We start from the raw sequence: 56,509 nt of genomic DNA on the forward strand, positions 1-56,509 counted from the left end.
GTGCCGACTACCGGAATCGAACTGGTGACCTACTGATTACAAGTCAGTTGCTCTACCTACTGAGCTAAGTCGGCACACTTTATTCTTTGTGCTTTTGTCCGTGTTATAACATTTCGTTAAGACACCAACAAATCAAATTGTGGTGCCCGGAGGCGGAATCGAACCACCGACACGAGGATTTTCAATCCTCTGCTCTACCGACTGAGCTATCCGGGCAACGGAGCGCTATTAAACGGATTTTCCCGCGTTGCGTCAACCACTTTTTTTAAATAATTTCAAAAAAGTGGTTGTTCGAACGCTTTTTATTCAACTGTCACTACAAAGTTTGCTTCGAGTTAAATTCCTTTTTGAAATTTGTAACTTTTTCTAGGTAGCGACGCGCTTCTGCGTTCGGGTGTTTCTTGGTTAACGCCCAATAAACTTGGTTGGGTTGCAATGAATTAAGATCTTGCATTGCGCGTTTGCGATCACTGCGATGAAATGTGTTTAAAACTCCTCCAGTACCGCCATTGTAAGCTGAAATCATGCTGTACTCGAGAGAGGTAGGGTGGCGGACTTCTCTTAAATAACGATTTTTTAAGATATAGAAATACGCAGTACCAGTATCTATGTTGTTTTCTGGATTAAACAAATATTCAGGGCTTGGTTGGCCCGAGCGCTTTTTCACGAGTTTGAACACATCTCGTCCCGCTGTTTTAGGTACAACTTGCATTAGGCCATATGCATTTGCCCAACTTACCGCGTATGGGTTGAAACTGCTCTCGGTTTTAATAATGGCGTATATCAAGTCTTCTGGAATGTCGTATTTCTTGGAAGCTCGACGCACGATATCGGCGTATTGGTAGCTGCGTGTTGAAAAGTGGTCTTCAACCATGGGAATTTCGACGTAATACGCTTTCTTGAAATCTACATTTTTGGTTTTTATTTTATTTGCGATGAGGTATTCCGCAAATCGGTTTGCCCGCCAAGACCATTGAATTGGCTTATTGTCTTGGTCGACAACTTGTTTATACAGGAATGGTTGCCCCTCTAACGTGATACCTTTAGAGGAGAATAAGTCGACGTGCGCGGGATCGTCTGGTGTTAATAAGGTGGTGACAATCGCGTCTTTTAGGTGTTTTTGGGGCTCGGTCGGTGATACGGTCTCTATCGTGATCACGCCTTTGCGAAAGTCGACCTCGGCGCGGCTAAGGTAGTTATCGATGTACTTAACGTAATTACTCTTGCCAGCGTACTTGATTTCTTTTTTACCCCAGCGCTTTTGAATATTGCCTGAAAAGCTATTGATTAAGGCATCTAGCGCCGCAGTATCTTTTTCAAATTGTCCTGGTAGCTCAGCTAAGTTATTGGCAAAACGGTTTGTTGGCTCGTAGTTGACGTCATAAATCTTTTCGACGAATTCACGGCTACAGCCTGCCATTAAAAGTGCGGCAGCAATAAAGACAATTTTTTTCATAAGTATCAGAGTTATTGAAGGTAATAGAAAAATGACACCACAAATGGTTGTGATGTCATTGTTTAACTCAAGCGACTTTATTCGCTCGGAGGTGTGTAACCTTCGATATGAACGTCTTTTCCTTCAAAGAGGAAATTTACCATTTCTGTTTCGATCAGTTTGCGGTGTTCTGGATCCATCATGTTGAGTTTCTTCTCGTTGATCAACATGGTTTGTTTGTGTTGCCACTGAGCCCACGCTTCTTTCGAGATGTTGTCGAAAATGCGTTTACCTAGTTCACCAGGGTAAAGTTGAAAGTCTAGACCTTCGCCTTCTTTCTTTAGTCGAGCACAAAATACAGTGCGGCTCATAATGACTCCTTGTATTCAATTAACGAAGTTCGTGGGGTAGCGTTTCCAGCAATAGTTTTACTGGCGCGGCTAAACCGACTTCTTCAGGTTTAGATAAGTTATACCAAAGACCTTTGTTGCCTTCCATTATCACGTCCGGTTGCTTTGATAAATCAATCAAAATTGGTGTGATATCTAGGTGGTAATGGCTGAATGTATGACGAAAGGTAATCAGTGTTTGCTTCTGTTTGATATTGCTGGCTTGAATGCCGCGTTGATCCAGTAGCAATTCAATGTCGCTTTCTGCATCCACATGTTCGGTTTGTGGGAAGCAGAATAAGCCACCCCAAATGCCTGTTTGTGGTCTTTGCTCCAACCACACCTCATGACCATTTTCGGTGTTGTGGTGAAGCATCACGAAACGAGTTTGCTTGATTGGCTTATCTTTCTTCGGTTTTTTGCCCGGGTAGTCGAGCACATTACCTTGTTGCTTTGCCACACACAGATCAGCAACAGGGCAGAGGCTACATTTGGGTTTGCTGCGTGTGCAGACCATTGCGCCCATGTCCATCATTGCCTGGTTATACTTATCTACATCCGTTTGTGGGGTGTGCGTTTCGGCAATTTCCCACAGCTGGTTTTCAACCTTTTTTTGTCCTGGCCATCCTGCAACTGCGAAACAGCGGGATAGGGTGCGCTTCACGTTACCATCAAGAATCGCGTGTGGTTGTTTATACACAGACGATAAAATGGCGGCAGCGGTAGAGCGACCAATCCCCGGTAGGGCGTTCATTTTCTCTATATCAAGAGGAAACTCACCATTGTATGTAGAGGCGACCTCTTGTGCTGCTTTGTGAAGGTTACGGGCTCGGGCGTAGTACCCTAAGCCAGTCCAAAGGTGTAGGACTTCATCTTGCTCAGCATTGGCAAGATCGATCACGGTTGGAAAGCGCTCCAAGAAACGTTGGTAATACGGAATAACCGTAGTGACCTGAGTTTGCTGAAGCATAATTTCAGACAACCAGACACTGTATGCGGTCTTATTTTGTTGCCACGGAAGATCTTTTCTTCCATATGCGTCATACCATTCTAGGATGGCACTGGCGAAAGGTGTCACGACTTGCTCTGTATTCTATTATTGGTTAGGTGCAAAATTGCACCACATAATGGGCAAGAAGTACAACGGATAAACAGTAGGGATATAAAGAGGTGTGTCGTTGCTTTTGGGTTGCCATAGACCAAGAGCTCAACAAATACTTGCACCTAAGTAAATTCTTTGGATAATCCCCGCTTTGATTAATCAATGTGCAGGCAAAATCAATGAGTGAAGTAACCACTAACGAATACAACGAAGACGGAAAGCTGATCCGCAAAATCCGCAGCTTTGTACGCCGTGAAGGGCGTTTGACTAAAGGTCAAGAGAGCGCGATGAATGAATGCTGGCCTACGATGGGTATTGACTTCAAAGCTGAACTTCTCGATTGGAAAGAGGTGTTTGGCAACGATAACCCAGTAGTGCTTGAGATCGGTTTTGGTATGGGTGCTTCATTGGTTGAAATGGCAAAGAACGCGCCAGAGAAAAACTTCATCGGTATCGAAGTTCATAGCCCAGGCGTTGGTGCTTGTCTTGCCGATGCTCGCGAAGCGGGAATTACTAACCTGCGTGTAATGTGTCACGATGCGGTAGAAGTATTCGAACACATGATCCCAAATGGCAGCTTATCGACACTGCAATTGTTCTTCCCAGACCCTTGGCATAAGAAGCGTCACCACAAGCGTCGTATTGTTCAATTAGGTTTTGCGGAAATGGTGCGTGAGAAGCTTATCCCTAATGAAGGTATTTTCCACATGGCGACCGACTGGGAAAACTACGCAGAGCACATGATTGAAGTGATGAACCAAGCGCCAGGTTTCGAAAACATTGCTAAAGATGGTGATTTCGTTCCTCGTCCAGACGATCGCCCGCTAACGAAGTTTGAAGCTCGTGGTCACCGTCTTGGTCACGGTGTTTGGGATATCAAATATAAGCGTATTGCGTAACCAGAGGAGTTCATGGGATGTACCATTACGCGATATTAGCGAATCCGGGTCATAACCGAATTTACTTTGATAGCGCAATGACCATTGCCTGTTCTGAGCTAAAAGCAATTTTAGCTTCACAAGGCGTGGATGTGACAGAAATTGGTAGTAAAGACGTTGGCTTACCTGCTGCGTTAGTGTTTTCTTGTCAGGAAGCGCTAACCGATGAGCAGGCGCGAAGAATCGCAGCCTCTTCGATTTACTATGCGCTATTTGAAGTGCGCGAAGATGGTTTACTTCGACCAGTTCAAGCGCCCGTATTTAACACTTTCCCGGAAAGTATGAGCCAGATTTTGCGCTACACCGGGAAAACAAACGAGCAGTTTACCCGTTTGATGGTGAATATCGGCATTAGTGCGTCCAATACGGGAAGTGAACAACTGACCTTAATGGATCCAATGTGTGGTAAAGGTACAACCTTATTTGAAGGCTTGATCCACGGTTTGAACGTGGTAGGGGTTGAGATCAACGCCAAGTGGGTGCAAGAGATCCAGACCTTTATTGTTAAGTTCATGAAGAATGGCCGCTTTAAGCACAAAGTGAGCAAAGAAAAGCGCACTGCGGGTGGCAAGAAAGTGGCGGATGGTTTCGTGGTTGAAGCTGCAGCAAATAAAGAAGATTACAACCAAGGCAATCTTCAATTTATGAAGCTGTATTCGGCTGATACTCGTATCGCTGATCAAGTCGTGAAAAAGAACTCAGTTGATGTGATGGTGTCTGATCTGCCTTATGGCGTGCAGCACGGCAGCAAAAATGCCAAGGACAGCAAACTGAACCGTAGTCCACTAGAGCTTTTAAAAGAGGCTCTGCCTGCATGGAAAGTGGTATTGAAAAAGCAAGGTTCAGTGGTGTTGTCTTTCAATGAATTCACATTGAAATGGAAAGATGTCGCGGCATTATTTGAAGAGCAAGGTTGGAAGGTACTTTCAGAAGAGCCTTACATCGGTTATCTTCACCGTGTTGATCAATCTATCAACCGCAATATTATTGTGGCAGTAAAACCATAATCGACTTGAGTCGAACGAACCCTATGGAAAAGCCAACGACACGTTGGCTTTTTTTACCTCTGAGCTCAACGAGTTCTCTTGTAAATAGAAGGTAGAGAATGAAACCGACAGTGGAAATTTTGACAGATATTTTGGCGGAAGTACGCCCTTTAATCGGCCAAGGTAAAGTGGCTGATTACATTCCTGCTCTGGCAAAAGTACCCAGCAACAAGTTAGGTATTGCGGTATACACCAACGAAGGTGAGGTTATTAAGGCGGGTGATGCCGATGAACCTTTCTCTATCCAATCTATTTCAAAAGCATTGAGCTTGACGTTAGCGATGTGCTTGTACAAGCAAGAAGAAATTTGGTCTCGAGTGGGAAAAGAGCCTTCGGGGCAGGCATTTAATTCGCTAATCCAGCTAGAAATGGAGCAAGGTATTCCTCGTAATCCATTTATAAATGCTGGAGCGATAGTAGTGGCGGATTTGTTACAAACTCGCTTATCTGCGCCTCGTCAGCGCCTGTTGGAGTTTGTGCGTCAGCTTTCTGGTGATACCCATATTGTGTATGACAAAGTCGTTGCGGCATCCGAAATGATGCATGGTGACCGTAATGCGGCGATTGCATATCTCATGCGTTCTTTTGGCAACTTCGAAAATGAAGTGATTCCAGTACTACAAAATTACTTCCACGCTTGTGCGCTGAAGATGAGTTGCGTCGATTTGGCTAAAACGTTTAGCTATTTAGCAAACAAGGGCACATCGGTACAAACGGGCAAGCCTGTAGTTTCTCCTGTGCAAACCAAACAACTTAATGCACTGTTAGCAACGTGTGGCTTGTATGATGGCGCGGGCGAGTTTGCTTATCGCGTTGGTATGCCTGGTAAGTCTGGTGTTGGTGGTGGCATTATTGCGGTAGTACCTGGTGAAATGACCATTTCAGTATGGTCTCCAGAGCTTGATCCTTCAGGTAACTCGCTTGCTGGTACTAAGGCGCTTGAGCTGCTCTCAGAGCGAATTGGCCGTTCAATTTTCTAATGTTGGAAATGTGTCAACCTTATTTAGGATGGTACTGTTTCTAAATAAAAAGCCTCTCAATTGAGAGGCTTTTTTTGTTTTGGGGTTGCGTTAGTCTTCGCTTTCTTCGGCCATAAAGGCTTCGAGCAAATCATTAAGGAAGAGCTTCCCTTTTTCAGTAATTTGCCAATGGGTAGCCGTTTCACTCAGGTAGCCCATTTCTATCGCCCAGTCGATGGTTTCTTGAATCGTACTGAGCGGTAAGCCCGTGGTGTCCACATAATCTTGCTTCGGACAGGCTTCGATTAAGCGGAATCGGTTCATAAAAAACTCGAATGGACGATCTTCATCCGCGACGACATGTTCTGTATGCAGATAAGGTTTGACCATATTTTGATAAGCCGCTAAATAGCCTCGCGGGTGTTTTACCTTTGTCGTTCGAATAATACGTCCGTCGGTAAAACTGAGTTTGCCATGAGAGCCACAACCGATACCAAGGTAATCACCAAAGCGCCAGTAGTTGAGGTTGTGCTGACACTGATAGCCCGGCTTGCTGTAACCGGAGATTTCATATTGCACATAACCCGCGGCTGCAAGTTTTTGGTGTCCGAGCTCGAAAATATCCCACAAGTCATCATCGTCAGGTAGCGTTGGTGGCTTGTAGTAGAACATGGTGTTTGGTTCGATGGTCAGCTGATACCAAGACAAGTGCGGCGGTGCCAACTCAATCGCTTTGTCCAAATCTGCCAAGGCTTGTGCGATGCTTTGATCAGGTAAGCCGTGCATGAGATCGAGGTTAAAGCTGTTCAAACCGATTTGGTGCGCCAGCTTAGCAGCATTGACGGCTTCGTCTTGGCCGTGAATGCGCCCCAAACGCTCAAGCTTCTGCTGCTCAAAGCTTTGTACGCCGATAGAGATACGCGTTACACCAGCTTTGCGGTAGCCAACAAAACGCTCTGCTTCGATGGTGCCTGGATTCGCTTCCATGGTTATTTCGATTTCAGGCTTGAACGGGATACGCGCTTCAATGCCCTTAAGTAGACGCTCGATGCCTTCTGCCGAAATCAAACTCGGCGTACCACCACCAATGAAGATTGAATGCAGTGGACGTGGCGCTTCGCTAAGTCGGTATTTCTCAATGTCGGTATCCAAATCTTCTAAAAGGGCACTGATGTACTCTTCTTCTGGAATCTCGGTTTTGAGCGCGTGAGAATTAAAGTCGCAATACGGGCACTTTTGCACACACCACGGGATGTGTACATACAAGCTGAGTGCTGGGGGCGTTAACATGGTCTAATTCGCTCGTGATTACTGAGACACTTGCTCAGACAGTTGAGCAAACAACGACTTGAGCGCTTTACCGCGGTGAGACAGTTGTTTCTTACGTGCAGGTTCAAGTTCGGCTGACGCACAGTTGTCTTCAGGAACAAAGAAGATTGGGTCGTAGCCAAAGCCATTTTCACCGTGTGCTTCAGTTAGAATTCGGCCTTCCCATTTACCGTGACAGACGATAGGCGTTGGGTCGTTCTCGTGACGCATGAGGACTAATACGCAGTGGAAACGTGCTGTACGCTCTGCTTCTGGTACGCCTTCCATTGCCGCTAGCAATTTTTCTAGATTCTCTTGATCAGATGCGCTCTCGCCTGCGTAACGTGCAGAGTAAATGCCCGGAGCGCCTTTTAAGAAATCGACTTCTAATCCAGAGTCGTCTGCAATGGCAGGAAGCCCTGTTTCTTGTGCGGCATGGCGAGCTTTAATGATTGCGTTTTCAATGAAAGTTGTACCCGTTTCAGCTACTTCCGATACATTGAATTCACTTTGCGCTAATACTTCAAAGCCGAAGTCAGACAACAAATCTGCCATTTCACGAACTTTGCCTTGGTTACCAGTTGCTAGCACAATTTTTTTCATGGGAATCTCTTTTAATAGTGATAGAGGAGAACAAATCGTTCTCCTCTAGATATTCTTTAACTAATAAGTGGTTTTTAGCCTGCTTAGATCCAAAAGCTTTTGGAACATCACAACCCAATTACTCTTCAACATAAAACTTCTGGGTGAATTTAAGCTTACCTGAGCCTTTGTTTCCAGCTTTTACGTCAATATCGAAAGTAAAAGTTTCTTCGTGGGTAATTGGTAGTTCGGCTAAATAGTATATCGCATTGCCTTCTTTGACTTCACGAAAGGTCAAGGTCTGAGTTTGGCCGATAAGGTTCTTCGCGCGTCCAGCAATTTTTGCTTCTAATGCTGGCTTACCCAATGAAGCTCTATCTAACACGCTAATATTAACCACAGCGAGGTATCCATTACGTTTGATATCGTAGCTACGTGCGACTTTGGGTGTTAGGAATGTTGAGTTAAACGCGACATAGTGTACTTCGATATCTTTCATATTTTTAAACTGATCGGCGAAGCTTGGTAACGACAACAGGCTAATCAGTAATGCGGTAATCCATTTGCTCATTGTTACTTCCTCAAAGCACTTGTTATAAAACAACCATAGCTGCAATTTTACCTTGGTCAGGGGGTAAAAAATGCGTACTCAGTCGTTGGTATTAGTAAGTGTGGTACAAAATCGTAAATAAAAAGCCATCATATGATGGCTTTAATTTCTGTCGGTATCTGGGTAGGCGATTCTATCCGAATTTGTTTGTGCCGTCCTAATTCACCTTTTTCTATGTGAACCAAGCCCTTAGCGATTTTAAACTGCTTGGCTAAGAACTTAGTTAGGTGTGCATTAGCTTTGCCATCGACAGGTGGAGCAGTAATAGCGATTTTTAGCTCTTCACCATGCAAGCCAACGATTTTATCGCGGCTAGCTTTAGGTTGAATATAGAGCTTCAGGATGATGTCCTCACCATCTTGCCAAACTGCAGCTGACATTATAGCTGGAACCAAATTGGACCAATGATATCGCCCATTAAGAAGTTCGCGAACTGCAAGCCGATAAATAACACCAGTACGCTTAAATCAAGACCACCAATAGCCGGAAGAATACGACGGATTGGAGCGCACATTGGCTCGGTCAGTTGATGGAATACGTACTCGATAGGGCTGCGGCCTTGGCTTACCCAGCTCAAAATTGCACGGATCAATAGTACCCAGAACAATAGGCCACCTGCGGCTTTGATTAATGATAATAAGCCCAAGAATAAGAAGTCAGCGCTGAAAGAGACGGAACCGTTCGAAGCTATTAGGATAAGCACGACAAATTTAAGCACACACAACACGTAGGCAAACAACACGGTTGCTAGGTCAATATTCCCCACGGAAGGGATAACGCGGCGCAATGGACCAATGACCGGCTGAGTCGCTTTTACTATGAATTGCGAGAATGGGTTGTAGAAGTCTGCGCGCGCAGCTTGCAACCAAATTCGCAAAATTACGACCATGATGTACAGGTCAAATAGGGTTGAGATGAGAAAACTCATTGAATTCATAAGGTACCCTTAACAAGTGATGGATGATACTAAACGGAGTTCATCCAAATAATTAAAACAGTTTTTCCATTTCTTCCGCGCGAGCCACAGCAGCTTGCATGGCTTTAGCGACAATATCTGAAAGTTGATGTTCGTTGAATGTACGCAGTGCTTCTGCCGTTGTCCCACCTTTCGATGTTACGTTCTCACGCAGGGTCGATAGCTCAGTTTCTGGGTTGCTAACCACCATACTGGCCGCGCCCAGTGCCGCTTGCTGAACCAATAGTCGAGCGGTCTCTTTATCAAAGCCTTGCGCAATCGCTTCTGCTTGCATCGCTTCCATAAACAGGAAGAAGTATGCTGGAGCACTGCCCGCTGCGGCAATCACATTATTGATGCCAGACTCTTGCTCAACCCAGCATACTTTACCGACCGCTTCCATTAACTCTGCGGCAAAAGCTTTGTCGTGCTCGGTTACATGAGTTGGTGCGAACAACCCACTCATACCCAACCCAAGCTGTGATGGCGTATTTGGCATAACACGAACCAAGTTCAATTTGGTGGCTAGCATATCATCCAATCGTGAACAGTTGATGCCTGCGGCAATAGAAATCACCAGTTTATTAGTGAAATCGATCGATTGCAGTGGTTTACAGACATCCGCCATCATTTGCGGTTTTACAGACAATACCACCACATCCGCCTCGGTCGCAGCTTGGATGTTATCGCTGGTGGTACGGATGCCAAAATCTTGTTCTAGCAGAAGGCGACGAGCCTCTGAAGGAGCCGTTGCGGTAATGTTTTGCGCTGGGTATCCGTTAGCAACCAAGCCGGAAACAATGGCTCTCACCATGTTGCCAGCACCAATGAAGGCGATTTTTTTATGTTCCATTTGTCTGATTTCCATCATGATATTTAGAATTTGTTGTGCGCTCAGGTGTATAATGGCGCCGCTGTTACTTACTGCTCCTATTGGCGAGTAAGATGATTGCGCATTTACGCTCTAACGATTGACGACATAACTTATGTCGCGAGTGAGCGTTTTGTTGATTTAGCTGTAGTCTCGTGCGCCGAAAATAGCGGTTCCAATACGAACCATTGTACTACCAGCTTCGATTGCAGCGGTCATATCACCACTCATTCCCATTGATAATGTATCGATTTCTGGGAACTGTGCTTCGAGTGTTTGCTTCAACGTAGCCAACTTCTGAAATTCACGGAGTTGTGATTCGTAGTCAGACACGTTGGCAGGAATCGACATCAACCCTCTTAAAGTGAGGTTGGGTAGGCGAGAAATCAACTCCGCCAGCTCGAATACTTCCGCTTCAGTGACACCAGACTTAGATGCCTCACCACTGGTGTTAACCTGAATCAGAACTTGTAGCGGTTTAAGTTCGCTTGGCCGCTGATCATTCAGGCGTTGAGCAATCTTGGTTCGATCGATGGTGTGAACCCAATCGAAATGTTCAGCAACAAGTCGCGATTTATTGGATTGAATCGGGCCAATGAAGTGCCATTCGATTCGATTATCTGGATAATGCTCGGCAAAGTGCTGAACTTTACTGACGCCCTCTTGAACGTAGTTTTCACCAAAGGCGGTTTGTCCCGCTTGGTAGGCTTCGAGAATTGCCTCGACAGGTTTAGTTTTGCTTACCGCTAGAAGTTGCACTGACTCTGGAGTTCGACCACATTTTTGCTCGTCATATCGAATTTGAGAGGTGATATGTTCAATATTTTGTTGAATACTACTCATAGCTGTACTTTAGACTTAAGGATTTTAAATGGATATCACTGAGTTACTGGATTTTAGTGTAAAACATAATGCCTCGGATCTACATCTTTCTGCAGGTGTCCCACCAATGGTTCGTATTGATGGGGATGTGAGAAAACTAGGCATTCCAGCGTTTACACACCAAGAAGTGCATCGTTTGGTTTTCGAAATCATGAACGATGCCCAACGCAGTGAGTTCGAAGAAAAACTCGAAGTCGATTTCTCTTTTGAGTTGCATAACGTTGGCCGTTTCCGTGTCAACGCTTTCAACCAATCTCGCGGTTGTGCGGCAGTATTCCGTACCATTCCAAGTAGCATTCCAACTCTGGAAGAGCTAGAAGCGCCAGAGATCTTCAAAAAAATTGCGAACGCTGAAAAAGGCTTAGTTCTGGTCACTGGCCCAACAGGTTCAGGTAAATCGACGACCTTAGCAGCCATTGTTGACTACATTAACCGTAATCACAACAAGCACGTACTCACAATTGAAGATCCGATTGAATTTGTTCACAACAACAATAAATGTTTGATCAACCAGCGTGAAGTTCACCGTGACACCCATAGTTTCCAAAACGCACTGCGCAGCGCATTGCGTGAAGACCCGGATGTCATTCTGGTTGGTGAGATGCGTGACAAAGAAACCATCAGCCTTGCGTTAACGGCGGCGGAAACGGGGCACTTAGTGTTCGGCACGTTACATACCAGCTCGGCGGCAAAAACCATTGACCGTATTATCGATGTGTTCCCTGGCAGCGATAAAGACATGGTGCGCTCGATGCTTTCTGAATCCCTTCGTTCGGTTATCGCACAAAAATTATTGAAACGTAATGGTGGTGGCCGTATTGCATGCCATGAAATTATGATGGCAACGCCTGCGATTCGTAACTTGATCCGCGAAGACAAAGTCGCGCAGATGTATTCGATCATTCAAACAGGTGCGGCTCACGGCATGCAAACCATGGAGCAAAATGCTCGTCAGTTAATGGCGCAAGGCATGGTTGCTCGTGAAGAGGTCGATAGTAAGATCGGATTAGAAGTGCAGCAATTCTCGTAACGTTCATACAGATAATGGTGAATACGGAAGATGGATCTAGATAAATTTCTCGAAGGCATGTTGGCGCTGAAAGCGTCGGATCTTTACATCACGGTTGGAGCGCCAATTCTATTTCGTGTGGATGGCGAATTGCGTCCGCAAGGGGAAAAACTCACCGAGAGTGATGTGGCTGCATTACTCGACAGCGCTATGGAACCAGATCGGCGTCAGGAATTTCGTAAAAGTCGCGAGTCGAATTTTGCCATTGTGAGAGATTGTGGTCGCTTCCGTGTGAGTGCCTTTTTTCAACGCGAGTTACCAGGCGCAGTGATTCGTCGTATTGAAACTAATATTCCTACTTTTGAGCAGTTAAAGTTACCGTTAGTGTTGCAAGATTTGGCGATAGCTAAGCTTGGTTTGGTGCTGGTGGTCGGTGCTACTGGGTCGGGTAAATCGACCACCATGGCGGCGATGACAGGCTATCGAAACAGCAATAAAACCGGGCACATTTTGACGGTCGAAGATCCGATCGAGTTCGTGCATGAACACAAGCGCTGTATCGTGACTCAACGTGAAGTTGGGTTAGATACGGAAAGCTATGAAGTTGCGCTTAAAAACTCGCTGCGCCAAGCACCAGATATGATTTTGATTGGTGAGATCCGTAGCCGTGAAACAATGGAATACGCGATGACCTTCGCCGAAACGGGTCACCTGTGTATGGCAACGTTGCACGCCAACAATGCAAACCAAGCTTTAGAGCGCATTCTTCACTTGGTACCGAAAGATCAAAAAGAACAATTCTTGTTCGATTTGTCGATGAACCTAAAAGGCGTGGTTGGTCAGCAGCTGATCCGAGATAAAAATGGGCAGGGACGTCATGGTGTATTTGAGATCTTGCTAAATAGTCCACGTGTGTCGGATTTGATTCGTCGCGGAGATTTACATGAGTTGAAGTCAACCATGGCTCGCTCAAATGAGTTTGGTATGCTGACGTTCGATCAATCTCTTTATAAGTTAGTGATGCAAGGTAAGATCAGCGAAGAGGATGCACTACATAGTGCCGACTCAGCGAATGATCTGCGCTTGATGTTGAAAACGCAGCGTGGTGAAGCATTCTCTACGGGCAGTTTGGCGAACGTTAAGATCGATATGGATTAATCCAATCCAGAAACAAAAAAGGTTGGCAGGAGCCAACCTTTTTTCATTGTGCTTGAAGTGTTTACTCACCCCAAAGAGCTTCAAACCAGCTTTCTAGAATCACCACTGCTGACTGGCAGTCAACATTACCTTTCGATAGGGCTTTGTAGCCGCCCATGCTGAACAACTCCGCACGAGCTTCTGCAGTAGATAAACGCTCATCATGCAGTTCAACAGGCAATCCGTATCGGCCTTGCAGACGCTTAGCAAATTTTCGTGCACGAGGGGTTATGGTCTCAAGGTCTTTACCATGCAGATCGGTCGGTAAACCGACCACTAGCAAATCTGGTTGCCACTCTTTGATTTGCTTTTCGATATCGTCCCAGTTTGGAATACCGTCATTGGCTTTAAAGGCTTTTAATGGGGAAGCTGTACCAGTAATTTCTTGGCCAATAGCGCTACCAATGCTTTTGGTTCCAAAGTCAAAAGCCATAATTGTGCGTGACATAAGGTGTCTCTATCTAATGTAACTGTATATTTGGACTAAGCATGTCCAGAGTCTGCTGAAAGGTGACTTGGGTCGATACCCAGCTTTTCGACCGCTTTCTTCCAACGCTCGTTGATTGGTGTATTAAAGATAATTTCAGGCGTCGCTTCAATGGTGAGCCAAGAGTTTTCGACCAGCTCACTTTCTAATTGGCCTGCACTCCAACCGGAGTAGCCAAGTGCCACTAAGTAATCACTTGGTTCTGCTTCTGTTCCTAACACCGACAGAATATCACGCGAAGTGGTTACCGCGAGGTCATCGGTCATTTGGACGCTGGACTCGTAGTAATCTTTGGGTTTATGCAAAATAAAACCACGATCTTCCGAGATTGGGCCGCCATTGTAGACTGGTCTATCTAGACTGGCTTCAAACAGGCGAGGGTGTACTGGCTGAACTTCCACCTGCTTGAGCATGTTGCCGACGGTGATATCAACAGGAGCATTGATCATCAGCCCCATAGCGCCGTCTTCGTTGTGCTCACAAACGTAGATCACGCTGTTTTGAAAGTACGGATCTTTCATCCCAGGCATGGCAACCAAAAAGTGATTTGTGAGATTCATACTCATACTGACCCTTAACTCTCGTAAATGCCCTTAAGCAAACATCATACAGTTTACCATCTAGGTATGTGCATGAGTTTGCTTAAGTTAATGTACTACGCTCTCTATTAACTGTAATACAGTTTGAGTTATTCGCCTTTTACTCGACGCTCAATCGCATCCATCAGCTTGCCTGTGATTGAGATATCAAAAGCTGCTTCAATTTCGCGAATACAGGTTGGGCTGGTGACGTTGATTTCTGTTAGCTTGTCGCCAATTACGTCAAGGCCAACAAAGATAAGGCCTTTTTCTTTCAATGTCGGAGCAACGGTTTGCGCAATTTTGAGGTCGGTTTCGCTTAGCGGACGAGCTTCACCAGTACCACCAGCGGCTAGGTTGCCGCGCGTTTCGCCTTTAGCAGGAATGCGTGCTAGACAGTAAGGCATAGGTTCGCCATCTACCACTAAGATACGTTTGTCACCGTTGCTGATATCTGGCACGAAGGTTTGCGCCATTGCGTAGTTTTGACCGTGGTTAGTCAATGTCTCGATGATCACAGAGACGTTTGGATCGTTTTCTTTTACACGGAAGATGGACGCGCCACCCATACCATCAAGCGGTTTCAGGATGACATCACCATGTTTTTCACGAAATTCTTTAATTTTCTCTGCTTTTCGCGTCACGATCGTTGTAGGTGTCAGCTCTGGGAACCATGCCGTAAACAGCTTTTCGTTACAATCACGTAAGCTTTGAGGCTTGTTAACGATCAGTGCACCTTGTTCTTCTGCACGCTCAAGGATGTAAGTCGCGTAGATGTATTCAGTATCAAACGGAGGATCTTTACGCATTAGCACCGCGTCTAGCTCAGACAGTTCGATAGTTTGCTCTGATTTGAACTCGTACCAACCGTTTGGATCTTCTTTTAGTTCTACCACTTTAGTATCTGCAATGGCAACGCCTTGATCGAGATGCAGATCATTCATTTCCATGTAGTGGATTTCATAGCCGCGTCGTTGCGCTTCAAGCATCATGGCAAAGCTAGAGTCTTTTTTGATGTTAATGGACGAGATTGGGTCCATTACGATACCGAGTTTGATCATTATTTTTCTCCGTTTTAACCAAGATCGCCGAAACGAACTTGTAAGGCTGTAATTGCTGTCAGAGCCGCTGTTTCGGTACGCAGAACGCGAGGGCCGAGTAGCGTTTCTTCAAATTGGTATTCTCGAGTCATCTCGATCTCTTCAGACGATAAACCGCCTTCAGGACCGATCAGTAGGCGCACTTTTTCAACCGGGGTTGGCAAAGTGTTGATTGAGTATTTAGCACGAGGGTGAAGGTTAAGCTTTAAACCATCGTACTCTTCTTTACACCACTCTTCCAAGCTCATAATTGGACGAATTTCGGGCACGACATTACGCCCACATTGCTCACAGGCACTGATGGCGATTTTCTGCCATTGCGCGAGTTTTTTCTCAAAACGCTTTTGGTCAAGCTTGACGCCACAACGTTCAGAAATCAGAGGAGTGATGGTATTGACGCCAAGTTCAACAGACTTTTGGATGGTGAACTCCATCTTATCGCCACGTGAAATGACTTGACCAAGGTGCAGATCTAAAGGGGATTCAATACTGCTTTCTACACGCTCGGTGATGTTAACCAAAACTGATTTCTTGCTGACTTCACTGATAACCGCTGGGAACTCTGCGCCACTGTCGTCAAAAAGGAGAACGTCTTGGCCTTCTTTCATGCGCAAAACACGACCGATATGGCCTGCTGCGTCGTCACTTAAAGCAAGTGAGCCAAGTTGATGAATGGTTTCTGGATGATAAATTCGAGGGGTACGCATGAGATTTCCAGCAAGAGAATAAACTTAAACCCTAACATGGATGCTTTGCACCGAAAAAACAAGGGGCAAGAAGCGTTTCAATATCAGTAATTGAAACGCTTCGAGGTCGGAGGTTACAGTGCGCGGCAGGCTTCTTGAACAAATGGGTTGTGATTGCCCTGTACTTTTGCAATGCGCTCGTCACGCTCACATTCCCATTTATCGACAGGATAGGTTTTGTTCCAAGCACTCATTAATTGCGTTTGCTGCTTCGACAGTTTGAAACCGTACTCTTTGCTCATGTATAGATAGGTACGAGCAATTGAGCCACGCGCACGGTCTGGTGGCATGACTTTACGCTGCTTAAAGTTCACTTGCATCTCACAGCGACCATAACTCACGCCATCCATACCGTTCCATTGGCTGAAGTTGTAGTTCGAACGGTCACCGTTTACTTCACCAATAGCAGGAGTTAGGTTGTGCAAGTCTGCTTCCATCAAACGAAAAGTTTTGTCTTTTTTCTTACAGTTTTTACGTCCGCCATCTTGCCAGCATTGACGCTGGTGGCCAAATTGCCACGCAGGAACAACGTGCTCCCATTCGATTCGTGCAGCCCGTTTTTCTTGTTTACGGACTTGGTAACCGCAAGAGGCTAAATCGGGTAAGCCTTTCTTGCCTTGCCATTGAATGTTACAGCCACAGTAGAAGCTTGTTGGATGGTCTTGATAAATTTTGACCGCCTCACGTTTGGCAGCAGAGAATGAGCTCGGTGGCGCGGCAATCGCAGTGCTAGAAAGCGCGATAAGCAACAGAGAGAGTAAGTATTTCATGATAAAAGTCTTTATAAAGTATGACTTTATTCATGATAACACGCACAAAATAGCTTTAGTGATGAGTAAGTTAACAATAGTTGGCGAAGGGAAGGTTTTGATCAACTCGATCTTTATTTTGGGAACGCAAGTAACACTATGAGGTAAGGGCTACGATAATTGAATACCGGTGAAGTTAAGTGGTTGGCGGCATTTTTGACAAGAGTACGTCGCCTCTTTGCGCAGCACTTTATTATGACGGCGAATCGATAGAGGGTAGGTCATACAACCACAACGATACTCAAAGGTTTTACCTTGAACGGATTTTACTTCAAAGCTGTGAGTGGTTTTGGCTGGTACGTTAAATACGGCTTCCATGACGCCTTTCCATTCTTTACCGTGAGGCCTAACTCGCCCGTAAACCTGATAAGTAATCAGGTGTGCTACTTCATGAGGAATGACTTCATCTAAGAATGCTTGGGTGTTTTCGCGAAATAAAACAGGGTTTAGGCGTACTTGATTTAATTGAAGGTAGGCTTTTCCTGCCGCTTTCCCACGGACGTCGAAGGTGATTGTTGGAATCGGGAAAGAACGTTTGAAAGCTTGTTCCGCCATCGCGATACAGCCCGCCATCACTTGCTTGGCTTTATAGCTGAGTTCTATATCCACAATTCACCTCGATAAATCAAATAAAAAAGCCCCCGCATTTGCGAGGGCCAGATCATAGCATCAGTTAATTATGGTGTGTGTTTTTTCTTGATGGTGGCATGGTAAGCGTGCCATGTACCGTAGCCTAGAATTGGCATGGTAAACAACATTCCGATCCCGTAGGTCGCAAAGCCGATAAGAATACCGCCACAGATGATCGCTGCCCAAACAATCATTGCTGGAATGTTGGATTTCACTGCATTAAAGCTGGTAAATACAGCGGTCATCATGTCTACGCGACGCTCCATCATGAGCGGAATAGAAAAGGCTGAAATACTAAACACCACACAAGCCAAAACAAAGCCAACTAAAGAGCCGATGACAAGGAAGGGTAGAAACTCACTTAAAGGTGCCCCTTGAACAGAAGGGTAGAGCGCATGAAGTAGAGCGGCAATGCGCATCCAAAATATCATACACACTGCGAGTAACACGGCGAACGCCCATTGAGATGTTGAGTTACGACCGATCGCTTTCATTGAATGGAACAAGCTTGCTTTGTGTCCGCGCTCTCTCTCCCAACTGGCATCATACAAGCCGAGCGCGAGAAACGGACCGATTAACATGTAAACAATCAAACTGGGCATGACGACCAAGTGTGTGCCTTGCCACTGTACGAGCAAAACAATGCCTATGGCTGCTGCCATAAAACAGATGCCATAGAAAGCACTAATAAGCGGCATTCGCACGAAATCATGCAGACCTAATGCGAGCCAATGAAAAGGTGCAGAAAGATTGACCGTATTGCACGGTATGGTTCTGGCGTATTCGTTGTCTGGCACTTCCTTTCGCTTGTTGTGGAAGTCCGATGGATTAACAGTTCGAGGCATAACTCCTCCTTGATTTATTCCCACATTATCCGCTTATACCAACTGACAGCGGTTTTTGTTCAGTCAAACTTGAAGCGACTTTTTCAAGTTTACATCTGAGCATTGGCTTAGTTTGGTATCGGCCATAAAGATGCCTGACTCATGTCTTTACTTAAGTGTTGCTTCCACAGTCGCCAGCATCCGACGTCTCTATTTAAATTGGAGTTAACAATATTTTAACTATTGGCGGAGATGGGATAATTTACAAATAATTGCTTAAAATTTATTCGGTATAAAAATGAGGGAGAAACAGGACTGCTTTGTGGGGCAGGGCGGTATGAGCCGAAATGGCTAGATAAAAGTTGCTGAAAATAAAAAGCCCCCACCATAGGCGAGGGCTTGATTGATTCTTGCTTGGCTTGATTATTTGATGCCAGCGAAATCGCGTAGAAGTGCAGCTTTGTCTGTCGCTTCCCACGGGAATTCTTCACGACCGAAGTGACCGTAAGCCGCTGTCTTCTTGTAGATAGGTTGAAGAAGGTTAAGCATTTCTTGTAGACCGTATGGACGTAGGTCGAAGAATTGACGAACCGCTTCAATGATGATGTCGTGAGATACTTTCTCAGTACCGAACGTTTCCACCATGATAGACGTTGGATCAGCAACACCGATTGCGTAAGAAAGTTGGATCTCACAACGGTCAGCCATGCCTGCGGCTACGATGTTTTTCGCTACGTAGCGTGCTGCGTATGCTGCACTACGGTCAACTTTTGATGGATCTTTACCAGAAAACGCACCGCCACCGTGACGAGCTGCGCCGCCGTAGGTATCTACGATGATCTTACGACCAGTTAGACCACAGTCACCCATAGGACCGCCGATTACGAAGCGACCGGTTGGATTAATGAAGAAGTTTGTTTCTTTGTTGATCCACTCAGAAGGTAGCACTGGCTTAATGATCTCTTCCATTACCGCTTCACGCAGGTCTGAAGTTGAGATTGAGTCACAGTGTTGAGTTGAAAGAACAACCGCGTCGATACCAACGATGTTACCTTGATCGTATTGGAATGTTACCTGAGATTTTGCATCAGGACGCAACCAAGGTAGTGTGCCGTTTTTACGAACTTCTGCTTGCTTTTGAACAAGACGGTGAGAGTAAGTAATTGGCGCTGGCATTAGTACTTCAGTTTCGTTACAAGCGTAACCAAACATGATGCCTTGGTCGCCTGCACCTTGTTCTTTAGGGTCAGTTTTATCAACACCTTGGTTGATATCTGGCGACTGTTTACCGATTGTGTTTAGTACCGCACAAGAATCTGCGTCAAAGCCCATATCTGAATGTACGTAGCCGATTTCACGAACGGTTTCACGAGTTAACTCTTCGATGTCTACCCATGCTGAAGTCGTGATTTCACCACCCACCATTACCATACCGGTTTTAACGTAAGTCTCACATGCAACACGAGCCTTTGGATCTTGCTCTAGAATCGCGTCAAGAACCGCATCAGAAATCTGGTCTGCAATTTTATCTGGATGACCTTCTGATACTGACTCAGAAGTAAACAGGTGCTTAGCCATGTTAGCTCCACTATATCTGGTTTAAAACTGGGGAATGATAAACTCTCCAGCGCAAATTAATACTAATTTTTGTAGGTGTATCTACATCTAGACGTCTATTCTAAATTTGATTGCTCGAATTACAAGCTCTTTTTTGGTTTTTGTTATAACCAAACGTTTGCCTGATTTATTGATAATTTTAAGAACTTCGAACGATTTGGCGCGAAAGGTGCAATATTTGTGAGGTTTTGGACTGGAAAACGTTTGCACACCCAACAGGGCTTTGAGAGAATTATGACCTACTTTTCGTTTCGCTTAATGTACTCAGGAGCAGACATGTCGTCTCGTAAACATCTTGCCAATGCAATTCGTGCTCTAAGCATGGATGGTGTTCAACAAGCTAACTCAGGCCACCCAGGCGCACCAATGGGTATGGCTGATATCGCTGAAGTTCTTTGGCGCTCTCACCTAAACCATAACCCTTCAAACCCAGAGTGGGCCGACCGCGATCGCTTTGTGCTGTCAAACGGTCATGGGTCAATGCTTATTTACTCTCTACTGCACTTAAGCGGTTACGAGCTATCTATTGACGATCTGAAAAACTTCCGTCAATTGCACTCAAAAACCCCAGGTCACCCAGAGTACGGCTACGCGCCTGGTATCGAGACAACAACTGGTCCTCTAGGTCAAGGCATCACTAACGCTGTTGGTATGGCGATCGCAGAGAAAGCACTAGCGGCACAGTTCAACAAAGAAGGTCACGATATCGTTGACCACTTTACGTATGTGTTCATGGGTGACGGCTGTCTAATGGAAGGCATCTCGCATGAAGCATGCTCTCTTGCTGGGACGTTAGGTCTAGGCAAACTGATCGCGTTCTGGGATGACAACGGCATTTCTATCGACGGTCACGTTGAAGGCTGGTTCTCTGACGATACACCTAAGCGTTTTGAAGCGTACGGCTGGCATGTAATCCCAGCAGTCGATGGTCACGACTCAGACGCGATCAACGCAGCAATTGAAGCAGCAAAAGCGGACCCACGTCCTACGCTTATCTGTACCAAAACAATTATCGGTTTCGGTTCTCCTAACAAGTCTGGTTCGCACGACTGTCACGGTGCACCACTAGGTCACGATGAAATCCAAGCGGCTCGCGAATACCTAGGTTGGGAGTACGGCCCATTTGAGATCCCGGCAGATGTTTACGCTGAGTGGGATGCAAAAGAAGCGGGCGCCGCGAAAGAAGCAGCTTGGAATGAAAAATTCGAAGCATACGCTGCAGCTTACCCTGCAGAAGCGGCAGAGCTTAAACGTCGTCTAAACGGCGAACTTCCTGCACAGTGGGAAGAAAAAGCGAACCAAATCATTGCCGATCTTCAAGCAAATCCAGCGAACATTGCATCACGTAAAGCGTCGCAAAATGCACTAGAAGCGTTTGGTCAAATGCTTCCTGAGTTTATGGGTGGTTCTGCTGACCTAGCGCCTTCTAACCTGACCATGTGGTCTGGTTCTAAGTCTCTAGAAATGGAGGACTTCTCTGGCAACTACATCCACTACGGTGTGCGTGAATTCGGTATGACCGCTATCATCAACGGTATCGCATTGCACGGTGGTTTCGTTCCTTACGGCGCAACATTCCTAATGTTCATGGAATATGCTCGTAACGCAATGCGTATGGCTGCGCTGATGAAAATTCAGAACATCCAAGTTTACACGCATGATTCGATCGGTCTTGGCGAAGATGGCCCAACTCACCAACCTGTTGAGCAAATGGCGTCTCTACGTGTAACTCCAAACATGAGCACATGGCGCCCATGTGACCAAGTTGAGTCTGCAGTTGCATGGAAACTAGCGATTGAACGTAAAGATGCACCAACTGCACTTATCTTCTCTCGTCAAAACCTAGCGCAACAAGAGCGTACTGCTGAACAAGTCGCAGACATCGCGAAAGGTGCTTACATCCTGAAAGATAGCGAAGGTAAGCCTGAGCTAATCCTTATCGCAACAGGTTCTGAGGTTGAGCTTGCAGTGAAAGCCGCTGAGCAACTAACTTCAGAAGGCAAGAAAGTACGCGTTGTTTCAATGCCATCAACAGACGCATTCGACAAACAAGACGCTGCTTACCGTGAATCTGTACTGCCATCAGACGTAACGGCACGTATCGCTATTGAAGCGGGCATTGCGGATTTCTGGTACAAGTACGTAGGCTTCGACGGTCGCATCATCGGTATGACAACATTCGGTGAATCAGCACCTGCTGGTCAGCTATTCGAGATGTTTGGCTTCACGACTGAAAACGTAGTGAACACAGCTAAAGAATTGCTAGCGTAATTGCAGGACCATCTAAACAGTCGAACGTAAACGACAACTGTTAGATGCTAAAGTTAGAAAGGCCATCATTATGATGGCCTTTTTATTTTTGTCAGGTTTTCCAACCTTGTGGAATGCTTTGGTGAATGCAGTCTAAAAGTACGGATAAGCGCAGTGGTGGTCGTCCTGCTGGTGTATAGCAGTTAATGGAAATAGGCTCAGAAAGCCAACCTTCTAAGCATGGTGTGATTCGCCCTGGGTGATGTTTCTCATAGCCGCATGCTGTCCAAGTCGGCAGCAGTCCAATACCATGACCATTCGCGATACTGTCTATTTGCATTGCTATGTTGTCGCTGTATAAGCGACTAACAAAGGGTTCTAAAAAGAACTCACCGTGTTGAGGGTGTGCTAGCATCAATCCATTTTCTTGCACTGAACCAAAATCGATCCATGGATGTGCTTCAAGTTCTTTGGGGTGCGGTATAGGCCCATGTTGTTTTAGATAATTTGGAGAGGCAAAAGGCGTATAGCGAAATACCCCCAGCACTTCTTTTCGCCAGTCTAGCTCTTTACGTTCACCGAGCCAGATGAACAAATCTGGGTCATGATGCGCCTCAGAAAAGTCACTGGTAAGTTGAACTCTAACATCGGGATTATCAGCAAGAAAACGATTGAGTACGCCGCCGAGCCAGCTTCTAACTAAGGCAGTGTGACAAACAATATGCAGTGGCCCTGAAACTTGGTTCGTTAAACCTTGAAGTGCATCATAACTCTCTTCACTTAACTCAAGAATCTGGCGGCTGTAGTGGGCAAAGATCTCTCCAGCTCTTGTCAGAACTAATCGATTACCTTGTCTGGCGGTTAGAGCCTGACCGAAGTCTTCTTCTAATTGTGCCAAGCGACGACTTAGCGTTGATTTTGGCTGATTAAGGGCTTTAGCAGCGGCTGTCAAACTTTTATGCTGATTGAGCGCATCAAAGGCTCTAATTGATGCTAAGTCGTGCATATTTCTTTTACTCCTTACTGCGTTATGTACGAGTTCCATAAATGGAAAGAACCGTTCCATAACTCTCACTATGCATCTCATTCTATTTGTGAATAATTCACTTTCGAAAATAATAATCATTATCAATTATGGAGATGTAGATGTCTACTCTTAGACTGCCAGTTATTACCGCAACTGGTATTTTAGCCTTCGTCAGTGTCCCTCATGTTTTTGCCAATGATGCAGTTTCTAAAATGGAAACAGTGGTTGTAACTGCATCAAGCTACGAGCAATCTCAAGCGGACGCGCCTGCAAGTATTAGTGTTATTTCACGTGAGGAGTTGGACTCCCGTTATTACCGCGATGTGACTGATGCACTAAAAAGTGTGCCAGGTGTTGTCGTGACAGGTGGTGGTGATACCACCGACATTAGTATCCGTGGTATGGGTTCTAAATACACTTTGATACTGGTCGACGGTAAACGTCAAAGCACGCGTGAAACTCGTCCAAATAGTGACGGTCCTGGTATCGAACAAGGTTGGTTACCTCCTCTTCAAGCGATTGAGCGAATCGAAGTTATTCGTGGCCCAATGTCGACGCTTTACGGTTCTGATGCGATTGGTGGTGTGATTAACGTCATCACACGAAAAGATGCGCTAGAGTGGACAGGTAATGTTCAACTGGGCACGGTACTACAAGAGAATAGCCGCTCAGGGGGAGAGCAGAGCGCGAACTTTTTCGTTAATGGTCCGTTGGCTGAAAATTTATCTCTCCAAGTATATGGTCAGTACACAACCAGAGAAGAAGATGACATCGAATACGGTTATGAAGATAAAGATATGCAGAGTATCTCTTCAAAACTGACTTACCAGATTAATGAGCGCCATTCGGTGCAATTAGAAGGTGGCACGTCGGCACAAAGTCGTCGTGGTAATGTGGGCCTTTCAGTGCCGACCACTGGGTGTCGTGGTGGGTGTGAAGACTCACTGAATGAATATCGTCGTAATTACGTAACGGTAAGCCACAACGGTGATTGGGATTCGATTGGCATTTCAGATACTTACTTACAGCGAGAAGAGAGCGAGAACAAATCTCGTGAGATGACGATCACCAACACCACGTTCAAATCGAGCTTGGTGACTGGTATCGGAAACCATACGTTGACGACGGGTGTGGACGCCACTCATGCAGAGCTTGAGGATTTCACCTCCAACAAAGCGTCATCGAAGACTGAAACATCGAATACGCAGTGGGCTGTTTTCATTGAAGATGAATGGAGAATCGCCGATCCGTTTAGCGTTACGCTTGGTGGTCGTCTAGATCATGACGAAAACTATGGCGCGCACTTTAGTCCGCGTGTTTACGGTGTATGGCGAGTTGATCCGTCTTGGACGGTGAAAGGCGGTGTGGCAACAGGTTTCCGTTCTCCACAATTACGTGAAATTACTCCTGGCTGGGCGCAAGTCAGTGGTGGCGGTAATATCTACGGTAACCCAGATCTTGACCCTGAAACGTCGCTAAACAAAGAAATCAGCGTCTTGTATCAAGGTGATTCTGGCTTAGATGTCTCTTTGACAGCGTTCCATAACGAATTCAAAGACAAGATCACACGTGTTGTTTGTCCAGACACTATCTGTACTGATGGTCCAAACCAATGGGGCGCAGATCCAACGTACCGTATTAACGTGGATGAAGCCGTCACACAAGGTATTGAAGCGACCTTAGCATCGCCGTTAACGGAAACCATTTACCTTAGCTCGAGCTACACATTTACCGACTCAGAGCAAAAAACAGGTGAATACAAAGGCATGCCGCTGCAGCAGTTACCAAAGCATCTGTTTAATGTGGATGTGACTTGGCAAACGACAACAGATCTAGAGAGCTGGGCGAAAGTCACGTACCGAGGTAAAGAAATGGATCCGGTTACTGGCCCATCAAGAAACAGTATTGTAGAACCAGCTTATACCTTTGTGGACGCCGGTGTGACATACCAGTTAACCGACAATACTCGTATTAAAGGCGCTATCTATAACTTGCTGGACGAGGAAATCAGTTACGAAGAATACGGATATATTGAAGATGGTCGTCGCTACTGGTTAGGTTTAGACGTCGCATTTTAATTATCTATCGTTGTAATAAGGTCGAGCATAGTCTCGACCTTTTTTAATCCTGCTTTACTTTGATTCAACAGGTGCGTTTGTCAGCCTGATCAGGTAGTATCTGTGACACGAAATTTTTGGTAGGGCGAAGGATAAATGCTAAAGGTTGCGATCAATGGATTTGGACGTATAGGTCGTAATGTTCTGCGAGCGGTGTATGAAAGTGGAAAACACCAGCAGATCAAGGTTGTGGTGGTTAACGAACTAGCTCAGCCAGAGGCGATGGCACACCTACTGCAATATGACACCAGTCATGGTCGCTTTGGTAAAAAAATTTCCCATGACCAAGAACATTTGCATGTTCATCATGACAGCGGTGAATATGATTCCATTCGCATTCTCCACCTCTCCGAAATCGAATTACTTCCTTGGCGTGATTTAGAAGTTGATATCGTCTTGGATTGCACTGGCGTATTTGGTTCGCAAGCCGATGGGCAAGCGCATATAGAAGCTGGCGCTAAGAAAGTACTGTTTTCGCACCCGGGCGCAAACGACCTAGATAATACGATTATCTATGGCGTGAACCACGAAACTCTGAAAGACGAGCACCGTGTTGTCTCCAATGGCTCTTGCACCACCAACTGTATCGTTCCCATCATTAAAGTATTAGACGAAGCCTTCGGCATAGAGTCTGGCACCATTACCACAATTCATTCGTCCATGAACGATCAACAAGTAATTGATGCGTATCATAACGACTTACGCCGTACCCGCGCTGCAAGCCAATCTATTATTCCGGTGGACACTAAGTTGCATAAGGGGATTGAAAGAATCTTCCCGAAATTTTCCAACAAATTCGAAGCAATTTCTGTTCGTGTTCCAACGGTTAACGTCACTGCAATGGATTTAAGTGTCACAATTAGTACAAATGTGAAAGTTAATGACGTAAATCAAACCATTGTTAACGCATCTCAGTGTACATTACGTAACATTGTTGACTATACTGAATCGCCACTCGTTTCCATCGACTTTAACCACGACCCCCATAGTGCGATTGTGGATGGAAGCCAGACTAGAGTGAGTAACGGGCAACTCGTAAAAATGCTCGTTTGGTGCGACAACGAATGGGGCTTTGCTAACCGGATGCTGGATACTGCCTTAGCAATGCAAGCTTCTTCGCAAGTGGAACAGTAATGACGAAGAAGTGATGGAGAATTTTTATTTCAAGCCTTGAAATAAATCCATAATATCTCCATATCTATAACCAGTTTGAAGAATTAACAGGCTTGGCAGGGTTGCCGAGTTTTCAAAAACTTTAATTATTAAATATTTGAGAGGACACATCATGTCTGTAATCAAGATGACTGACCTGGATCTTGCAGGTAAACGTGTATTTATCCGTGCTGACCTAAACGTGCCAGTAAAAGACGGTAAAGTAACTTCGGATGCACGTATCATCGCATCTCTTCCAACTATTAAGCACTGCCTAGAAGCAGGCGCTAAAGTAATGGTTACGTCTCACCTAGGTCGCCCAACTGAAGGTGAATACGCTGAAGAGTTCTCTCTACAACCAGTTGTTAACTACCTAAACGACGCACTAGATTGCGAAGTGAAGCTAGCAAAAGACTACCTAGATGGCCTAGAGCTAAATGCGGGTGAACTTGTTGTTCTTGAAAACGTTCGCTTCAACAAAGGCGAAAAGAAAAACGACGAAGAGCTATCTAAGAAATATGCAGCACTATGTGACGTATTCGTAATGGACGCATTCGGTACGGCTCACCGTGCTCAAGCATCTACTCACGGCGTTGGCATGCACGCAGACGTAGCATGTGCTGGTCCTCTACTAGCAAACGAACTAGAAGCGCTAGGCAAAGCAATGGACAAGCCAGCTCGTCCAATGGTTGCTATCGTAGGTGGTTCAAAAGTTTCTACTAAGCTAACTGTTCTTGAGTCTCTATCTAAAATCGCTGACCAACTCGTTGTTGGTGGTGGTATTGCTAACACATTCATCGCAGCTGCTGGCCACAACGTTGGTAAGTCTCTATACGAAGCAGACCTAGTTGAAACAGCTAAGAAGCTAATGGACGAGTGTGCAATTCCAGTAGCAACTGACGTTGCATGTGCGAAAGCATTTGACGAGAACGCAGAAGCTGAAATCAAGCACGTTTCTGAAGTACAAGACGACGACATGATCTTCGACCTTGGTCCAGATTCAACTGCTGAACTAGCTGAAATCCTTAAAAACGCTAAGACTATCCTATGGAACGGTCCAGTAGGCGTATTCGAATTCAAGAACTTCGAAGCAGGTACTAAAGGTATCTCTGAAGCTATCGCAGCTTCTGAAGGCTTCTCTGTTGCAGGCGGTGGTGACACGCTAGCGGCTATCGACAAGTTCGGTATCAAAGCGGATGTATCTTACATCTCTACTGGCGGCGGCGCTTTCCTTGAGTTCGTAGAAGGTAAAGTTCTTCCAGCAGTAGAAATGCTAGAAGCACGCGCTAAGTAATTAAAGCAAAGCGGGGGAGTGATTCTCCCGCTTTCTTGTTTGCTGCAACGTGTGAGGAACTCTGCTAGAATAGCCTCAGTTGTGAGCAAACGTTTGCAAGATTTTCAACTTAACAAGTTTTGTTTAAAAACGACAGATAAATAGGATTACATCCATGTCTAAGATCTTCGACTTCGTAAAACCAGGTGTTATCTCTGGCGATGACGTTCAGAAAGTATTTGAAGTTGCAAAAGAAAACAGCTTTGCACTTCCAGCAGTAAACTGTGTGGGTACTGACTCTGTAAACGCAGTACTTGAAGCAGCTGCAAAAGTTAAAGCTCCAGTTATCGTTCAGTTCTCTAACGGTGGCGCTGCTTTCTTTGCTGGTAAAGGTCTAAAACTTGAAGGTCAAGAAGCTCAAATCCTAGGTGCTGTTGCTGGTGCGAAATACGTTCACGCTGTAGCTGAAGCTTACGGTGTTCCAGTAATCCTACACACTGACCACGCAGCTAAGAAACTACTTCCTTGGATCGACGGTCTACTAGACGCTGGTGAAGAGTACTTCGCGCAAACTGGTAAGCCACTATTCTCTTCTCACATGATCGACCTTTCTGAAGAGTCTCTAGAAGAGAACATCGAAATTTCTGCTAAGTACCTAGAGCGCATGGCTAAAATGAACATGACTCTAGAAATCGAACTAGGTTGTACTGGTGGTGAAGAAGACGGCGTTGACAACTCTGATATGGATGCGTCTGAGCTATACACTTCTCCAGAAGACGTTGCATACGCATACGAGAAACTAAGCGCAATCAGCCACCGTTTCACTATCGCAGCATCTTTCGGTAACGTACACGGCGTATACAAGCCAGGTAACGTTGTACTAACTCCAACTATCCTACGTGATTCTCAAGCGCACGTTTCTGAGAAATTCGGTCTTCCAGCGAACTCTCTAAACTTCGTATTCCACGGTGGTTCAGGTTCTTCTCTAGAAGAAATCCGTGAATCTATCGGCTACGGTGTAATCAAAATGAACATCGATACTGATACACAGTGGGCTACTTGGGATGGTATCCGTAAGTTCGAAGCTGAAAACCACGATTACCTACAAGGTCAGATCGGTAACCCAACTGGTGAAGATGCACCAAACAAGAAGTACTACGATCCACGCGTATGGCTACGTGCAGGCCAAGCTTCAATGGTTACTCGTCTAGAGCAAGCATTTGCTGACCTTAACGCAGTTGACGTACTATAATCGTTACTGATTAAGTTACTTAAAAACCCGCTCTTTGAGCGGGTTTTTTTTATATCTATCATTTTCTTCCCCTCTGCTTTCTCCCGATATTTTTATGCGTTAGGTTGTATTTGCTAGTGAGATATCTCACCTTTAACGTTTTTTTTAAAGAAAACATGGGAATATCAGTCTTAAGAGTGGCGAAATCAGAGTGCATTGCGTAACCTGTAACAAGTCAGTGTCAGAAAGCTCTGATAAAGTCTTGTTTTGCATATCTTTGCGAAACTCTGACTTTGAAAAAAGTCAGAGTTGGGATATTGTGCCAAAAATCTGACACTGTTCAGTGGAGCAATAGGGATGTTGTTTTAGAAAAGAGCCTTTAAAAAACAAGGTTCATAAATTAACGGCAATTGGATTTATATCTCTTTATTTTTGAGGATAAGAATTATGGCAGGTGAATCGGTGGGTATCGATACCACTTTAACGGATGGTCTAACTCAGGCTGAAACTTGGCTGACAAACAATTCAGATCTACTGGTTCAGTACGGTGTGAACATTATCTCTGCGGTGCTTATTCTGTTTATCGGTAATCTTATCGTTAAGGCAGTCGCTGGTAGTGTTTCTAAAGTACTAGAAAAGAAAAACATGGATAAGGCCGTCGTTGAATTTATTCACGGTCTTGTTCGTTACTTGCTATTTGTAATCGTGCTAATCGCGGCTCTTGGTCGATTAGGAGTTCAAACCGCTTCTGTTGTTGCTGTGATTGGTGCGGCAGGTCTTGCTGTTGGTCTTGCACTACAAGGTTCACTATCAAACTTTGCAGCAGGCGTACTTATTGTTGCGTTCCGTCCATTCAAATCAGGCGACTACGTAGAAATCGGTGGTGTAGCGGGTAGTGTTGAAGCAATTCAAATCTTCCAAACCGTTCTAAAAACACCAGACAACAAAATGGTTGTTGTGCCTAACTCTTCAGTTATCGGCGGTGCCATTACTAACTACTCTCGCCATGCGACACGACGTGTCGACCTAGTGATTGGTGTTTCATACAAAGCAGACCTTAAACTAACGAAGAAAGTGATTCGTGAGACGCTAGAGAAAGATCCACGTATCTTGAAAGACCCAGATATCACAATTGGTGTACTTACGTTAGCAGACTCTTCAGTTAACTTTGTGGTTCGTCCATGGGTGAAAACTGCAGATTACTGGGGCGTATACTTTGATGCAATGCAAGGTATTAAAGAAGCATTGGATGAAAATGGTATCGAGATTCCATTCCCACAAATGGATGTTCACCTGAACAAAGTCGACGCTTAATCAAAAGCAGTCGATATTCAAAAGCGAGGCCAATAGGCCTCGCTTTTTTATATTTCGTAAAGGGTGTGATGACCAGCAAGCAAGAGGCGTTTTAGATGTTTACCTGCAAATCCAAATGTGAACTCAGGTAAGCCAGGCGTATAGAGCAACTCTTGATGTTGATAGAGATTGGTATCAACAATGATAGTGATGTATTCCGGTAAGCCTATTGGGCAAACCGCGCCGGGTACGCAACCTAACACTTCGACCATTTCATCATCATTACAAATAGAGGGACGTTTACCTGTAATCGCTTTAATCTGCTTGGCATCGAGGCGCGAGTCCTTATCTGTCAGATAAACCGCGTAACCTTGTCCTTTGAGTGTTAAAAAGAGGCTTTTGGTATGCGTACCCGTCCAACCAAGCTCTCTCGCAATGCGTATATCTGTCTCAAAGTCTAAGATGGCTTCGTGCTGCCATTCCCGAAAAGGAATAGAGAGCGCGTTGAATCGCTCTCTATTGTTGTTATAAATATGTTTTAGTGACTCCATGTCTTTGCTGCCTTACTACCTGGTGATTACCAATACTTATCAATAAGCTCACTCGCTAAGATATACGCTATTGTGAACATCATCATTGCGATTGCAATGTCGATGGTTTTTTTCACTTTTGGTTGAGAGAGTGTTGGACCTAGTTTGGCTGCTCCTATCGATAAAGTGTAGAACCAAACAAAGGAAGCCATAATCGTACCTAGTGCAAAAGCAATGCGATCATGGCCTTCAAATTGTCCACCGATCGAACCTAGAATAACGACTGTATCTAAATATAAGTGCGGATTAAGCACAGTGACAGCTAACGCACCTAGAATAACCGTTCGACGACCTCGAGCTACGATCTCCCCTTTTGATTCCGATTCACTCTCTGGCTTAAAAGCACTTTTTAGCGAGAGCAGTCCATAGAAGCTCAAGAAAGCAATACCACCAAGTGTCACCGACGTCAGTAAGATTTCATTTTGAGACAGAATTGCACCACCACCAAAGATACCTAGAGAGATGAAAATCATATCTAGCACGCTACAAATAGTGGCGGTTGTTAGGTGGTGGTTACGCTTTATGCCTTGATTCAAAACATACGCATTTTGCGCGCCGATCGGAATGATCATTGATGCTCCTAAACCAAAACCTTGCAATAGAACCCACAAGCTCACACTTCACCTCACTTCAAAATAACAAATACATTTACAGAAAGGGGAAAGATAAAGCGTTTATCTAAATAAGTATAATTAATGATTTTAATCTTACATTAGATAGACTAATTTAACGGGAGGCGTTTGATCAGGAGTGAGAGGAAAGGTATGCGAGGGTTAGATTACAAATGGATTGAGGCATTAGATGCTATAGTTTATCAGGGTAGCTTTGAGCGTGCTGCCGAGCATTTATTTGTTTCTCAATCCGCCATTTCTCAACGTATCAAGCAGTTAGAGAAGTTTCTCGCGCAGCCTGTTTTAATTCGAAGCCAGCCACCTAAGCCAACGCTAATTGGTAAAAAATTGTTGGGTCTTTATCGGCGAGTACGCTTGCTAGAGCATGAAATTCTCCCCGAACTAAAAAATGATACCAGTACGCGACCTGTGCAACTCTCTTTAGCGACTAATGCAGATAGCCTTGCAACATGGCTACTGCCAGCGCTGCAAAATGTTATGAAGCAGCGTCAAGTTGAACTAAAACTGACTATCTATGGTGAATACCGCTCTATTGAAAAACTCAAAAGTGGCGAAGTGACAGGAGCGATCAGCTTGGAGTCCCAGCCAATCCCCGGATGCAGAGCAGACTATTTAGGTCGCATCGATTATGTTTGTGTCGCGAGCCCAGAGTTCTATCAGCGTTATTTTTCTAAAGGCGTAAATAATCAGACATTGGCAAAAGCACCGGCCGTTTCATATGACCAATATGATGATCTACATAAAACATTTCTTACCGAGCATTTTAACGTCAATCCTGACAGCGTTATTCATCACAACATCAGTAGTTCTGAAGCGTTTCTAAAAGTGGCGTTAGCTGGTGTAGCTTATTGCTTGATCCCCCGCTTGCAAATTACCGACGAATTAGACAGAGGTGTGTTGGTTGATGTGACTCCAGGTTTTTTAATGTCCCATCGGATTTATTGGCACCACTGGCAGTTAGAAACTGGGGTACTACAAGAAATCTCACATGCGATAGTGGGGTATGCGCAGCAGCATCTACCTCAATAAGTTCGTCAGAGCTGCATATCGTTCACTTAAGTGTGTTTTGTTTAAAAATTACGCCAATGTTACATAGTCAAAGTTGTGTTAGAAGTCACTATGGGTGCTTGGATAATCGGCGGAAGTTTCTATTATGAAACCACACGCTTTCTCAGCCATGATAGTGATGTTGGAATCTGAGATTAAGTACTTAATTTTGTATGGATGGATTTATTGAATGAAATTGTATTCATTTTTGCTGGCTTCAGCACTCAGCCTTACCAGTGCTTCAGTTTTGGCGAATACGCCAGAGTTTGCTCATGTTACGACAACGGGGTATGGCGAAGTGACGGCCACACCTGACATGGCTACGTTTTCTGTAAAAGTAGTCGATACGACAATGACGGCCGAACAAGCGAAATTGTCCGTAGATAAAACCGTTGAAGAGTTTCTAAAAAGCTTATCGGATGCCGGCTTGTCAAAAGACAATATTACTAGCTCGAATTTATACCTTGCTCCTCAGTACCATTACCCTAAATCAGGGAAAGCAGAACTTGTTGGGTATCGAGCATCTCGCAGTATTGATGTCACGGTGACGGATCTGAAAAACCTTAACCAATACCTAGATATGGCGTTAGAAGCGGGAATTAATCAGGTTGATAATATTCAACTTAAAGTAAGCAACCAAGCCGAATATCAGCAAAAGGCACGAATGGCTGCGATTAAGGACGCAAGAGAAAAAGCAGGGTCATTAGCGACTGGTTTTGAGAAAAAGTTGGGCGATGTATGGCAGATCAATTACAGACAGATGCACGTTCAGCCTGTGTTAATGCGTTCAATGGCGATGGATAGTAAAGAAGGAGCGAATAGCTACCAAGATTCAACCATGATCATTCGCGATCAAGTCGATGTCATTTATAAGCTAAAGTAAGGCTTAGCAAACAGTAAAAAGCAAAAGGCAGGGAGTTACAACCCCTGCCTTTGTCATTTCTATTTCACAGTTTAATGCAGGATACGAGCACGGATTGTGCCTTCAATGTTTTTGAGCTTTGTTAGAGCTTCTTCTGCTCGTTCAGTTTCAACGTCGATCACTACGTAGCCTATTTCAGCGGCTGTTTGTAGGTACTGCGCGGCAATGTTAATGCCTTCTTCAGCAAAGATGGTGTTGATCTGAGTTAGAATACCAGGACGGTTCTTATGGATATGAAGCAGACGAGAGCACTCACCACTGTGTTCTGGCAATGACACTTCAGGGAAGTTTACGCTTGAAAGTGTCGAGCCGTTATCAGAGTACTTAGCCAGTTTGCCCGCCACTTCTAAGCCGATATTCTCTTGTGCTTCTTGCGTTGAACCACCAACGTGTGGAGTGAGAATGACGTTATCGAATTTTTGTAAAGGAGACTCGAACGGGTCAGCATTTGTTTTTGGTTCAGTTGGGAATACATCAATTGCAGCGCCGGCAAGGTGACCAGCTTCTAAGCTATGGCAAAGTGCAGGAATATCCACAACGGTGCCACGTGCCGCGTTGATAAAGATGGAACCTGGTTTCATTCGAGCAAATTCAGCTTCACCCATCATGTTTTTCGTTTCCGGTGTTTCGGGAACGTGCAAAGAAATCACATCACATTTGTTCAATAGTTCACTCATGGTATGTACTTGCGTCGCATTACCAAGGGACAGTTTGTTCTCAATATCGTAGTAGTAAACGCGCATACCTAAGTTTTCGGCAATAATACCAAGCTGCGTACCAATGTGACCGTATCCGATAATGCCAAGGCACTTACCACGAGCTTCGTAAGAGTTGTCTGCACTTTTCTTCCAAATACCGCGATGTGCAAGAGCATTCTTTTCAGGAATACCACGCACTAGTAAAAGGATTTGCCCAAGTACAAGCTCTGCCACGCTTCGAGTGTTAGAGAATGGTGCATTAAAGACAGGAATACCGCGTTTTGCTGCTGCGTCTAGGTTTACTTGGTTAGTGCCAATACAAAAACAGCCAATTGCAACCAGCTTGTTCGCCGCATTGATTACCTCTTCGGATAGGTTCGTACGGGAGCGGATACCAATGAAGTGCACGTCTTTTACCGCTTCAATTAGTTCTTCTTCCGGAAGGGAACCTTTATGGTATTCAATGTTGGTATAACCAGCTGCTTGAAGAACTTCAACTGAAGAAGGGTGGAGTCCCTCTAACAAGAGGATCTTAATCTTTTCTTTTTCCAGTGAAACTTTGGCCATTTTTTCTCGTCCTTAAAATGGAAAGGTGGGCTAATGTGGCGCACATTGGGCAAAACTATTAAAAAGGGGATAATTAACAGTTTTGTAGGAAGACAAACGTTTCCCTGTGCGTCTTCTGTTCAATAAAGTAACAAAAAAAAATTGCTTTGGGTAAGAAAATTACGGAATAAGAGATAATTTTCTTATAGAAAGGAATAAAAAACGGTGCCTTGCAGCACCGTATGTAATGAAATAACAGAAAAGTGAACCAGATAGGTTCATTTTAGGCTGTTATTTACTCTTCAATTTTTGCACCTTCTGGTGTGCCAGTGATCACTACGTCTGCACCACGATGAGCGAAAAGACCCACAGTCACCACACCAGCGATGCCGTTTATTTTGTCTTCCATTTCTTTCGGGTTGGTAATTTGCATATTGTGCACATCCAGAATCACGTTGCCGTTGTCAGTCACAACGCCTTCACGGTAAGCTGGATCACCACCTAGTTTTACCAATTCACGAGCCACGTAAGAGCGTGCCATTGGGATTACTTCAACAGGCAATGGGAACTGGCCAAGTACGTCAACTGCTTTAGTGCCGTCAACGATACATACGAACTTATCAGAGATTGCTGCGACAATTTTCTCACGAGTCAGAGCCGCGCCGCCGCCTTTGATCATTTCACGTGCTGGGTTGATCTCATCTGCGCCATCAACATACACATCCAGCTTCATTACATCGTTACACTCGTATACTTCAATACCAAGCTCTTTAAGGCGCTCAGTTGAAGCGACAGAGCTAGACACTGCACCTTTAATATCATCTTTGATAGTGCCTAGTGCATCGATGAAGTGATTCACGGTAGAGCCAGTACCAACACCGACAATGCTGCCTTTCTCAACATATTTTAGTGCTGCCCAACCAGCCGCTTTTTTCATTTCATCTTGAGTCATGCCAATCTCCTGAATAGATGTTCGTTAACGTTTGCGGGCGTGATTATAGCGGCTTACTTGTCACTTTCCCATTGCCATATTTGGCTTGGGGTCACGATCTTAGGCAATGGAATGTCCCAGCTTTCAATTGGTAAGCGTTCTACATGTTGGCAGTCATGAGCGATACCGACAGGTTTAGCACCCTCTCCAGTTATAAACCAACGTGACAGAGTACGATCGTAGTACCCCCCGCCCATGCCTAAGCGGTGTCCGATGCTGTCGAACCCAACTAAAGGCGTGCAGATTAAATCAAGCTGGCGAACGGGTTTGAGGTGTCTGATATCGAGCTTGGGCTCTAAGATGCCGTACTTGTTGTAGACGAGCTGTTCATCATTTACATACTGAAGAAACAGTAACTGACCTTTAGAAAAGGGATGGATGACGGGCAGATAAACCGATTTTCCCTGTTGCCATAACCATTCAATGAGCGGTTTAGTATCAAGCTCACCGTCTGCAGAAAGGTAGATGGCAATATGTTGCGCCTGATCGATTTCAGGAAGTTGGGAAAATTGAGTAATAAGGTCGATTCCCGCTTGGTATTGCGTATCACTGCACAGAGCGTTGCGCTTTTCACGAATCAGTTTGCGGAAGTCTTGTCGAGAGAGGTCTGACATAGAGAGAATACCCCAGGGTGCCGTTGAGGATTGTGGCCCTTGAACCAGCTGGTTCAAGGCGGATCAGCAATGACAACCGTAGGCTTCTCGGTGCATGCCGAGCTTGCTCAATAGTTACCAAATACTAACCCTTAGGTATTGCTTATCGGCTCAGGGACTTAAATCCTGCTGACGCACACCCCAGGGTAAATTTTGTATTTACTGCTGTCCTTGCGTAACTTTGCTTAGTGCGTTCTCTAAAGACGCGGTGAGCTTTTCCATTCGCTCAGTAATTTCTTGCTGTTGACCATTGGATTCGTATGACTTGGTGTGCAACTCATAGCAAATATTCAATGCAGCAAAGGTCAGCAGTTGGATTTCATTGGTTACCTTAGTACGTTCGCTCATTTCTTTCAATCGGCGATCAAGATCTTTTGCCGCTGCAACAAGAGACTCTTCTTGTCCTGTCGGACAATTCACACGTGTAAGTTTGCCTAATATTTCAACGTCGATCGCTTGATTGCTCATGATGAATAAACTCTATATTCGCGCTATCTAAGGTGTTGCTTCATACAACTACCGAGGAGCAAACTATAGGAAAACCGCTATTAAGATTCAAGCATTTCCCATCACAGAAAGAGAAATGATGACGAGATCACACAGGAATTGGGCAAATTGAACAAATGCTGTCCAAAATTGAATTTGATAGCCGTTTCAGACCACTAACCTTGATGGTAGGATATACCAATACATTATTACGCAAGAATGAGCCAAGTTATGAGTGAAATCACCCTTCCTGAATACCAATCTATTGCTGCTGAACTGCAATCGGCAAGCCTGGCTGTGACACCGGCGGAGTTACATGGCTTATTTGTTGGCATGTTAAGTGGTGGATTGGCGATCAATGATCAAACTTGGCAGCCGATTCTTTTTGACTACACCAATGATGGGATGGGGTGGCCCTCGACAGCACTCACTTTTGCTCAGAGCATATTCAACGTTACTGTTAATGAGCTTACTGGCACATCAATGGAGCTGTCTTTACTATTGCCAGATGAGCCGGGCGAAGAAGGCTTATTCGCATTAGCCGACAGTGTGTCCGACTTTGTAAACCACTTTATTTCTGGGCTAGGTCTAGCAGGCGTTGCGCTTAACAAAGCATCTGATGACGCTAAAGAAGCACTGGCTGATCTAGAAGAGATTGCCAAATTAGGCATTGATGAAGATGACGATCTTGGTGAACAAGCGCAATTGCTAGAGCAAGTGATTGAGCACATCAAAGCTTGCGTACTAACGATTCATGCTGAATTTGGTGTTCGTCCTGAAAGCAGCGACAAAAAACCTACTATTCACTAATCGTAGACCGTCCAGAGGTTAGTATGAAGCAATATGATGTAGTCATTGCTGGTGGTGCCATGGCTGGTACAACGTTAGCATTGGCGATTGACCATTTGTCTCAGGGAAAGCTCCGCATTGCCGTCGTTGAGCCTTTTAAAGCACAATCAGATATGCACCCTGGTTTTGACTCTCGCTCAATCGCATTGTCTTACGGTACTGTCAATCTGTTGCGTCAACTACAGCTCTGGACGTCAGTAGAACCGTTTGTCACACCCATTGAACATATCCACGTTTCTGACCGTTCTCATGCTGGGATGACGGAGATTACCAAGCAAGAGGTTGGGGTTGAAGCTCTAGGGTATGTTGTAGAATTAGCCGATGTTGGGCGTGTATATCAAGAATTATTAGACAGTAGCGAGTCAATTACGCTGTTTTGTCCTGACTCCGTTACCGATATCGAGCGCGAGCAAAACTGTACCCATGTGACGTTGAAAAGTGGTGAGCAACTTGAAGCAAAACTGCTGGTGGCTGCAGATGGTGCTGTTTCGACCTGTTGTCAGAAAATTGGTCTAGAACTTTCTGAGCAAGATTTTGAACAAGCGGCTGTCATTGCCAATATTGTGACTCAAGAACCTCATCAAGGTAGAGCCTTTGAACGTTTTACTGAGAATGGCCCAGTTGCTTTATTGCCAATGAGTGACAATCGAATGTCCTTAGTTTGGTGTTTGCACCCTGAAGAAGCCCAAGCCGTTCTTGAGTTATCTGATCAAGCATTTCTCCAGCGTTTACAGAACGATTTTGGTTGGCGTTTAGGCGCGATGAAAAAAGTGGGGCGCCGTGCAAGTTACCCATTGCTTCTTCGCCATCGAAAGCAAAATATTTCACATCGCTTTGCGATTGTTGGAAATGCGGCGCAAACGCTGCACCCGATAGCTGGACAAGGCTTTAATCTCGGTATTCGCGATGTAGTCTCACTAGCAGAAGAAATTGTGCAGCAAAGTGAGGATGTGGGTCTTTATCAAGGCCTGATGCGCTTTAGTCAACGTAGAGAAGCAGATCGAAGCGAAACTATTTGGCTAACCAGTGCCTTAGTGCATGTTTTTTCAAATGATTTACCCGCGATGCGAATTGGCCGAAATACTGCCTTAGCAGCGATGGATAACCTTTCTATTTTTAAGCAGCCGCTACTATGCCATACACTTGGCTTGGTAAAACGATGAACGGCCGCACTGAATTAGGTAATAAAAAGCAATGATGCAAAGTGTAGATATCGCCATCATCGGCGGAGGGATGGTTGGGTTGGCACTTGCTGCCGCGTTCAAAGACAGTGATCTGCGTGTCGCCGTTATTGAAGGTAAAGTGCCAGATGATTCGTTGAAAGAATTACCCGATGTTCGTGTGTCTGCGCTGAGCCGCTCTAGTGAGACGATTTTGCGTAAACTTGGTGCTTGGCAGGGCATAGAACAGCGCCGAGCTTCACCTTACCATGGCATGGAAGTATGGGAACAAGATAGCTTTGCCAGCATTGAATTTAATGCACAAAGTATGGCACAACCTGATTTAGGGCATATTGTTGAGAATCGTGTGATTCAACTTGCGCTGCTTGAACAAGTCCAAAAGCTCGATAACGTCACTATGTTTATGCCTGCACGTTGCGCGACTCTCGCGGTCGGTGAGCAAGAAAGCTGGCTGACGCTCGATAATGGCCAAGCCATGACCGCTAAATTAGTGGTCGGAGCCGATGGGGCGAATTCGTGGCTTCGCCATCAAATGGATATTCCATTAACGCATTGGGACTATGGTCATCATGCTTTGGTCGCGAATGTCAAAACTGCTATGCCACACAACAGCATTGCGCGCCAGATATTTACTCCTCACGGACCGTTGGCATTTTTGCCAATGTCGCAACCAGATATGTGCTCTATTGTTTGGTCCACGGAGCCAAATCGAGCAGAGCAGTTAGTGGCGATGAGTGAACATGATTTCAATAAAGCGTTGACGAGTGAGTTTGATGCTCGACTTGGTCTATGTGAAGTAGTGGGAGAGCGTGCTGCGTTTCCTTTGAAAATGCGCTATGCGCGAGATTTTGTTGTCGAGCGAGTCGCGCTGGTTGGTGATGCGGCCCATACCATTCACCCATTAGCGGGGCAGGGTGTGAATTTAGGTTTATTAGATGCCGCCAGTCTTGCTCAAGAAGTATTAGCACTTTGGAAGCAGGGACAAGATATCGGCAGTAAACGCAACCTAAGAAGCTACGAGCGTTGGCGAAAAGCGGAAGCGGCAAAGATGATCGCTACTATGCAAGGGTTTCGAGATTTGTTCTCTGGCGAGAACCCTGCTAAGAAGCTTGTTCGTGGCATTGGCTTGAGTTTAGCGGGGCAACTGCCGGGAGCGAAAGATGAGATCATGAAGCGCGCGCTTGGTTTAAAGGGACACTTGCCGGATCTCGCGCGTCAGTAAGTGCAAAGCGAACTTCAAATACACAAAAGGCTGGTTAATCCAGCCTTTGTTTTATCAACATTTTGCTAAGCATATGCGCATCGGAGTTTCATTATTTCTTGATTGATCTCTTTGACCGCTCGGAAATGGCGTTGCTCTGCTTTCTCCGGCAGTATTAACTTACCGTTATCAAACTCGAATCTACCGACCCCGTAAATATAAATTCTTCCTTTAAAAAGACGACTTATATGTTTAGCAATCATACTTGGTGTATAGCGCTTAAACAGTCTCATATTTACTTTCCTTTTATCTAACCTAGCCTAGGTATTCTACGTTCTGGACGCGAAAATTATTGTGACAGCAATAGTATTAAATACAGATGTAGGGTGTTGCGTCAGAGAATTGTGTTGTCTTAGACAATTTGACAGTGTCATCTCTTAAATAGCGTGAGGATTACCCCAAAAATAACCTCTCTAAAGGAACCCTTACGCCAATACACTCCTTTTTACGTGACGCATTAAGCAATAGTTTTGTTACAGAATTAAGAATAGAACGAAAACGGTTGTTTGCTAGTTGTTTCTATTAAGGTCGTGCTTCGCGTAACACACTTTACGTTCTAACGATTAGAGGAAATGAAAGAGAAAAAGTTCCACGTAAAAAAAAGCCCGCTTCAGCGGGCGAATAGTCACAGATGCATTACACAAAAGTGGATAACTAACTGCATGAATGCTGTCACTCAGCTAGCTGACTCACTTTATATTGGTTAAGTGCTTGTTTGAAACTTAACCAACAAATTCAGCATATACGAGTTTTATCTTTGTGACTATTTATGTTTTATATGTGATTAAAAATTCTCATGTCTATTTTTGTAGATATGAGCGAGATCACGCAGTGATAGAAACACTACGTGTCATTACATTGTTTTTAGACGATTAACGACAGATCTCAGCTACGGTCGGCTGGCACAATTGGATAAGATCTTGAATAGAAAGCGCCAGCCCAGCCATTCGATCGCCACTGCTGATCGTGACTTCCTGTTCTTCTAGTAAGCTGGGGTCGAACACGATTGGCATATGACGTTTGAGTAACAGAGGAGTGACAGTACCAACTTTGTAACCAGTGATGGACTCAACATCGGCTTGATCAACACAAGTCATCCGGCGACATTTCAGTAACGAGCGCACTTTTTTGGGATCAACGCTACGATCACCTGGTGCACAGGCGAGTGCATATTGATTACCCATGTCTCGTAGCAAGATTGCTTTCACCATTTGAGAAGGGCGAATGCCGCGTTGGTGCGCGGCATCCTCAATGGTGGTTGATGGTCTTTGATGCGGTAACAGACGAAACGGAATGTGTTGGTCTGTGAGAAATTGCATCAAAGGAGTATTGATTGTATTACTCATCATCAAGACTGTAAGGCAGTGATTCGATTGTCCATTCACATTCTGGTTGCGCAACTAAACGAAGACGAGTGTCTTCATCGAGATTATTAGGCAGTACGATCAGGCCAATCGCGTGATTGTCACTGAACTGGTAGTGATTTAATAAAGCACCTACTGAACGCCAGTTTTCACCTACGCTGCGTTCGAGCTCAATTGGTTCGTCACTGAATGGAGCAGAAGTTGCACCTTTTACGATATACATCGCACGTTTATTGGTACCGCGATACTTCGCTCGTGCTACCGTTTCTTGTCCCGTGTAGCAGCCCTTTGTGAAGCTTATGCCTCCTAAAGCTTGCACGTTGAGTGCTTGTGGAATGTGAGCATTCTGCGCGGATGCAGAGACAAATGGTAAACCTGCCTCAATATCGAAACGATTCCAAAGCTCATTTGTCGTAAAGACAGCGTCGGTAGTTTCAACGATTTGCTGTGCTTCTGGCGCACTTAATATCAGTAACCAGCGATCTTGTGCAACTTGCACTGCTGTGCCACCGTCAACTGCGCGAACGCTGCCAGTTGTCTTGCTCATTGTTGAAATGAATTCGTCGGCTTTGACGCCAGCAACACCTAAGATAACGTCATCAGAAGCTTCAATCGTTACTTTAGAGAAAATGGCGTATTTCTTTATTTCATTAAGTTCTACGTCAATCGCCGATTTTGGTTGGATCATGCCGTAGCCATCATGATGATGGAAAAGGCGGAACACGCTCCACACTTTGCCTTTTGCATCACAATGTGCGCCCAGTGTTGATTGGTCTTGTTCTAAAGAAACAACATCGCAGGTAACCTGACCTTGTAAGTATGATTTTTTATCATCACCGATCATGGTGATCATGCCGAAGTTATCCAGCAGTGAGATAGATAACTCTGGAAGCGCGTCTTGAGTTGAGAGAGGTAATGCTGAAAAACGAGTTTGCCATTCCATAATTACAATGCCTTTTGAAGATATTTTTCCGCTATGTTATACCCAAATAACCTTGAGATACTAGGGGAGCGATTTACGAATCAACATTTGTCTGCTTTCACTATCGTATTGTGACCCGCACACTAGTGACGTAGCACATCCCTTGTTACACTCCGCACTAACAACAAGACATCTATGAAGGAATAGTGAATGTACACTCCGGAAGAAAAAGCGCGTATTAAATGGGCTTGTCGTCGAGGCATGCTTGAGCTTGACGTAGTAATTATGCCGTTTTTTGAAGAGTGCTTTGATACTCTGAGTGAACAAGAGCAGCGTGACTTTGTTTCTTTACTTGAATGCGATGATCCTGATCTGTTTACTTGGGTAATGGGGCATGGCCGTAGCGAAAATTTAGGTCATGCAGCAATGGTTGATAAAATTGTCGCCCATAACCTCAGCAAAGTTCGTTAATTTTACTGCTTCTCCCTCTCTGACTGCCCGAGTCCTCAATGTTGTACTTTTCTTATTGATGACTTGGGCTGTTATCTTCTCTAGCATTCCGCTCGTATTATCGACTTATTTGTTATTACTGATTGTTAAGGCTCTCTCAAGCCAAGGCCTTGTTCAACCTACAAGTCATGGGCATTGGTATGTGCACTGCGATGGCTCGGTTAGGTTTGATGCCCTTGAGTGTGGCGAATGCTCGGAAGATATTGAGTCCGAAAAGGGTCATTTACAGCGAGTCGATACATCGGCATCACCATTCAAGATAACATTCCAATTGCAATCTGGCCGTGTTGTTACGATTTGGCGTGATAGCTGTGACGATGAGCAGTATCGTCAACTATCTTTGGTATTACGCCAATGGGAAATGAAACAGGGAGCTAATGCTCCCTGCTGATGTAATAGTTTACTTGGTAAAGTTAAAGCTGTTTAGCTGGAACCAAAATCGTTGGGCCGCTGTTTTCCAGTTGGTTCGGATAGTCAAGCGTGTAGTGCAAACCTCGACTCTCTTTACGCTGCATCGCACAACGAACCATCAACTCTGCTACTTGTAAAAGGTTACGCAGTTCTAATAAGTTGTTCGACACTCGGAAATTGCTGTAGTACTCGTGTGTTTCTTGTTGCAACAGTTGGATACGGCGTAAGGCGCGCTCTAAACGCTTGTCAGTTCGCACAATGCCCATGTAGTCCCACATAAACAGACGAAGCTCGTGCCAGTTGTGCTGAATGATCACTTCTTCATCACTATTGGTTACTTTGCTTTCATCCCAACATGGCACCTGTGAAGGTAGCTCAACGTTAGTGTGATGTTTTAGAATATCTTTTGCCGCAGACCAAGCATAAACCACGCATTCGAGAAGTGAGTTTGATGCCATGCGGTTAGCACCATGCAGCCCGGTGTAGCTAACTTCACCAATCGCATACAAATTTTTCAGATCGGTGCAGCCATTTCTATCCACCATGACACCGCCACAAGTGTAGTGTGCAGCAGGTACGATTGGGATTGGCTCTTTAGTCATGTCAATGCCCAAGTCCATCAAACGTGAATAAATGGTTGGGAAGTGTTTCGTAATAAAGTCAGCAGGCTTATGGCTGATGTCGAGATACATACAGTCGGCACCTAAACGCTTCATTTCGAAGTCGATAGCACGAGCCACGACGTCACGCGGAGCAAGCTCTTTACGTTCATCGAAATCCGGCATAAAGCGAGAGCCATCTGGACGACGCAGGTAAGCACCTTCGCCACGCAACGCTTCAGTCAGCAAGAAGTTACGTGCTTCTGGGTGATATAAACACGTAGGGTGGAACTGGTTAAATTCCATATTCGCCACACGACACCCTGCACGCCAAGCAATCGCAATACCATCACCAGACGACACATCTGGGTTAGAGGTGTATTGATAAACCTTTGAAGCACCACCTGTAGCGAGAACCACAAATTTGGCTCGCACGGTTTCGACATGCTCTTCGTTGCGGTTCCAAATATAAGCACCGATAACTTTGTTTTTATCACCGCCAATTTTGTCTTCGGTGATTAAGTCCAGAGCATTGTGACGTTCGAGAACATGAATGTTTGGATGGTTATGAGCGTTATCTTGCAGGGAGGTTTGCATCGCCATACCTGTCGCATCTGCCGCGTGAAGAATACGACGACGGCTATGACCACCTTCACGAGTTAAGTGGTAGCGAGGTTCATCGTCAGAGTCATCTTCTTCACGATCAAATGGGACACCACCGTCAATCAACCACTGTACACACTCTTTTGAATGCTCAGCAATGAACCTTACGGTCTCCTCATCGCAAATACCATCCCCGGCGATTTGCGTGTCTTCAACGTGTGAATCAATGGTGTCTGACTCATCAAATACGGCAGCGATACCGCCTTGAGCATAGTAGGTTGCCCCTTCGCTGCGTGGTCCTTTACTCAGCACCATCACCTTACAGTGGTTAGCAACGCGCAAAGCCAACGACAAACCTGCCGCGCCACTCCCTACCACTAATACATCACACTCATGTTCACGATTTGTGTTCATATAACTTTTATAATCCCAAGCTAAGGTAACAAAGTTACCTTGTGTATTATTTGCACACCATGTGCATTCCATTATCGCGACATCTGTCGCTAAGGGCTAAGTTGGGAGACCTATCGACGTCCGTGTTACGGCGGTGACTGAGCCACTCTTCTTTTTCATGCAGAGCATGAGCATGCTTCCTAAGTTATAATTTGTAACGCGGTGTTCAGATAGCCATTAGCCATGCAAATGAAAAGTAATAGTTTGTCAATGCCATTGCTTTTCCATGCCCGACCCAGCACAATCTGGGACAGAGATCATTCATTATACCCATTTCCCTCCAAGATGCTCGCTTGTCAAACTTAGACTAAAGTCAGGCAGCGGTGGTCATTTGGGTACAGACATCACATTGTGAAAAAACAATGACAAAAAACTTGAGAAACCATGGAACTTTCTCATTCACGTTAGGGTCACAATAGTGCTCAAGTAAGCAGTGGTGTCAATACTACGTTTTGCATAATTAGTACCCATATCTGAGAAGAGTAGGGGCATAACAAATAGGAGTATCCGCTCGAATGAACGAGCAGCTGACCGATCAAGTATTGATTGAGCGAGTTCAGAATGGCGATAAGCAAGCATTCAACCTGTTGGTAACAAAGTACCAGAATAAGGTATGTAATCTTATTTCCAGATACGTTAGTAATCCTGGCGATGTACCAGATGTAGCACAAGAAGCGTTTATTAAAGCTTACCGAGCTATCCCTAGCTTTCGTGGGGAAAGTGCGTTTTATACGTGGCTGTATCGCATTGCAGTGAATACTGCGAAAAATCACATTGTTGCTCAAGGGCGTAGACCTCCAGCGACAGATGTCGATGCTGAAGATGCTGAATTTTACGAAACAGGTAGTGCACTTAAAGAAATATCGAACCCTGAGAACTTAACGTTGTCCAAAGAATTGCAACGGGTGGTGTTCAGTGCAATCGAAGCTTTACCTGAAGATTTAAAAACCGCAATGACATTACGAGAGCTCGATGGCTTGAGTTATGAAGAAATTGCAGAAGTGATGGATTGCCCGGTAGGAACGGTACGATCGCGTATCTTCCGTGCTCGTGAGGCGGTGGAAAAGAAAATCAGACCTCTTTTGCAACGCTAGTACAAGTAATAACTATGGTGAAAATAATGGCTGACAAAGAAAAACTTTCAGCTCTCATGGATGGAGAATTGGTCGATAAGGCTTTAATTCAAGAGTTAGAGCAAGACCAAGAGAGCCGTGATGCTTGGCAGAACTATCACCTGATTGGTGATGTGATGCGAGGTGAAGCGCCAGCAAAACCTGAGTGGAATATTGCTGAAAGCGTGGCGTTAGCGTTAGAAGATGAACCTGCACACCGTGCGTTTGATTCGCACAGTGCAAATGTTATCTCAATTGCGGATACGCCAAAAGAGTCGCAACCAGAACCGCAAAAAGCAAAACGTCAGTTGCCAGGTTGGTTGACGCAGTTTGGTCAAGTTGCTGTTGCTGCATGTGTATCGCTTGTTGTTATTTTAGGTGTACAGCAGTACGGTGGTAGCGATTCAATGTCGCCGCAAACAGATCAATTACCTGTATTGCAGACGGTTCCGTTTGCTGGCAGCGCAGAACCAGTGAGTTTGACTCGTGAGTCTGTAGAACGTTCTGTAGGCGAGGCAAATATGCAAGAGCAGCGCAAGCGTGTTCATGCTATGCTGCGAGACTACGAATTGCAGTTACGAATTAACAGTGATGCATCTCAACAAGATGCAAATCTGAATCCGGATATTGAATGAAAAAATTTCTGATCAGCGCTTGCGCTCTGTTCAGTATGATGTCTTCTCAAGCCTTTGCTGGTGATAAGCCAGCGGAGGCTTTATTGCATCAAATGAGCGAGGCGAGTAAGAATTTAAGTTACGAACTCTCTTATATCCTTATCAAAAAGAACAGCATTGAGCCGTTGCTGTATCGTCATGCCACGCATGGTGACGATCAATATGCTCACCTTGTCTACTTAAGTGGCCCCGTGCGTGAAGTGATTCGTCGCGGAACTGAAGTAAGTTACATCGAAACGGGTTTAGAACCGTTCACCATCGAGTCAGGTAAAATGGTCGCTCCGACTATGCCTATGCTCAACACCAATATCGATGAGCTAAACTTGTATTACGACTATGTAAAAGTGGGTAGAGCTCGTGAAGCTGGTGTGGCAACACAAGTGCTGCGTATTGTTCCTAAAGACGGTCTGCGCTATTCATACGTACTATGGATCGATGAGAAGAGTAAATTGCCGTTACGTGCCGACCTTGTGGACCGCGATGGTGAGATGCTTGAACAATATCGCACTATTTCTTACACGGTAAATCCAAAAATCGCAGAGTTAATGAGTGGCCTGCAAGATGTTCAATTACCTGCTGTTCTCACCATGCCAAAAGGCGATATTGGGACCAGTAATTGGCAGGTTGGTTGGATCCCTGAGGGTTTCGAGCCGAACGAGCTCAACCGCTATCGAATGGCCGTTACTAATCAAATGGTGGAGAGCCAGCTGTATTCTGATGGTCTGTTTAGCTTCTCTGTTTACGTGGCAAACAAAGATGAGCATTCGTTAAAAGGGCAGTTGGTTCGCCAAGGCAGAAGAACGCTACACAGTTTTGTGAGCGGTCAACATGAAATCTCTGTTGTAGGAGACATTCCACCGACCACAGCACAGCGTATAGCCCAATCTGTCACATTTAATGTAACAAAGAGTAAATAACAATGATGACCGCGTTGGCTACCGTGACAGACGTGCATCGTCGCGGCAAGCAATACGAAATTGATTTAAGTTGCGAACAGCAGACCAGTTGCAGTAGTTGCTCTTCACAGAAAAGCTGTGGAACGGGCGTTGTTACTAAAGCCATTGGTAACAAGAGTTTATCTTGGCACCTGCGCACGGATAAATCGGTGAAAATAGGTCAAGTCGTCGAGATTGGTTTTCCTGAGTCGAGCCTAATAAAATCAGCAATGGCGGTTTATTTACTGCCATTGTTTGGTTTGATTATCGGTGCGATGTTTGGTCACTTCCTATTAGCGCCGCTGACAGCCGGCGGGGAAGGCATCATCATATTGGCATCGGTATTGTTTGCCGCTGGTGGAATGTGGATCGCAAAACGTGTTTCTCGTCCTTTAGAAGATGAATCCAAGCGCCAAGTTACCCTCGTTCGGGTACTTGGAGAGCCAATCCAGTAAGTGCTGTCCCCCTCCACTAAAGGTTATTTGGGTATGTACTTTAAATTACGTGCGCCCGTTAACGAAATTCGGTAGAATCTGCCAACTTGATTGAAATGCCGTCAGTAGATGGCGTTTCTTACTGTCCCTATTTGTAAAGAGTTAGTCACCCTAAATCTATGAAGCACATTCGTAACTTTTCGATTATCGCCCACATCGACCATGGTAAGTCGACCCTATCAGACCGTCTAATCCAAGTTTGTGGCGGGTTAACCGATCGTGAAATGGCCGCACAGGTTCTGGATTCTATGGATCTTGAACGTGAGCGTGGCATCACCATCAAATCTCAGAGTGTGACGCTAAACTACACCGCTAAAGACGGTGAGACGTATCAGCTGAACTTCATCGATACTCCGGGGCACGTTGACTTTGCATATGAAGTATCACGTTCTCTAGCGGCTTGTGAAGGTGCGCTATTGGTTGTGGATGCGGGTCAAGGTGTTGAAGCTCAAACACTGGCTAACTGTTACACCGCGATCGAAATGGATCTAGAGGTTGTGCCAATCTTGAACAAGATTGACCTACCAGCAGCCGATCCTGAGCGTGTAGCGGAAGAAATTGAAGAAATCGTTGGTATCGATGCAATGGAAGCAACCCGCTGTTCTGCGAAGACAGGCATCGGTGTTGATGACGTTCTAGAGAACATTGTGTCAGCGATCCCTGCTCCGGAAGGTGATCCAGATGCGCCACTACAAGCGCTGATCATTGACTCATGGTTTGATAACTACCTTGGCGTTGTTTCTCTAGTGCGTATTAAAAACGGCGAACTGAAGAAGAACGATAAGATCAAAGTGATGAGTACGGGCCAAGTTTGGGGTGTAGACCGCCTTGGTATCTTTACGCCAAAACAAGTAGATACCGATACCCTTCGTACTGGTGAAGTAGGTTGGGTTGTTTGTGGTATCAAAGACATTCTTGGTGCCCCTGTTGGTGATACGCTGACTCTAGCGAAGAATGGTTGTGATAAACCGCTACCTGGCTTTAAGAAAGTTAAACCTCAGGTTTACGCAGGTCTGTTCCCTGTATCTTCCGACGATTACGAAAACTTCCGTGACGCACTAGGCAAACTAAGCCTCAACGACGCATCGCTATTCTACGAGCCAGAAAACTCTGCGGCACTTGGCTTTGGTTTCCGTTGTGGTTTCCTTGGCATGTTGCACATGGAAATCATCCAAGAGCGTCTAGAGCGTGAATACGACTTGGATCTTATTACCACAGCACCAACGGTAGTTTACGAAGTTGAGAAGACGGATGGCGATCTGCTGTATGTTGATAGCCCAGCAAAACTACCAGCGATCAATGACATTGAAGAAATTCGTGAACCGATTGCGCGTTGTAACATCCTTGTGCCTTCAGAGTACCTAGGTAACGTAATCACACTGTGTGTTGAAAAGCGAGGCAGTCAAGTTGATATGGTTTACCACGGTAACCAAGTCGCTGTGACTTACGATATTCCAATGGCTGAAGTGGTACTGGATTTCTTCGATCGTCTGAAATCAACATCACGCGGTTACGCATCTTTGGATTACAACTTCCAGCGTTTTGAAGCTTCGAACATGGTACGTGTAGACGTTCTTCTTAACGGTGACACTGTTGATGCATTGGCGATGATCACACACAAAGATCAGTCTCAGACTCGCGGTCGTCAGTTGGTAGAGAAGATGAAAGAATTCATCCCTCGCCAAATGTTTGATATCGCAATCCAAGCGGCAATTGGTAACCACATTATCGCTCGTTCAACGGTAAAACAGTTGCGTAAGAACGTTATTGCGAAATGTTACGGCGGTGACGTAAGTCGTAAGAAGAAACTTCTGAAGAAACAGAAAGAAGGTAAGAAACGCATGAAGCAGATCGGTAACGTTGAGCTGCCTCAAGAAGCGTTCCTAGCCATCCTTCACGTAGGTAAAGACTAAAGTTGAACTTTGTCTCACACTTGTCGGTCTTAAGACGTTAGATATTAAAATAAGTGAAAGGGTTTCGGCTCTTTCACTTTCGTATTTTTAGATAAGGGAATTTAATGGCGAATACATTCTCACTGATGTTGGTTATTGCGACTTTGGTAACTGGCGTGGTTTGGCTATTGGAAAAGCTGGTTTTCGCGAAAAAGCGTCAGGAAAAACTGGCTGAGATTCAAGCTCAGACGTCTAATGGTTTGGATGCAGTGACCTTGCAAAAAGTTGAGCGTCAGCCTTGGTGGGTTGAAAATAGCGTCTCTATTTTCCCTGTGATCGCGTTCGTTTTAGTATTACGTTCTTTTATCTACGAACCATTTCAAATCCCATCAGGCTCAATGATGCCTACCTTGCTGGTTGGCGATTTCATTTTAGTTGAGAAGTACGCGTACGGTCTAAAAGACCCAGTATGGCGTACTCAGCTAGTGGAAACTGGTAAGCCTGAGCGTGGTGATATCGTGGTCTTCAAATACCCACCACAACCAAGTGTGGACTACATTAAGCGTGTAGTTGGTTTACCTGGTGATATCGTGCGTTATTCAAGTGATAAGCAGCTTTGCGTGCAAAGCCAAGGCGAATCGGCATGTAAGCCAGTTAAACTGAGCAATGTTGAAGAAAGTCAGTTTAGCTCGAACGGTATTCCAATGATCCAACTGGATGAAAAATTGGGTAACGTTGAGCACAATATTTTGGTTAACCCTCTTGTGCGTAACCGCGTGGAGCAATATTTCCCACGCAGCGGCACGACAGAGTGGGTTGTACCACAAGGTCAGTATTTTGTGATGGGTGATAACCGTGACAACAGTGCTGACAGCCGTTACTGGGGCTTTGTTCCAGAAGCAAACTTAGTCGGTAAAGCTGTCGCGATCTGGATCAGCTTCGAGTTTGATCGTGGCGCAGATAGTGTTCTACCTTCATGGATTCCAACTGGTGTGCGTTTTAACCGCATCGGTGGCATTCACTAACCATTCAAATATCGAGAGAGTATGAATTCTCCAATTGATAAACTAGAGAGAAAGCTCGGCTACCAGTTTCAAGATGCCGGGCTTATCAATTTGGCGCTGACGCACCGCAGCGCCAACAGTAAGCACAATGAACGTCTTGAGTTTCTGGGCGATTCAATTTTAAGTTTTGTCATCGCTGATGATCTGTACCATCGTTTCCCAAAAGTGAACGAAGGTGACATGAGCCGCATGCGTGCTACTTTGGTTCGCGGACATACATTGGCGGAACTGGGTCGTGAATTCGATCTAGGAGATTATTTAAAATTAGGTCCAGGTGAATTGAAGAGTGGCGGTTTTCGCCGAGACTCTATTTTAGCCGATGCGGTTGAAGCCATTATTGGCGCAATTTACCTAGACAGTGATCTTGAAGTTGTGCGAGGCATTGTACTGAGTTGGTATCAGTCACGCCTTGAAGCCATTAAACCAGGCGTTTCACAGAAAGATCCGAAAACTCGCCTACAAGAGTTCCTACAAGGCAGAAGAAAACCGCTGCCTGTCTACACAGTGACTAATATTAAAGGTGAAGCGCACAACCAAGAGTTCACGGTTGAGTGCGAAGTAGCAGGTGTGGATAAGCCTGTAATCGGTAAAGGCACCAGCCGCCGCAAGGCAGAACAAGCGGCTGCTGAAACAGCACTTGAGCAATTAACAAATGGCTGATAACGAATTCGATATCGATGCGTTTTTCGCATCACAAGGTGAGCCAAGCTCGCCAGAAAACCAACACTGTGGCTTTATTGCTATTGTTGGTCGTCCAAACGTAGGTAAGTCGACACTTTTGAACAAGATTTTGGGTCAGAAGATTTCGATCACCTCTCGTAAGCCGCAAACGACACGCCACCGTATTATGGGTGTGGATACGGACGGCGATTACCAAGCGATTTACGTCGACACGCCTGGACTTCACATTGAAGAAAAGCGTGCGATCAACCGTTTGATGAACCGTGCAGCTAACTCGTCATTGAGTGATGTAAACCTTGTGTTCTTCTTAGTCGATGGTACGCATTGGACTAAAGACGATGAGATGGTGCTGACCAAACTTCAAAAATCGAACTTCCCAGTTGTGCTTTGTGTAAACAAAGTCGACAACGTACAAGATCGTAACGACGTGATGCTACACATGGCGGAGATGTCGAAGAAGATGGACTTCGTGGATGTTGTGCCAATCTCTGCCAAGCAAGGTAAGAACATTGACGTACTGCGTAAGCACGTGCGTAATCACTTACCTAAAGCAACGCATCACTTCCCAGAAGAATACGTGACTGACCGTTCTCAGCGTTTTATGGCGTCTGAGATTGTGCGTGAAAAGCTGATGCGCTTTACTGGTGAAGAGCTGCCATACTCAGTAACGGTTGAAATTGAACGTTTTGATTACAACCCCGAAACCGACGGTTTCCACATCAATGCCTTGATTCTTGTTGAGCGTAATGGTCAGAAGAAAATGGTGATTGGCAAAGGCGGCGAGAAGATTAAAACCATTGGTCGCGAAGCGCGTTTGGATATGGAAGAATTGTTCGGTCGTAAAGTTTACCTAGAAACCTGGGTAAAAGTGAAATCTGGCTGGGCAGACGACGAACGAGCGTTGCGTTCGTTGGGTTATATAGACGATTTATAATCTTGGCTGCGAAGGTGCTTCGCTCCAACATCGATGAAAAATCAGTATCGATTAAAATAAGGAGCCGCTCGGCTCCTTATTTTTTATTTCACACTTTTTAGGCACAATGACTTAGATGAGTAATCTGTCTTCCGAAGGTTTACAGCGCTGTTTTGTATTGCACCGACGCCCTTACAGTGAATCGAGCTTAATCCTTGATGTATTTAGTGAGGAATATGGCCGAATGACTTTAATGGCCAAAGGCGCGCGCAGTAAGCGTTCGAACTTAAAAGGCGCATTGCAACCTTTTACCCCGCTATTACTTAAATGGTCGGGGAAAGGCTCGATGAAAACTTTGCGTCAAGCCGAGCCGATAAGTCTAGGTTTGCCGTTAACGGGCATTAATCTCTACTCAGCCATGTACGTCAATGAACTGATTGGCCGTATTTTGATGGCTGAAGTGCCGATGCCAGCACTATTTCATGATTATTTGCATGCGTTAACCGAGTTGGCGCACAACGAGAACCCTGAGCCTGCACTGCGTCGTTTTGAGTTAGCCTTGCTGTCTGCTATGGGGTATGGCGTGGATTTTTTGCATTGTGCAGGTACCGGCGAGCCCGTCGACCCAGAAATGACCTATCGTTACCGGGAACAGAAAGGGTTTATTGCTTCGGTTAGGCGCGATAACCTCACGTTTTTAGGGAATGAACTGATTGCTATCAGTGAGCGGCGGTTCGTCACTAAAGAGCAGCTAAAAGCGGCAAAACGCTTTACACGTATAGCCTTAAAGCCGTATCTTGGCGGCAAACCTTTAAAAAGTCGTGAATTTTTCATTCAGACCCCCAGAGCACGGAGTAACGGAAAATGAGCTCAATTTATTTAGGCGTCAATATCGACCATATTGCCACTCTACGTAATGCACGTGGTACAAAATACCCAGATCCTGTTCACGCTGCTGAAATTGCAGAGCGTGCAGGCGCGGACGGTATCACTATCCACTTACGTGAAGACCGTCGCCATATTTTGGATCGTGATGTACGTATTCTGCGTGAAACCATTCAAACGCGTATGAATCTAGAGATGGCAGTGACGGACGAAATGGTTGAGATTGCGCTGCAAACTAAACCAGAGTTTGTGTGTCTAGTGCCTGAAAAGCGTGAAGAACTGACGACGGAAGGTGGCTTAGATGTTGTAGGGCAGCTTGAAAAAATTAAAGCTGCGACGAAAAAGCTGACAGATGCAGGCATTAAAGTTTCGCTCTTTATTGATGCTGACCGTCAACAGATTGAAGCTGCGAAAAAGTGTGGCGCTCCGTTTATTGAGCTACATACTGGCCATTATGCAGATGCGACGACAGAAGACGAACAACAAGCTGAACTGAAGAAGATTGCCGCTGGTGCGAGTTATGCACATGATCTAGGTATTATTGTTAATGCCGGGCATGGCCTGACTTATCACAATGTCGCACCAATTGCTGCATTACCAGAAATTTACGAACTTAACATTGGTCACTCAATCATTGGTCGCGCAGTATTTGATGGTTTAAATAAAGCGGTTGCTGACATGAAAGCACTGATGATTGAGGCTCGCCAGTCATAGGGCTATCTAGATGGCGATTATAGGGTTAGGGACCGACATTGCAGAAATTGAGCGTATTGAAAAAGCGTTAGCTCGTAGTGGTGAACCTTTTGCTCAGCGGATTCTTTCAGAAGAAGAAATGGCCAAATTCTCACAGCTTAAGCTGCAAGGTCGTTATCTTGCTAAGCGCTTTGCAGTCAAAGAAGCGGCCTCAAAAGCATTGGGAACGGGGATAGCAAAAGGGGTCACGTTTCACGATTTTTCCATCTCGAACGATGCGCTTGGAAAACCAGTGCTCGCATTGACGGGCACAGCCAAGCAAATAGCGGATGCGATGGGCGTTAACCACATTCACCTGTCCATTTCCGATGAGCGTCATTACGCTGTGGCGACGGTTATTTTTGAATCCTAGCTTGTAAGTCTTAAACAAAATACTAAAAAGCCAGAGCATTTGCTCTGGCTTTTGTTTCTCTTCAATAGATCACTGTTCAAGGTATAACTTTGCGGTTGTTGTTACTTTAATCATTTCATCTTGCAGCTCGAACATTTCAGGCTCAACTTCCTCAAGACTGACCCCTGAGCGCAGTGCTTGCTCAAGCGTCGCACAGAGTGACTTCAGTCTTGGAACGCCACAATATGAACTACTGCCGTGCAGCTTATGGATGACATGAATTAGGTCATCACGGGAGATATCTTCTTGCTCCAGAGCTTGGTCAACGACTGCTTCTACTTCAGGGATGAACTCAATCAACATGCGCAGCATGTCTTTAGCGAGATCCTCTTTATTCGCGCTCTGTTTTAAGGCTGCTTGCCAATCAATAATCACATCCTGCTGAGGCGAAGAAACGGGTTGTGGTGCGCTTCCTTCAGGTTCATCAACGTATGAAGGGGCGACTTTGCCAATGCTCTCTGTACAAGCATTTGGGTTCCAGTGAACCAAAACCTGTTGCAGCACATGCTCTTCAATAGGTTTGGTCAAGTAGTCATCCATTCCTGCTGAGAGCAAGCGGTCTCGTTCCCCTGCCATGGCATGCGCCGTTACAGCAATCACTGGCGTGTCTTTATTTAACTCCAACTCTTTAATGTGCTTACAAGCGGTCACCCCATCCATTTGTGGCATTTGGATATCCATAAAGATTAAATCGTACTTTTTCTCTGTCGCCAGGTTCACCGCTTGCTGGCCATTGCTACAGGCGGTGACGGTTTCTACTCGTTCGCGGAGCAGTGCAGAGATCAGCTTCAAGTTTGCAGGGTTGTCATCCACTGCTAGTACAGTCAGAGGTAAACGGTCCCCTTCGCTTGGCGTAATTGGAGCGCTTAATACAGGTGGCGATTCTACATGTTCGCTAATCAGGCTTTGTAGCAACTTACGGCGAGACAATGGCTTCGTCAGGCACTGGACGTGATGCTCTGTCATTATTTGGTCCGCAAGCGCCAATTCGGTACTCGGTGTCCCTAGAAGAACACTCGGAGCCATACGTTTCGCTTGTTCTATCCAAGGTGTAATAACTTCCGCATCGTGAGTCTGGTTGGCCGCTAAATTCAACAATACATAATCATATTGTTCTTCGTTGTTTGGTAGCGAAGAGCGGTATGTTACTAAAATACCCTCCTGACTCAGAATCTGTTGGGTTACGGATGCGGCTTGCATGTTTGGTTCAATCAGCAGTAACTGCTTCCCAGTCAGAAGTTCCACTTCAATCAGTTCGCTCATTGGCATCTCGGTTGAGTGCAAGCGCACCGTAAACCAGAAGGTTGAACCTTGGTGTAGACGGCTGGTTAAACTGATTTCGCCGCCCATCTGGCTCACCAGTTTCTGAGTGATGACCAGACCAAGGCCAGTACCGCCGTAACGACGTGAAATACTTGCATCTGCTTGGCTAAAGGCTTGGAACAACTGCGCTTGCTGACGCTCAGAGATACCAATACCGGTATCACGCACCATGAATTGCAGTTCGACGGAGTCTCCTGATTGAGAGCGCATTTCTACGCTAACATCAATGTTGCCTCGCTCGGTAAACTTGATTGAGT

Annotated in this window: 59 protein-coding genes, 2 tRNA genes and 1 other RNA gene (1 of these 62 cut by a window edge); 29 read left to right on the forward strand and 33 right to left on the reverse strand. The window is 45.2% G+C overall.

Annotated elements, in window-relative coordinates; all coding sequences use genetic code 11:
• Position 1: 1 nt before the first annotated feature.
• The 5 genes from R8N49_RS01965 to mutY form a co-directional block, all read right to left on the reverse strand.
• Positions 2 to 74 (reverse strand) — tRNA-Thr (locus tag R8N49_RS01965).
• A gap of 66 nt (positions 75 to 140) precedes the next feature.
• Positions 141 to 216 (reverse strand) — tRNA-Phe (locus R8N49_RS01970).
• Positions 217 to 316: 100 nt separating this feature from the next.
• On the reverse strand, positions 317 to 1,456 hold the full coding sequence (gene mltC, locus R8N49_RS01975) for a membrane-bound lytic murein transglycosylase MltC (protein WP_005381001.1): 1,140 nt from the start codon (positions 1,454 to 1,456) through the stop codon (positions 317 to 319).
• A 77-nt stretch (positions 1,457 to 1,533) separates the two neighbouring features.
• On the reverse strand, positions 1,534 to 1,806 hold the full coding sequence (locus R8N49_RS01980; protein WP_005381002.1) for an oxidative damage protection protein: 273 nt from the start codon (positions 1,804 to 1,806) through the stop codon (positions 1,534 to 1,536).
• A gap of 19 nt (positions 1,807 to 1,825) precedes the next feature.
• Positions 1,826 to 2,902 (reverse strand): A/G-specific adenine glycosylase, encoded by a 1,077-nt coding sequence (mutY, locus tag R8N49_RS01985; protein WP_017635575.1) that lies wholly within the window; start codon positions 2,900 to 2,902, stop codon positions 1,826 to 1,828.
• A 203-nt stretch (positions 2,903 to 3,105) separates the two neighbouring features.
• Here mutY and trmB point away from each other — a divergent pair, with 203 nt between their 5' ends.
• From trmB to glsB, 3 genes are all read left to right on the forward strand, one after another.
• Positions 3,106 to 3,825 (forward strand): tRNA (guanosine(46)-N7)-methyltransferase TrmB, encoded by a 720-nt coding sequence (gene trmB, locus R8N49_RS01990; protein WP_005384506.1) that lies wholly within the window; start codon positions 3,106 to 3,108, stop codon positions 3,823 to 3,825.
• 17 nt (positions 3,826 to 3,842) lie between these two features.
• The gene (locus R8N49_RS01995) at positions 3,843 to 4,871 is read left to right on the forward strand and encodes a TRM11 family SAM-dependent methyltransferase (protein WP_005384509.1); all 1,029 of its coding nucleotides are present in this window, start codon (positions 3,843 to 3,845) and stop codon (positions 4,869 to 4,871) included.
• Between the two features lie 98 nt (positions 4,872 to 4,969).
• Positions 4,970 to 5,890: a glutaminase B gene (gene glsB / locus R8N49_RS02000; RefSeq protein WP_005381007.1), complete on the forward strand. Its 921-nt coding sequence runs from the start codon at positions 4,970 to 4,972 to the stop codon at positions 5,888 to 5,890.
• A gap of 90 nt (positions 5,891 to 5,980) precedes the next feature.
• Here glsB and hemW read toward each other — a convergent pair whose 3' ends face one another.
• The 7 genes from hemW to R8N49_RS02035 all read right to left on the reverse strand — a co-directional run bounded on the left by hemW (position 5,981) and on the right by R8N49_RS02035 (position 11,038).
• The gene (gene hemW, locus R8N49_RS02005; protein ID WP_258489194.1) at positions 5,981 to 7,159 is read right to left on the reverse strand and encodes a radical SAM family heme chaperone HemW; all 1,179 of its coding nucleotides are present in this window, start codon (positions 7,157 to 7,159) and stop codon (positions 5,981 to 5,983) included.
• A gap of 18 nt (positions 7,160 to 7,177) precedes the next feature.
• Positions 7,178 to 7,780: an XTP/dITP diphosphatase gene (locus R8N49_RS02010; RefSeq protein WP_005381009.1), complete on the reverse strand. Its 603-nt coding sequence runs from the start codon at positions 7,778 to 7,780 to the stop codon at positions 7,178 to 7,180.
• A gap of 118 nt (positions 7,781 to 7,898) precedes the next feature.
• A complete protein-coding gene (locus tag R8N49_RS02015) occupies positions 7,899 to 8,330 on the reverse strand; it encodes a DUF4426 domain-containing protein (RefSeq protein WP_005381010.1) in 432 nt (143 codons plus the stop codon).
• A 128-nt stretch (positions 8,331 to 8,458) separates the two neighbouring features.
• Positions 8,459 to 8,749, reverse strand: a complete 291-nt coding sequence (gene yggU / locus R8N49_RS02020) for a DUF167 family protein YggU (RefSeq protein ID WP_005381011.1) — start codon at positions 8,747 to 8,749, stop codon at positions 8,459 to 8,461.
• Complete coding sequence (locus R8N49_RS02025; RefSeq protein WP_005381012.1) at positions 8,749 to 9,306, reverse strand: YggT family protein; 558 nt, start codon at positions 9,304 to 9,306, stop codon at positions 8,749 to 8,751. Before R8N49_RS02025 ends, yggU begins: the two co-directional genes overlap by 1 nt.
• A gap of 52 nt (positions 9,307 to 9,358) precedes the next feature.
• Positions 9,359 to 10,177 carry a pyrroline-5-carboxylate reductase gene (gene proC, locus R8N49_RS02030; RefSeq protein ID WP_005381013.1) on the reverse strand — a complete coding sequence of 273 codons (819 nt, stop codon included), beginning with the start codon at positions 10,175 to 10,177 and terminating at the stop codon, positions 9,359 to 9,361.
• A gap of 159 nt (positions 10,178 to 10,336) precedes the next feature.
• The gene (locus R8N49_RS02035; RefSeq protein WP_005384521.1) at positions 10,337 to 11,038 is read right to left on the reverse strand and encodes a YggS family pyridoxal phosphate-dependent enzyme; all 702 of its coding nucleotides are present in this window, start codon (positions 11,036 to 11,038) and stop codon (positions 10,337 to 10,339) included.
• A gap of 28 nt (positions 11,039 to 11,066) precedes the next feature.
• On the opposite strand from R8N49_RS02035, the gene R8N49_RS02040 reads away from it, so the two are divergent.
• Together R8N49_RS02040 and R8N49_RS02045 are read left to right on the forward strand one after the other, a co-directional pair.
• Complete coding sequence (locus R8N49_RS02040; RefSeq protein ID WP_005381015.1) at positions 11,067 to 12,107, forward strand: type IV pilus twitching motility protein PilT; 1,041 nt, start codon at positions 11,067 to 11,069, stop codon at positions 12,105 to 12,107.
• 30 nt (positions 12,108 to 12,137) lie between these two features.
• Positions 12,138 to 13,244, forward strand: coding sequence for a PilT/PilU family type 4a pilus ATPase (locus R8N49_RS02045; protein ID WP_318189859.1), 1,107 nt, complete (start codon positions 12,138 to 12,140; stop codon positions 13,242 to 13,244).
• 61 nt (positions 13,245 to 13,305) lie between these two features.
• On the opposite strand, the gene ruvX is transcribed toward R8N49_RS02045, so the two are convergent.
• The 8 genes from ruvX to metK form a co-directional block, all read right to left on the reverse strand.
• On the reverse strand, positions 13,306 to 13,731 hold the full coding sequence (ruvX, locus tag R8N49_RS02050; RefSeq protein ID WP_005381017.1) for a Holliday junction resolvase RuvX: 426 nt from the start codon (positions 13,729 to 13,731) through the stop codon (positions 13,306 to 13,308).
• 35 nt (positions 13,732 to 13,766) lie between these two features.
• On the reverse strand, positions 13,767 to 14,330 hold the full coding sequence (locus R8N49_RS02055; RefSeq protein WP_005381020.1) for a YqgE/AlgH family protein: 564 nt from the start codon (positions 14,328 to 14,330) through the stop codon (positions 13,767 to 13,769).
• A gap of 128 nt (positions 14,331 to 14,458) precedes the next feature.
• Complete coding sequence (gene gshB / locus R8N49_RS02060) at positions 14,459 to 15,409, reverse strand: glutathione synthase (RefSeq protein WP_005381021.1); 951 nt, start codon at positions 15,407 to 15,409, stop codon at positions 14,459 to 14,461.
• Between the two features lie 14 nt (positions 15,410 to 15,423).
• Positions 15,424 to 16,155, reverse strand: coding sequence for a 16S rRNA (uracil(1498)-N(3))-methyltransferase (gene rsmE / locus R8N49_RS02065; RefSeq protein WP_053350809.1), 732 nt, complete (start codon positions 16,153 to 16,155; stop codon positions 15,424 to 15,426).
• A gap of 113 nt (positions 16,156 to 16,268) precedes the next feature.
• The gene (gene endA / locus R8N49_RS02070) at positions 16,269 to 16,964 is read right to left on the reverse strand and encodes a deoxyribonuclease I (RefSeq protein ID WP_053306786.1); all 696 of its coding nucleotides are present in this window, start codon (positions 16,962 to 16,964) and stop codon (positions 16,269 to 16,271) included.
• A gap of 150 nt (positions 16,965 to 17,114) precedes the next feature.
• The gene (locus R8N49_RS02075) at positions 17,115 to 17,612 is read right to left on the reverse strand and encodes a SprT family zinc-dependent metalloprotease (RefSeq protein WP_005381025.1); all 498 of its coding nucleotides are present in this window, start codon (positions 17,610 to 17,612) and stop codon (positions 17,115 to 17,117) included.
• A gap of 68 nt (positions 17,613 to 17,680) precedes the next feature.
• A complete protein-coding gene (locus R8N49_RS02080; protein ID WP_005381026.1) occupies positions 17,681 to 18,478 on the reverse strand; it encodes a DUF2189 domain-containing protein in 798 nt (265 codons plus the stop codon).
• Between the two features lie 402 nt (positions 18,479 to 18,880).
• Entirely contained in the window at positions 18,881 to 20,035 is a 1,155-nt protein-coding gene (gene metK / locus R8N49_RS02085) for a methionine adenosyltransferase (protein WP_186584655.1), read from the reverse strand.
• A 315-nt stretch (positions 20,036 to 20,350) separates the two neighbouring features.
• Between metK and tkt the strand changes: the two genes are divergently transcribed.
• On the forward strand, positions 20,351 to 22,345 hold the full coding sequence (tkt, locus tag R8N49_RS02090) for a transketolase (RefSeq protein WP_054577167.1): 1,995 nt from the start codon (positions 20,351 to 20,353) through the stop codon (positions 22,343 to 22,345).
• Between the two features lie 91 nt (positions 22,346 to 22,436).
• Here the strand turns inward: tkt and R8N49_RS02095 are convergent, their stop codons facing one another.
• Complete coding sequence (locus R8N49_RS02095) at positions 22,437 to 23,330, reverse strand: LysR family transcriptional regulator (RefSeq protein ID WP_017633561.1); 894 nt, start codon at positions 23,328 to 23,330, stop codon at positions 22,437 to 22,439.
• Positions 23,331 to 23,470: 140 nt separating this feature from the next.
• Here R8N49_RS02095 and R8N49_RS02100 point away from each other — a divergent pair, with 140 nt between their 5' ends.
• The 5 genes from R8N49_RS02100 to mscS all read left to right on the forward strand — a co-directional run bounded on the left by R8N49_RS02100 (position 23,471) and on the right by mscS (position 30,438).
• Positions 23,471 to 25,429: a ligand-gated channel protein gene (locus R8N49_RS02100; protein ID WP_005380999.1), complete on the forward strand. Its 1,959-nt coding sequence runs from the start codon at positions 23,471 to 23,473 to the stop codon at positions 25,427 to 25,429.
• Between the two features lie 135 nt (positions 25,430 to 25,564).
• Positions 25,565 to 26,602 carry an erythrose-4-phosphate dehydrogenase gene (gene epd / locus R8N49_RS02105; RefSeq protein ID WP_053306782.1) on the forward strand — a complete coding sequence of 346 codons (1,038 nt, stop codon included), beginning with the start codon at positions 25,565 to 25,567 and terminating at the stop codon, positions 26,600 to 26,602.
• A gap of 151 nt (positions 26,603 to 26,753) precedes the next feature.
• The gene (locus tag R8N49_RS02110; RefSeq protein ID WP_005384547.1) at positions 26,754 to 27,914 is read left to right on the forward strand and encodes a phosphoglycerate kinase; all 1,161 of its coding nucleotides are present in this window, start codon (positions 26,754 to 26,756) and stop codon (positions 27,912 to 27,914) included.
• Between the two features lie 154 nt (positions 27,915 to 28,068).
• Complete coding sequence (gene fbaA, locus R8N49_RS02115; RefSeq protein ID WP_005380996.1) at positions 28,069 to 29,145, forward strand: class II fructose-bisphosphate aldolase; 1,077 nt, start codon at positions 28,069 to 28,071, stop codon at positions 29,143 to 29,145.
• A gap of 426 nt (positions 29,146 to 29,571) precedes the next feature.
• Positions 29,572 to 30,438 carry a small-conductance mechanosensitive channel MscS gene (gene mscS, locus R8N49_RS02120; RefSeq protein ID WP_005384548.1) on the forward strand — a complete coding sequence of 289 codons (867 nt, stop codon included), beginning with the start codon at positions 29,572 to 29,574 and terminating at the stop codon, positions 30,436 to 30,438.
• Between the two features lie 47 nt (positions 30,439 to 30,485).
• Here mscS and R8N49_RS02125 read toward each other — a convergent pair whose 3' ends face one another.
• Positions 30,486 to 30,968, reverse strand: a complete 483-nt coding sequence (locus R8N49_RS02125) for a YbaK/EbsC family protein (RefSeq protein ID WP_042521288.1) — start codon at positions 30,966 to 30,968, stop codon at positions 30,486 to 30,488.
• A 26-nt stretch (positions 30,969 to 30,994) separates the two neighbouring features.
• The gene (locus R8N49_RS02130; RefSeq protein WP_031780897.1) at positions 30,995 to 31,624 is read right to left on the reverse strand and encodes a LysE/ArgO family amino acid transporter; all 630 of its coding nucleotides are present in this window, start codon (positions 31,622 to 31,624) and stop codon (positions 30,995 to 30,997) included.
• Between the two features lie 147 nt (positions 31,625 to 31,771).
• On the opposite strand from R8N49_RS02130, the gene R8N49_RS02135 reads away from it, so the two are divergent.
• Complete coding sequence (locus R8N49_RS02135; protein ID WP_025768836.1) at positions 31,772 to 32,668, forward strand: LysR family transcriptional regulator ArgP; 897 nt, start codon at positions 31,772 to 31,774, stop codon at positions 32,666 to 32,668.
• Between the two features lie 208 nt (positions 32,669 to 32,876).
• On the forward strand, positions 32,877 to 33,569 hold the full coding sequence (locus R8N49_RS02140; RefSeq protein WP_005384550.1) for an oxidative stress defense protein: 693 nt from the start codon (positions 32,877 to 32,879) through the stop codon (positions 33,567 to 33,569).
• Positions 33,570 to 33,640: 71 nt separating this feature from the next.
• Here R8N49_RS02140 and serA read toward each other — a convergent pair whose 3' ends face one another.
• The 5 genes from serA to R8N49_RS02165 form a co-directional block, all read right to left on the reverse strand.
• On the reverse strand, positions 33,641 to 34,873 hold the full coding sequence (serA, locus tag R8N49_RS02145; protein ID WP_017821632.1) for a phosphoglycerate dehydrogenase: 1,233 nt from the start codon (positions 34,871 to 34,873) through the stop codon (positions 33,641 to 33,643).
• Between the two features lie 274 nt (positions 34,874 to 35,147).
• Positions 35,148 to 35,804: a ribose-5-phosphate isomerase RpiA gene (gene rpiA / locus R8N49_RS02150; RefSeq protein WP_005380982.1), complete on the reverse strand. Its 657-nt coding sequence runs from the start codon at positions 35,802 to 35,804 to the stop codon at positions 35,148 to 35,150.
• Positions 35,805 to 35,857: 53 nt separating this feature from the next.
• Positions 35,858 to 36,457 (reverse strand): 5-formyltetrahydrofolate cyclo-ligase, encoded by a 600-nt coding sequence (locus R8N49_RS02155; protein ID WP_054701889.1) that lies wholly within the window; start codon positions 36,455 to 36,457, stop codon positions 35,858 to 35,860.
• A gap of 5 nt (positions 36,458 to 36,462) precedes the next feature.
• Positions 36,463 to 36,647, reverse strand: a non-coding RNA gene (gene ssrS / locus R8N49_RS02160) — 6S RNA.
• Positions 36,648 to 36,655: 8 nt separating this feature from the next.
• On the reverse strand, positions 36,656 to 36,964 hold the full coding sequence (locus R8N49_RS02165) for a cell division protein ZapA (protein WP_005384553.1): 309 nt from the start codon (positions 36,962 to 36,964) through the stop codon (positions 36,656 to 36,658).
• A 249-nt stretch (positions 36,965 to 37,213) separates the two neighbouring features.
• Here R8N49_RS02165 and R8N49_RS02170 point away from each other — a divergent pair, with 249 nt between their 5' ends.
• From R8N49_RS02170 to R8N49_RS02180, 3 genes are read left to right on the forward strand one after another with little or no spacing between them, the layout of a single operon-like run.
• Positions 37,214 to 37,792, forward strand: coding sequence for a YecA family protein (locus R8N49_RS02170; protein ID WP_005380976.1), 579 nt, complete (start codon positions 37,214 to 37,216; stop codon positions 37,790 to 37,792).
• 23 nt (positions 37,793 to 37,815) lie between these two features.
• Positions 37,816 to 38,994, forward strand: coding sequence for a 2-octaprenyl-6-methoxyphenyl hydroxylase (gene ubiH, locus R8N49_RS02175; RefSeq protein ID WP_258489198.1), 1,179 nt, complete (start codon positions 37,816 to 37,818; stop codon positions 38,992 to 38,994).
• Between the two features lie 31 nt (positions 38,995 to 39,025).
• Complete coding sequence (locus tag R8N49_RS02180; protein ID WP_033907445.1) at positions 39,026 to 40,234, forward strand: FAD-dependent 2-octaprenylphenol hydroxylase; 1,209 nt, start codon at positions 39,026 to 39,028, stop codon at positions 40,232 to 40,234.
• Positions 40,235 to 40,299: 65 nt separating this feature from the next.
• On the opposite strand, the gene R8N49_RS02185 is transcribed toward R8N49_RS02180, so the two are convergent.
• The 3 genes from R8N49_RS02185 to ygfZ all read right to left on the reverse strand — a co-directional run bounded on the left by R8N49_RS02185 (position 40,300) and on the right by ygfZ (position 42,580).
• A complete protein-coding gene (locus R8N49_RS02185) occupies positions 40,300 to 40,506 on the reverse strand; it encodes a DUF1107 domain-containing protein (protein WP_005380970.1) in 207 nt (68 codons plus the stop codon).
• Between the two features lie 639 nt (positions 40,507 to 41,145).
• Positions 41,146 to 41,619 (reverse strand): aminoacyl-tRNA deacylase, encoded by a 474-nt coding sequence (locus tag R8N49_RS02190; RefSeq protein ID WP_021707783.1) that lies wholly within the window; start codon positions 41,617 to 41,619, stop codon positions 41,146 to 41,148.
• Positions 41,612 to 42,580 (reverse strand): tRNA-modifying protein YgfZ, encoded by a 969-nt coding sequence (gene ygfZ / locus R8N49_RS02195; RefSeq protein WP_005380959.1) that lies wholly within the window; start codon positions 42,578 to 42,580, stop codon positions 41,612 to 41,614. The genes R8N49_RS02190 and ygfZ overlap by 8 nt, the downstream gene beginning before the upstream one ends.
• Positions 42,581 to 42,769: 189 nt before the next feature.
• Here ygfZ and R8N49_RS02200 point away from each other — a divergent pair, with 189 nt between their 5' ends.
• Both R8N49_RS02200 and R8N49_RS02205 read left to right on the forward strand, forming a co-directional pair.
• Entirely contained in the window at positions 42,770 to 43,030 is a 261-nt protein-coding gene (locus R8N49_RS02200) for a succinate dehydrogenase assembly factor 2 (protein WP_005380951.1), read from the forward strand.
• Complete coding sequence (locus R8N49_RS02205; protein WP_232284629.1) at positions 42,999 to 43,460, forward strand: protein YgfX; 462 nt, start codon at positions 42,999 to 43,001, stop codon at positions 43,458 to 43,460. Before R8N49_RS02200 ends, R8N49_RS02205 begins: the two co-directional genes overlap by 32 nt.
• A gap of 22 nt (positions 43,461 to 43,482) precedes the next feature.
• Here the strand turns inward: R8N49_RS02205 and nadB are convergent, their stop codons facing one another.
• On the reverse strand, positions 43,483 to 45,096 hold the full coding sequence (gene nadB / locus R8N49_RS02210) for an L-aspartate oxidase (RefSeq protein WP_005380947.1): 1,614 nt from the start codon (positions 45,094 to 45,096) through the stop codon (positions 43,483 to 43,485).
• Between the two features lie 554 nt (positions 45,097 to 45,650).
• Here nadB and rpoE point away from each other — a divergent pair.
• The 11 genes from rpoE to acpS all read left to right on the forward strand — a co-directional run bounded on the left by rpoE (position 45,651) and on the right by acpS (position 54,890).
• Positions 45,651 to 46,229: an RNA polymerase sigma factor RpoE gene (rpoE, locus tag R8N49_RS02215; protein ID WP_005380946.1), complete on the forward strand. Its 579-nt coding sequence runs from the start codon at positions 45,651 to 45,653 to the stop codon at positions 46,227 to 46,229.
• 26 nt (positions 46,230 to 46,255) lie between these two features.
• On the forward strand, positions 46,256 to 46,882 hold the full coding sequence (locus R8N49_RS02220) for a sigma-E factor negative regulatory protein (RefSeq protein ID WP_005380944.1): 627 nt from the start codon (positions 46,256 to 46,258) through the stop codon (positions 46,880 to 46,882).
• Complete coding sequence (rseB, locus tag R8N49_RS02225; RefSeq protein WP_005380941.1) at positions 46,879 to 47,838, forward strand: sigma-E factor regulatory protein RseB; 960 nt, start codon at positions 46,879 to 46,881, stop codon at positions 47,836 to 47,838. The genes R8N49_RS02220 and rseB overlap by 4 nt, the downstream gene beginning before the upstream one ends.
• Positions 47,839 to 47,840: 2 nt before the next feature.
• The gene (locus R8N49_RS02230) at positions 47,841 to 48,311 is read left to right on the forward strand and encodes a SoxR reducing system RseC family protein (protein ID WP_005384575.1); all 471 of its coding nucleotides are present in this window, start codon (positions 47,841 to 47,843) and stop codon (positions 48,309 to 48,311) included.
• Positions 48,312 to 48,469: 158 nt separating this feature from the next.
• Complete coding sequence (gene lepA / locus R8N49_RS02235; protein ID WP_005380934.1) at positions 48,470 to 50,263, forward strand: translation elongation factor 4; 1,794 nt, start codon at positions 48,470 to 48,472, stop codon at positions 50,261 to 50,263.
• A gap of 104 nt (positions 50,264 to 50,367) precedes the next feature.
• A complete protein-coding gene (lepB, locus tag R8N49_RS02240) occupies positions 50,368 to 51,267 on the forward strand; it encodes a signal peptidase I (protein WP_005380933.1) in 900 nt (299 codons plus the stop codon).
• A gap of 21 nt (positions 51,268 to 51,288) precedes the next feature.
• Complete coding sequence (gene rnc / locus R8N49_RS02245) at positions 51,289 to 51,966, forward strand: ribonuclease III (protein ID WP_005380932.1); 678 nt, start codon at positions 51,289 to 51,291, stop codon at positions 51,964 to 51,966.
• Positions 51,959 to 52,921 carry a GTPase Era gene (era, locus tag R8N49_RS02250; protein WP_005380931.1) on the forward strand — a complete coding sequence of 321 codons (963 nt, stop codon included), beginning with the start codon at positions 51,959 to 51,961 and terminating at the stop codon, positions 52,919 to 52,921. The genes rnc and era overlap by 8 nt, the downstream gene beginning before the upstream one ends.
• Positions 52,922 to 53,036: 115 nt before the next feature.
• Positions 53,037 to 53,768 carry a DNA repair protein RecO gene (recO, locus tag R8N49_RS02255; RefSeq protein WP_005384578.1) on the forward strand — a complete coding sequence of 244 codons (732 nt, stop codon included), beginning with the start codon at positions 53,037 to 53,039 and terminating at the stop codon, positions 53,766 to 53,768.
• A complete protein-coding gene (gene pdxJ, locus R8N49_RS02260) occupies positions 53,765 to 54,499 on the forward strand; it encodes a pyridoxine 5'-phosphate synthase (protein WP_005384579.1) in 735 nt (244 codons plus the stop codon). Before recO ends, pdxJ begins: the two co-directional genes overlap by 4 nt.
• A gap of 10 nt (positions 54,500 to 54,509) precedes the next feature.
• The gene (gene acpS, locus R8N49_RS02265) at positions 54,510 to 54,890 is read left to right on the forward strand and encodes a holo-ACP synthase (RefSeq protein WP_012841407.1); all 381 of its coding nucleotides are present in this window, start codon (positions 54,510 to 54,512) and stop codon (positions 54,888 to 54,890) included.
• A 69-nt stretch (positions 54,891 to 54,959) separates the two neighbouring features.
• On the opposite strand, the gene barA is transcribed toward acpS, so the two are convergent.
• Positions 54,960 to 56,509: the 3' portion of a two-component sensor histidine kinase BarA gene (gene barA, locus R8N49_RS02270; RefSeq protein WP_005383774.1), read on the reverse strand. The gene runs 1,249 nt beyond the window's last position; 1,550 of the gene's 2,799 nt are visible here — the last part of the coding sequence; its start codon lies beyond the right edge, outside the window; the stop codon is at positions 54,960 to 54,962.

Source organism: Vibrio sp. 1978, from assembly GCF_033344345.1.

Bases quoted from the DNA above. Each gene is read 5' to 3' on its own strand.
- endA (WP_053306786.1), bottom strand. From the start codon at position 16,964: ATGAAATACTTACTCTCTCTGTTGCTTATCGCGCTTTCTAGCACTGCG.
- recO (WP_005384578.1), top strand. From the start codon at position 53,037: ATGAGTAATCTGTCTTCCGAAGGTTTACAGCGCTGTTTTGTATTGCAC.
- glsB (WP_005381007.1), top strand. From the start codon at position 4,970: ATGAAACCGACAGTGGAAATTTTGACAGATATTTTGGCGGAAGTACGC.
- serA (WP_017821632.1), bottom strand. From the start codon at position 34,873: ATGGCCAAAGTTTCACTGGAAAAAGAAAAGATTAAGATCCTCTTGTTA.
- R8N49_RS02135 (WP_025768836.1), top strand. From the start codon at position 31,772: ATGCGAGGGTTAGATTACAAATGGATTGAGGCATTAGATGCTATAGTT.
- R8N49_RS02125 (WP_042521288.1), bottom strand. From the start codon at position 30,968: ATGGAGTCACTAAAACATATTTATAACAACAATAGAGAGCGATTCAAC.
- R8N49_RS02155 (WP_054701889.1), bottom strand. From the start codon at position 36,457: ATGTCAGACCTCTCTCGACAAGACTTCCGCAAACTGATTCGTGAAAAG.
- era (WP_005380931.1), top strand. From the start codon at position 51,959: ATGGCTGATAACGAATTCGATATCGATGCGTTTTTCGCATCACAAGGT.
- nadB (WP_005380947.1), bottom strand. From the start codon at position 45,096: ATGAACACAAATCGTGAACATGAGTGTGATGTATTAGTGGTAGGGAGT.
- R8N49_RS02110 (WP_005384547.1), top strand. From the start codon at position 26,754: ATGTCTGTAATCAAGATGACTGACCTGGATCTTGCAGGTAAACGTGTA.
- R8N49_RS02230 (WP_005384575.1), top strand. From the start codon at position 47,841: ATGATGACCGCGTTGGCTACCGTGACAGACGTGCATCGTCGCGGCAAG.
- metK (WP_186584655.1), bottom strand. From the start codon at position 20,035: ATGGCTAAGCACCTGTTTACTTCTGAGTCAGTATCAGAAGGTCATCCA.
- rnc (WP_005380932.1), top strand. From the start codon at position 51,289: ATGAATTCTCCAATTGATAAACTAGAGAGAAAGCTCGGCTACCAGTTT.
- R8N49_RS02045 (WP_318189859.1), top strand. From the start codon at position 12,138: ATGGATCTAGATAAATTTCTCGAAGGCATGTTGGCGCTGAAAGCGTCG.
- R8N49_RS01980 (WP_005381002.1), bottom strand. From the start codon at position 1,806: ATGAGCCGCACTGTATTTTGTGCTCGACTAAAGAAAGAAGGCGAAGGT.
- R8N49_RS02220 (WP_005380944.1), top strand. From the start codon at position 46,256: ATGGCTGACAAAGAAAAACTTTCAGCTCTCATGGATGGAGAATTGGTC.
- epd (WP_053306782.1), top strand. From the start codon at position 25,565: ATGCTAAAGGTTGCGATCAATGGATTTGGACGTATAGGTCGTAATGTT.
- R8N49_RS02035 (WP_005384521.1), bottom strand. From the start codon at position 11,038: ATGAGTAGTATTCAACAAAATATTGAACATATCACCTCTCAAATTCGA.
- yggU (WP_005381011.1), bottom strand. From the start codon at position 8,749: ATGTCAGCTGCAGTTTGGCAAGATGGTGAGGACATCATCCTGAAGCTC.
- R8N49_RS02010 (WP_005381009.1), bottom strand. From the start codon at position 7,780: ATGAAAAAAATTGTGCTAGCAACTGGTAACCAAGGCAAAGTTCGTGAA.
- R8N49_RS02190 (WP_021707783.1), bottom strand. From the start codon at position 41,619: ATGAGTAATACAATCAATACTCCTTTGATGCAATTTCTCACAGACCAA.
- ubiH (WP_258489198.1), top strand. From the start codon at position 37,816: ATGAAGCAATATGATGTAGTCATTGCTGGTGGTGCCATGGCTGGTACA.
- R8N49_RS02170 (WP_005380976.1), top strand. From the start codon at position 37,214: ATGAGTGAAATCACCCTTCCTGAATACCAATCTATTGCTGCTGAACTG.
- R8N49_RS02040 (WP_005381015.1), top strand. From the start codon at position 11,067: ATGGATATCACTGAGTTACTGGATTTTAGTGTAAAACATAATGCCTCG.
- gshB (WP_005381021.1), bottom strand. From the start codon at position 15,409: ATGATCAAACTCGGTATCGTAATGGACCCAATCTCGTCCATTAACATC.
- rseB (WP_005380941.1), top strand. From the start codon at position 46,879: ATGAAAAAATTTCTGATCAGCGCTTGCGCTCTGTTCAGTATGATGTCT.
- rpiA (WP_005380982.1), bottom strand. From the start codon at position 35,804: ATGACTCAAGATGAAATGAAAAAAGCGGCTGGTTGGGCAGCACTAAAA.
- R8N49_RS02080 (WP_005381026.1), bottom strand. From the start codon at position 18,478: ATGCCTCGAACTGTTAATCCATCGGACTTCCACAACAAGCGAAAGGAA.
- mltC (WP_005381001.1), bottom strand. From the start codon at position 1,456: ATGAAAAAAATTGTCTTTATTGCTGCCGCACTTTTAATGGCAGGCTGT.
- ruvX (WP_005381017.1), bottom strand. From the start codon at position 13,731: ATGTCACGCACAATTATGGCTTTTGACTTTGGAACCAAAAGCATTGGT.
- acpS (WP_012841407.1), top strand. From the start codon at position 54,510: ATGGCGATTATAGGGTTAGGGACCGACATTGCAGAAATTGAGCGTATT.
- rpoE (WP_005380946.1), top strand. From the start codon at position 45,651: ATGAACGAGCAGCTGACCGATCAAGTATTGATTGAGCGAGTTCAGAAT.
- R8N49_RS02185 (WP_005380970.1), bottom strand. From the start codon at position 40,506: ATGAGACTGTTTAAGCGCTATACACCAAGTATGATTGCTAAACATATA.
- mscS (WP_005384548.1), top strand. From the start codon at position 29,572: ATGGCAGGTGAATCGGTGGGTATCGATACCACTTTAACGGATGGTCTA.
- R8N49_RS02095 (WP_017633561.1), bottom strand. From the start codon at position 23,330: ATGCACGACTTAGCATCAATTAGAGCCTTTGATGCGCTCAATCAGCAT.
- lepA (WP_005380934.1), top strand. From the start codon at position 48,470: ATGAAGCACATTCGTAACTTTTCGATTATCGCCCACATCGACCATGGT.
- trmB (WP_005384506.1), top strand. From the start codon at position 3,106: ATGAGTGAAGTAACCACTAACGAATACAACGAAGACGGAAAGCTGATC.
- fbaA (WP_005380996.1), top strand. From the start codon at position 28,069: ATGTCTAAGATCTTCGACTTCGTAAAACCAGGTGTTATCTCTGGCGAT.
- R8N49_RS02055 (WP_005381020.1), bottom strand. From the start codon at position 14,330: ATGAATCTCACAAATCACTTTTTGGTTGCCATGCCTGGGATGAAAGAT.
- proC (WP_005381013.1), bottom strand. From the start codon at position 10,177: ATGGAACATAAAAAAATCGCCTTCATTGGTGCTGGCAACATGGTGAGA.
- ygfZ (WP_005380959.1), bottom strand. From the start codon at position 42,580: ATGGAATGGCAAACTCGTTTTTCAGCATTACCTCTCTCAACTCAAGAC.
- pdxJ (WP_005384579.1), top strand. From the start codon at position 53,765: ATGAGCTCAATTTATTTAGGCGTCAATATCGACCATATTGCCACTCTA.
- R8N49_RS02100 (WP_005380999.1), top strand. From the start codon at position 23,471: ATGTCTACTCTTAGACTGCCAGTTATTACCGCAACTGGTATTTTAGCC.
- R8N49_RS02015 (WP_005381010.1), bottom strand. From the start codon at position 8,330: ATGAGCAAATGGATTACCGCATTACTGATTAGCCTGTTGTCGTTACCA.
- R8N49_RS02200 (WP_005380951.1), top strand. From the start codon at position 42,770: ATGTACACTCCGGAAGAAAAAGCGCGTATTAAATGGGCTTGTCGTCGA.
- R8N49_RS02165 (WP_005384553.1), bottom strand. From the start codon at position 36,964: ATGAGCAATCAAGCGATCGACGTTGAAATATTAGGCAAACTTACACGT.
- rsmE (WP_053350809.1), bottom strand. From the start codon at position 16,155: ATGCGTACCCCTCGAATTTATCATCCAGAAACCATTCATCAACTTGGC.
- tkt (WP_054577167.1), top strand. From the start codon at position 20,351: ATGTCGTCTCGTAAACATCTTGCCAATGCAATTCGTGCTCTAAGCATG.
- R8N49_RS02025 (WP_005381012.1), bottom strand. From the start codon at position 9,306: ATGAATTCAATGAGTTTTCTCATCTCAACCCTATTTGACCTGTACATC.
- R8N49_RS02140 (WP_005384550.1), top strand. From the start codon at position 32,877: ATGAAATTGTATTCATTTTTGCTGGCTTCAGCACTCAGCCTTACCAGT.
- R8N49_RS01995 (WP_005384509.1), top strand. From the start codon at position 3,843: ATGTACCATTACGCGATATTAGCGAATCCGGGTCATAACCGAATTTAC.
- lepB (WP_005380933.1), top strand. From the start codon at position 50,368: ATGGCGAATACATTCTCACTGATGTTGGTTATTGCGACTTTGGTAACT.
- hemW (WP_258489194.1), bottom strand. From the start codon at position 7,159: ATGTTAACGCCCCCAGCACTCAGCTTGTATGTACACATCCCGTGGTGT.
- R8N49_RS02180 (WP_033907445.1), top strand. From the start codon at position 39,026: ATGATGCAAAGTGTAGATATCGCCATCATCGGCGGAGGGATGGTTGGG.